The sequence below is a fragment of the Rodentibacter haemolyticus genome (assembly GCF_015356115.1).
Lineage (GTDB): Bacteria > Pseudomonadota > Gammaproteobacteria > Enterobacterales > Pasteurellaceae > Rodentibacter > Rodentibacter haemolyticus.
This window is the reverse complement of the sequence record NZ_CP063056.1, coordinates 2,072,579-2,130,249: the sequence shown is the minus strand read 5'-3', so window position 1 is coordinate 2,130,249 and position 57,671 is coordinate 2,072,579. Positions and strand designations below refer to the sequence as shown.

The 57,671-nt window shown below is 42.0% G+C and carries 52 protein-coding genes, 1 tRNA gene, 3 rRNA genes and 3 pseudogenes (2 of these 59 running past the window's edge); 16 read left to right on the top strand and 43 right to left on the bottom strand.

Annotation, left to right across the window (positions count from 1 at the left end; all coding sequences use genetic code 11):
* Nucleotides 1-192, bottom strand: the start of a protein-coding gene (locus tag IHV77_RS10200) for a manganese efflux pump MntP (RefSeq protein ID WP_194811845.1). The gene continues 381 nt to the left of window position 1, outside the view; only the first 192 of its 573 coding nucleotides appear in the window; it begins with the start codon at nt 190-192; the stop codon falls past the left edge of the window.
* A gap of 9 nt (nt 193-201) precedes the next feature.
* Nucleotides 202-1,560, bottom strand: coding sequence for a tRNA uridine-5-carboxymethylaminomethyl(34) synthesis GTPase MnmE (mnmE, locus tag IHV77_RS10195; protein ID WP_194811844.1), 1,359 nt, complete (start codon nt 1,558-1,560; stop codon nt 202-204).
* Between the two features lie 199 nt (nt 1,561-1,759).
* Between mnmE and IHV77_RS10190 the strand changes: the two genes are divergently transcribed.
* The 4 genes and pseudogenes from IHV77_RS10190 to IHV77_RS11990 all read left to right on the top strand — a co-directional run.
* On the top strand, nt 1,760-2,776 hold the full coding sequence (locus tag IHV77_RS10190; RefSeq protein WP_194811843.1) for a Fe(3+) ABC transporter substrate-binding protein: 1,017 nt from the start codon (nt 1,760-1,762) through the stop codon (nt 2,774-2,776).
* A 58-nt stretch (nt 2,777-2,834) separates the two neighbouring features.
* Complete coding sequence (locus tag IHV77_RS10185) at nt 2,835-4,502, top strand: ABC transporter permease (RefSeq protein WP_194811842.1); 1,668 nt, start codon at nt 2,835-2,837, stop codon at nt 4,500-4,502.
* A complete protein-coding gene (locus IHV77_RS10180) occupies nt 4,502-5,536 on the top strand; it encodes an ABC transporter ATP-binding protein (protein WP_194811841.1) in 1,035 nt (344 codons plus the stop codon). Before IHV77_RS10185 ends, IHV77_RS10180 begins: the two co-directional genes overlap by 1 nt.
* 291 nt (nt 5,537-5,827) lie before the next feature.
* A pseudogene (locus IHV77_RS11990) lies at nt 5,828-6,064 on the top strand (MFS transporter); the annotation flags it as partial.
* Between the two features lie 98 nt (nt 6,065-6,162).
* Here the strand turns inward: IHV77_RS11990 and IHV77_RS10175 are convergent.
* Genes IHV77_RS10175 through IHV77_RS10165 form a run of 3 tightly spaced genes read right to left on the bottom strand, consistent with a single transcriptional unit; the run spans nt 6,163 to nt 8,149 of the window.
* Complete coding sequence (locus tag IHV77_RS10175) at nt 6,163-6,492, bottom strand: branched-chain amino acid transporter permease (protein WP_194811840.1); 330 nt, start codon at nt 6,490-6,492, stop codon at nt 6,163-6,165.
* A complete protein-coding gene (gene azlC / locus IHV77_RS10170; RefSeq protein WP_194811839.1) occupies nt 6,489-7,211 on the bottom strand; it encodes an azaleucine resistance protein AzlC in 723 nt (240 codons plus the stop codon). The genes IHV77_RS10175 and azlC overlap by 4 nt, the downstream gene beginning before the upstream one ends.
* An 11-nt stretch (nt 7,212-7,222) precedes the next feature.
* Nucleotides 7,223-8,149: a LysR family transcriptional regulator gene (locus IHV77_RS10165; protein WP_194811838.1), complete on the bottom strand. Its 927-nt coding sequence runs from the start codon at nt 8,147-8,149 to the stop codon at nt 7,223-7,225.
* A 363-nt stretch (nt 8,150-8,512) separates the two neighbouring features.
* Here IHV77_RS10165 and IHV77_RS10160 point away from each other — a divergent pair, with 363 nt between their 5' ends.
* From IHV77_RS10160 to IHV77_RS10150, 3 genes are all read left to right on the top strand, one after another.
* Complete coding sequence (locus tag IHV77_RS10160) at nt 8,513-9,433, top strand: TAXI family TRAP transporter solute-binding subunit (RefSeq protein WP_232842177.1); 921 nt, start codon at nt 8,513-8,515, stop codon at nt 9,431-9,433.
* Nucleotides 9,434-9,516: 83 nt separating this feature from the next.
* Nucleotides 9,517-12,156 carry a TRAP transporter permease gene (locus tag IHV77_RS10155; protein ID WP_194811836.1) on the top strand — a complete coding sequence of 880 codons (2,640 nt, stop codon included), beginning with the start codon at nt 9,517-9,519 and terminating at the stop codon, nt 12,154-12,156.
* Between the two features lie 79 nt (nt 12,157-12,235).
* Nucleotides 12,236-12,661 carry a universal stress protein gene (locus IHV77_RS10150; RefSeq protein WP_194811835.1) on the top strand — a complete coding sequence of 142 codons (426 nt, stop codon included), beginning with the start codon at nt 12,236-12,238 and terminating at the stop codon, nt 12,659-12,661.
* 53 nt (nt 12,662-12,714) lie between these two features.
* On the opposite strand, the gene ggt is transcribed toward IHV77_RS10150, so the two are convergent.
* Together ggt and IHV77_RS10140 are read right to left on the bottom strand one after the other, a co-directional pair.
* On the bottom strand, nt 12,715-14,469 hold the full coding sequence (ggt, locus tag IHV77_RS10145) for a gamma-glutamyltransferase (protein WP_194811834.1): 1,755 nt from the start codon (nt 14,467-14,469) through the stop codon (nt 12,715-12,717).
* Nucleotides 14,470-15,052: 583 nt separating this feature from the next.
* The gene (locus IHV77_RS10140) at nt 15,053-17,008 is read right to left on the bottom strand and encodes a site-specific recombinase (protein WP_194813276.1); all 1,956 of its coding nucleotides are present in this window, start codon (nt 17,006-17,008) and stop codon (nt 15,053-15,055) included.
* A gap of 366 nt (nt 17,009-17,374) precedes the next feature.
* On the opposite strand from IHV77_RS10140, the gene tesB reads away from it, so the two are divergent.
* Entirely contained in the window at nt 17,375-18,235 is an 861-nt protein-coding gene (gene tesB, locus IHV77_RS10135; protein WP_194811833.1) for an acyl-CoA thioesterase II, read from the top strand.
* Nucleotides 18,236-18,818: 583 nt separating this feature from the next.
* Here the strand turns inward: tesB and rrf are convergent.
* The 4 genes from rrf to IHV77_RS10115 form a co-directional block, all read right to left on the bottom strand.
* Nucleotides 18,819-18,934 (bottom strand): 5S ribosomal RNA (gene rrf / locus IHV77_RS10130).
* A gap of 186 nt (nt 18,935-19,120) precedes the next feature.
* Nucleotides 19,121-22,129, bottom strand: a 23S ribosomal RNA gene (locus IHV77_RS10125).
* A 212-nt stretch (nt 22,130-22,341) separates the two neighbouring features.
* Nucleotides 22,342-22,417 (bottom strand) — tRNA-Glu (locus IHV77_RS10120).
* Nucleotides 22,418-22,513: 96 nt separating this feature from the next.
* Nucleotides 22,514-24,047, bottom strand: a 16S ribosomal RNA gene (locus tag IHV77_RS10115).
* The 16S, 23S and 5S rRNA genes sit together here with 1 tRNA gene alongside, the layout of an rRNA operon.
* 418 nt (nt 24,048-24,465) lie before the next feature.
* On the opposite strand from IHV77_RS10115, the gene IHV77_RS10110 reads away from it, so the two are divergent.
* Complete coding sequence (locus IHV77_RS10110) at nt 24,466-25,287, top strand: DUF5718 family protein (RefSeq protein ID WP_194811832.1); 822 nt, start codon at nt 24,466-24,468, stop codon at nt 25,285-25,287.
* Nucleotides 25,288-25,327: 40 nt separating this feature from the next.
* On the opposite strand, the gene birA is transcribed toward IHV77_RS10110, so the two are convergent.
* On the bottom strand, nt 25,328-26,233 hold the full coding sequence (birA, locus tag IHV77_RS10105; protein ID WP_194811831.1) for a bifunctional biotin--[acetyl-CoA-carboxylase] ligase/biotin operon repressor BirA: 906 nt from the start codon (nt 26,231-26,233) through the stop codon (nt 25,328-25,330).
* Between the two features lie 131 nt (nt 26,234-26,364).
* On the opposite strand from birA, the gene guaB reads away from it, so the two are divergent.
* The 4 genes from guaB (at nt 26,365) to IHV77_RS10085 (ending at nt 31,230) form a co-directional block, all read left to right on the top strand.
* Complete coding sequence (guaB, locus tag IHV77_RS10100; RefSeq protein ID WP_194811830.1) at nt 26,365-27,828, top strand: IMP dehydrogenase; 1,464 nt, start codon at nt 26,365-26,367, stop codon at nt 27,826-27,828.
* Between the two features lie 90 nt (nt 27,829-27,918).
* Nucleotides 27,919-28,179 (top strand): hypothetical protein, encoded by a 261-nt coding sequence (locus tag IHV77_RS10095; RefSeq protein ID WP_194811829.1) that lies wholly within the window; start codon nt 27,919-27,921, stop codon nt 28,177-28,179.
* Between the two features lie 77 nt (nt 28,180-28,256).
* Nucleotides 28,257-29,828, top strand: coding sequence for a glutamine-hydrolyzing GMP synthase (guaA, locus tag IHV77_RS10090; RefSeq protein ID WP_194811828.1), 1,572 nt, complete (start codon nt 28,257-28,259; stop codon nt 29,826-29,828).
* Nucleotides 29,829-30,030: 202 nt separating this feature from the next.
* Nucleotides 30,031-31,230, top strand: a complete 1,200-nt coding sequence (locus IHV77_RS10085) for a tyrosine-type recombinase/integrase (protein ID WP_194811827.1) — start codon at nt 30,031-30,033, stop codon at nt 31,228-31,230.
* Nucleotides 31,231-31,269: 39 nt separating this feature from the next.
* Here IHV77_RS10085 and IHV77_RS10080 read toward each other — a convergent pair whose 3' ends face one another.
* From IHV77_RS10080 to IHV77_RS10020, 13 genes and pseudogenes are all read right to left on the bottom strand, one after another.
* Complete coding sequence (locus IHV77_RS10080) at nt 31,270-31,776, bottom strand: hypothetical protein (RefSeq protein ID WP_194811826.1); 507 nt, start codon at nt 31,774-31,776, stop codon at nt 31,270-31,272.
* Complete coding sequence (locus tag IHV77_RS10075) at nt 31,769-32,134, bottom strand: hypothetical protein (RefSeq protein ID WP_194811825.1); 366 nt, start codon at nt 32,132-32,134, stop codon at nt 31,769-31,771. Before IHV77_RS10075 ends, IHV77_RS10080 begins: the two co-directional genes overlap by 8 nt.
* A gap of 16 nt (nt 32,135-32,150) precedes the next feature.
* Nucleotides 32,151-32,303 carry a hypothetical protein gene (locus IHV77_RS10070; protein ID WP_194811824.1) on the bottom strand — a complete coding sequence of 51 codons (153 nt, stop codon included), beginning with the start codon at nt 32,301-32,303 and terminating at the stop codon, nt 32,151-32,153.
* A 2-nt stretch (nt 32,304-32,305) separates the two neighbouring features.
* The gene (locus IHV77_RS10065; protein WP_194811823.1) at nt 32,306-32,632 is read right to left on the bottom strand and encodes a hypothetical protein; all 327 of its coding nucleotides are present in this window, start codon (nt 32,630-32,632) and stop codon (nt 32,306-32,308) included.
* Nucleotides 32,629-32,922, bottom strand: a complete 294-nt coding sequence (locus tag IHV77_RS10060) for a hypothetical protein (RefSeq protein ID WP_194811822.1) — start codon at nt 32,920-32,922, stop codon at nt 32,629-32,631. Before IHV77_RS10060 ends, IHV77_RS10065 begins: the two co-directional genes overlap by 4 nt.
* A gap of 93 nt (nt 32,923-33,015) precedes the next feature.
* The gene (locus tag IHV77_RS10055; RefSeq protein ID WP_194811821.1) at nt 33,016-33,924 is read right to left on the bottom strand and encodes a hypothetical protein; all 909 of its coding nucleotides are present in this window, start codon (nt 33,922-33,924) and stop codon (nt 33,016-33,018) included.
* Nucleotides 33,925-33,927: 3 nt separating this feature from the next.
* The gene (locus IHV77_RS10050; protein WP_194811820.1) at nt 33,928-34,311 is read right to left on the bottom strand and encodes a hypothetical protein; all 384 of its coding nucleotides are present in this window, start codon (nt 34,309-34,311) and stop codon (nt 33,928-33,930) included.
* A gap of 2,030 nt (nt 34,312-36,341) precedes the next feature.
* Nucleotides 36,342-38,130, bottom strand: a pseudogene (locus tag IHV77_RS12120) (host specificity protein J); the annotation flags it as partial.
* A gap of 4 nt (nt 38,131-38,134) precedes the next feature.
* Nucleotides 38,135-38,800, bottom strand: coding sequence for a tail assembly protein (locus IHV77_RS10040; protein ID WP_194811819.1), 666 nt, complete (start codon nt 38,798-38,800; stop codon nt 38,135-38,137).
* Nucleotides 38,743-39,489, bottom strand: a complete 747-nt coding sequence (locus IHV77_RS10035; RefSeq protein ID WP_194811818.1) for a C40 family peptidase — start codon at nt 39,487-39,489, stop codon at nt 38,743-38,745. Before IHV77_RS10035 ends, IHV77_RS10040 begins: the two co-directional genes overlap by 58 nt.
* 40 nt (nt 39,490-39,529) lie before the next feature.
* Nucleotides 39,530-40,051, bottom strand: a complete 522-nt coding sequence (locus IHV77_RS10030) for a phage antirepressor N-terminal domain-containing protein (RefSeq protein WP_194811817.1) — start codon at nt 40,049-40,051, stop codon at nt 39,530-39,532.
* Nucleotides 40,052-40,176: 125 nt separating this feature from the next.
* Nucleotides 40,177-40,857, bottom strand: coding sequence for a P22AR C-terminal domain-containing protein (locus tag IHV77_RS10025; RefSeq protein WP_194811816.1), 681 nt, complete (start codon nt 40,855-40,857; stop codon nt 40,177-40,179).
* 857 nt (nt 40,858-41,714) lie between these two features.
* Entirely contained in the window at nt 41,715-42,428 is a 714-nt protein-coding gene (locus tag IHV77_RS10020; RefSeq protein WP_194811815.1) for a phage minor tail protein L, read from the bottom strand.
* Nucleotides 42,429-42,508: 80 nt separating this feature from the next.
* Here IHV77_RS10020 and IHV77_RS10015 point away from each other — a divergent pair, with 80 nt between their 5' ends.
* Both IHV77_RS10015 and IHV77_RS10010 read left to right on the top strand, forming a co-directional pair.
* On the top strand, nt 42,509-42,868 hold the full coding sequence (locus tag IHV77_RS10015; protein WP_194811814.1) for a type II toxin-antitoxin system RelE/ParE family toxin: 360 nt from the start codon (nt 42,509-42,511) through the stop codon (nt 42,866-42,868).
* Nucleotide 42,869: 1 nt separating this feature from the next.
* Nucleotides 42,870-43,178: a helix-turn-helix domain-containing protein gene (locus tag IHV77_RS10010; protein WP_194811813.1), complete on the top strand. Its 309-nt coding sequence runs from the start codon at nt 42,870-42,872 to the stop codon at nt 43,176-43,178.
* A 342-nt stretch (nt 43,179-43,520) separates the two neighbouring features.
* Here the strand turns inward: IHV77_RS10010 and IHV77_RS10005 are convergent, their stop codons facing one another.
* The 12 genes from IHV77_RS10005 to IHV77_RS09950 form a co-directional block, all read right to left on the bottom strand.
* Nucleotides 43,521-46,862 (bottom strand): phage tail tape measure protein, encoded by a 3,342-nt coding sequence (locus tag IHV77_RS10005; protein WP_194811812.1) that lies wholly within the window; start codon nt 46,860-46,862, stop codon nt 43,521-43,523.
* A gap of 50 nt (nt 46,863-46,912) precedes the next feature.
* A complete protein-coding gene (locus IHV77_RS10000) occupies nt 46,913-47,242 on the bottom strand; it encodes a phage tail protein (protein ID WP_194811811.1) in 330 nt (109 codons plus the stop codon).
* 104 nt (nt 47,243-47,346) lie between these two features.
* The gene (locus tag IHV77_RS09995) at nt 47,347-47,676 is read right to left on the bottom strand and encodes a phage tail assembly chaperone (RefSeq protein ID WP_194811810.1); all 330 of its coding nucleotides are present in this window, start codon (nt 47,674-47,676) and stop codon (nt 47,347-47,349) included.
* Nucleotides 47,677-47,684: 8 nt separating this feature from the next.
* On the bottom strand, nt 47,685-48,089 hold the full coding sequence (locus tag IHV77_RS09990; protein ID WP_194811809.1) for a hypothetical protein: 405 nt from the start codon (nt 48,087-48,089) through the stop codon (nt 47,685-47,687).
* 65 nt (nt 48,090-48,154) lie between these two features.
* Nucleotides 48,155-49,165 carry a phage tail tube protein gene (locus IHV77_RS09985; protein WP_194811808.1) on the bottom strand — a complete coding sequence of 337 codons (1,011 nt, stop codon included), beginning with the start codon at nt 49,163-49,165 and terminating at the stop codon, nt 48,155-48,157.
* 11 nt (nt 49,166-49,176) lie between these two features.
* Nucleotides 49,177-49,569 (bottom strand): phage tail terminator-like protein, encoded by a 393-nt coding sequence (locus tag IHV77_RS09980; RefSeq protein ID WP_194811807.1) that lies wholly within the window; start codon nt 49,567-49,569, stop codon nt 49,177-49,179.
* Nucleotides 49,569-49,970 carry an HK97 gp10 family phage protein gene (locus tag IHV77_RS09975; RefSeq protein WP_194811806.1) on the bottom strand — a complete coding sequence of 134 codons (402 nt, stop codon included), beginning with the start codon at nt 49,968-49,970 and terminating at the stop codon, nt 49,569-49,571. Before IHV77_RS09975 ends, IHV77_RS09980 begins: the two co-directional genes overlap by 1 nt.
* Nucleotides 49,957-50,352, bottom strand: a complete 396-nt coding sequence (locus IHV77_RS09970; protein WP_194811805.1) for a hypothetical protein — start codon at nt 50,350-50,352, stop codon at nt 49,957-49,959. Before IHV77_RS09970 ends, IHV77_RS09975 begins: the two co-directional genes overlap by 14 nt.
* A gap of 1 nt (nt 50,353) precedes the next feature.
* Nucleotides 50,354-50,794, bottom strand: a complete 441-nt coding sequence (locus IHV77_RS09965) for a DnaT-like ssDNA-binding protein (RefSeq protein WP_194811804.1) — start codon at nt 50,792-50,794, stop codon at nt 50,354-50,356.
* Nucleotides 50,772-51,125 (bottom strand): hypothetical protein, encoded by a 354-nt coding sequence (locus tag IHV77_RS09960; RefSeq protein WP_194811803.1) that lies wholly within the window; start codon nt 51,123-51,125, stop codon nt 50,772-50,774. Before IHV77_RS09960 ends, IHV77_RS09965 begins: the two co-directional genes overlap by 23 nt.
* Nucleotides 51,126-51,179: 54 nt before the next feature.
* The gene (locus tag IHV77_RS09955; protein ID WP_194811802.1) at nt 51,180-52,127 is read right to left on the bottom strand and encodes a major capsid protein; all 948 of its coding nucleotides are present in this window, start codon (nt 52,125-52,127) and stop codon (nt 51,180-51,182) included.
* 28 nt (nt 52,128-52,155) lie between these two features.
* Nucleotides 52,156-52,890: a DUF6651 domain-containing protein gene (locus tag IHV77_RS09950; protein WP_194811801.1), complete on the bottom strand. Its 735-nt coding sequence runs from the start codon at nt 52,888-52,890 to the stop codon at nt 52,156-52,158.
* Nucleotides 52,891-53,065: 175 nt separating this feature from the next.
* On the opposite strand from IHV77_RS09950, the gene IHV77_RS09945 reads away from it, so the two are divergent.
* Complete coding sequence (locus tag IHV77_RS09945) at nt 53,066-53,251, top strand: hypothetical protein (RefSeq protein WP_194811800.1); 186 nt, start codon at nt 53,066-53,068, stop codon at nt 53,249-53,251.
* A 23-nt stretch (nt 53,252-53,274) separates the two neighbouring features.
* Here IHV77_RS09945 and IHV77_RS09940 read toward each other — a convergent pair whose 3' ends face one another.
* The 6 genes and pseudogenes from IHV77_RS09940 to IHV77_RS09915 all read right to left on the bottom strand — a co-directional run.
* On the bottom strand, nt 53,275-53,646 hold the full coding sequence (locus IHV77_RS09940) for a hypothetical protein (RefSeq protein ID WP_194811799.1): 372 nt from the start codon (nt 53,644-53,646) through the stop codon (nt 53,275-53,277).
* Between the two features lie 42 nt (nt 53,647-53,688).
* Nucleotides 53,689-54,108: an HD domain-containing protein gene (locus IHV77_RS09935; RefSeq protein ID WP_194811798.1), complete on the bottom strand. Its 420-nt coding sequence runs from the start codon at nt 54,106-54,108 to the stop codon at nt 53,689-53,691.
* Nucleotides 54,108-54,329 carry a hypothetical protein gene (locus IHV77_RS09930; protein ID WP_194811797.1) on the bottom strand — a complete coding sequence of 74 codons (222 nt, stop codon included), beginning with the start codon at nt 54,327-54,329 and terminating at the stop codon, nt 54,108-54,110. The genes IHV77_RS09935 and IHV77_RS09930 overlap by 1 nt, the downstream gene beginning before the upstream one ends.
* A gap of 117 nt (nt 54,330-54,446) precedes the next feature.
* Complete coding sequence (locus IHV77_RS09925) at nt 54,447-55,943, bottom strand: minor capsid protein (protein ID WP_228550011.1); 1,497 nt, start codon at nt 55,941-55,943, stop codon at nt 54,447-54,449.
* Nucleotides 55,909-57,300 carry a DUF4055 domain-containing protein gene (locus IHV77_RS09920; RefSeq protein ID WP_194811796.1) on the bottom strand — a complete coding sequence of 464 codons (1,392 nt, stop codon included), beginning with the start codon at nt 57,298-57,300 and terminating at the stop codon, nt 55,909-55,911. Before IHV77_RS09920 ends, IHV77_RS09925 begins: the two co-directional genes overlap by 35 nt.
* Before the next feature lie 11 nt (nt 57,301-57,311).
* Nucleotides 57,312-57,671, bottom strand: a pseudogene (locus IHV77_RS09915) (PBSX family phage terminase large subunit); it runs 992 nt beyond the window's last position.

Below are 57,671 nucleotides of genomic sequence, written 5' to 3'. Positions count from 1 at the left end.
CATTTTGCTGAATTGCGTACCCAGTGCATAGCCGATTAATGGCATTACCGCTTGGAAAATACCGAAACAAAGCGCGATCATTATCGCTTGTCCCCAACGGAATGAACGCATTGCCAAACCTTTAGAAATAGATACGGCAAAAGCATCCATAGAAAGCCCAAATGCAATCAGCCATAAACTATAAAATGCCATTAATCGACCTTATTTGCCAATACAAAAAGAGCTGAAAATGTTACCGAGCAAATCATCTGAGGTAAATTGCCCTGTGATTTCACTTAAATGAGTCTGCACTAAACGTAGTTCTTCCGCCAATAATTCACCTGCATGAAATTCCGTAAGTTGTACCAAGCCGATTTGTAAATGTTCCGCCGCTTTTTCTAATGCGTCTAAATGGCGGCGGCGGGCAAGAAAACCGCCTTCAATACCGGTTTGGAAACCCATCGCTTGTTTCAAATGCTCACGGAGTAACTGTACGCCTTTTTGTGTTTGAGCAGATAAACGAATGACCGGATAGCCATTTTCTTCTTTCAATCCTTCTTCTTCACCGCTTAAATCAATTTTATTGCGAACGATCGTAACCGGAATATTCGTTGGCAATTTTGCTAAAAATTCTGACCGCACTTTATCAAGATCCAGACTTTCCGTGTCGCTACTATCAAGCATTAAAATAATGCGATCCGCCTGTTCTATTTCATTCCAAGCACGTGAAATACCAATGCGTTCCACTTCATCTGCGGCTTCGCGCAAACCTGCGGTATCAATAATATGTAACGGCATACCGTCAATATGAATATGTTCGCGTAGTACATCACGTGTCGTTCCGGCAATATCGGTAACGATTGCCGCTTCACGACCGGCAAGTGCGTTCAACAAACTGGATTTTCCCGCATTTGGGCGACCTGCAATCACCACTTTCATTCCTTCGCGTAAAATCGAGCCTTGTTTTGCCTCACGGCGCACACCGTCAAGCTGTGCAATAATACTGCGTAAATTCGCTTCAATTTTTCCATCTGCCAAAAAATCAATTTCTTCATCAGGAAAATCAATCGACGCCTCAACATAAGTGCGCAAATAGATCACAGAATCCACCAACGCATTTACTTTGTTAGAAAATTCGCCTTGTAAAGATTTTAAAGCCGAACGAGCAGCTTGTTCTGAGGTAGCGTCAATTAAATCGGCAATAGCTTCCGCCTGTGCTAAATCCAATTTATCGTTTAAAAACGCTTGTTCGGAAAATTCGCCGGGTCTTGCCAAACGAATCCCTTCGATTTGTAAAATTCGTCTTAACAATAAATCCAAAACGACTTGCCCGCCATGACCTTGCAGTTCAAGTACGTCTTCACCGGTAAAAGAATTCGGTGATTTAAAATAAAGGGCAATCCCCTGATCAAGCACGGAACCATCAGTATCTTTAAAGGGTAAATAATTCGCGATACGGGGAGAAAGCTGCTTGCCCAGCACTTGCTGAGCCGCGACCTGAGCAAGAGGACCTGAAATGCGTAAAATACCAACGCCCCCCCGACCAATGGAAGTGGCTTGGGCGACAATCGTTTCTTTCATAGGTATCCTTATTAATGGAAAGCGATCAAATTTAGCAAAAAGAGACCGTTCAAAATGAAATTATCATATCACAAAGCTTGCTACATCTAAAATGTGATCTATCTCACACTTTTTAAATAATGATAATAATTCTTATTGAGTTTATCTCGGTTTCATTTTACAGTAATGCAGGTACATTGATCATTAGGAGAAGAAACGAATGAAAAAATCCCTTTCAGCATTTACCCTTGCGATTTCGGCTTTTGTAGCAGGCTCAGCCTTAGCCGCCAATGAAGTGAATGTCTATTCTTACCGCCAACCCTATTTAATTGAGCCGATCTTGAAAGATTTTGAAAAAGATACAGGCATTAAAGTGAATTTCATTTTTGCGGATAAAGGTCTGGTCGATCGGGTAAAACGTGAAGGCGAGCTAAGCCCCGCGGATGTGTTGCTGACGGTGGATATTAGCCGTGTGATGGAAATTGTAAATAGCGGTTTGGCTCAGCCGGTGCAAAGCGAGATATTAAAGCAAAATATTCCGGCTCAATATCGTGATTCTAACGATCAGTGGTTTGCCCTTACCGCCCGTACCCGTGCGATTTATACCGCAAAAGATCGTGTGGGCAGATTACCCGCAGATTTTACCTATTACGATTTAGCTAAACCTGAATTAAAAGGCAAAGTGTGCGTGCGTTCAGGGAAAAATGCCTATAACGTGTCGTTAATAGCCTCAATGATTGCTCAAGATGGCGAAGCAAAAGCGAAATCGTTCTTGGAAGGGTTAAAAGCGAACCTTGCCCAAAAACCACAAGGCGGCGACCGTGATCAGGTGAAAGCAATCAAAGAAGGCGTGTGTGATTATGCTCTTGGTAATAGCTACTACTTCGGAAAAATGTTGGAAGATGAAAAACAACGTAGCTGGGCGGAAGCCGTGTATATCAACTTCCCAAATCAGCAGGCTCAAGGCTCACATATGAATATTAGCGGTGCGGCAGTCGCAAAATATGCGCCAAACAAAGCGAATGCAGTGAAATTGGTGGAATATCTCAGCGGCAATAAAGCTCAAGGTTTATACGCCAAACTTAACCACGAGTACCCGGTAAAAGCAGATATTAAACCTTCTGAATTAGTCCAATCTTGGGGGAGTTTCAAAGCAGATACAATGCCACTGGAGAAAATTGCAGAAAATTATGACAAAGCGTTGAAATTGATCGACGAAGTAAAATTTGACCTGTAATTAAACCGGTTTAAAAAAGGCGACTTAATTCATTAAGCCGCCTTTTGGATTTTCTAAAATGCGTGATTGTTTTTCCTTTTTATACACGAAAATCTGGGGTTTCATTGCCTTTCTCATAGTCTTGTTTTTTGTGTTGCCGATTTCAGCCATTGTGTATCAAGCCTGGCAAGCCGATTGGCAACATTTGCAACATCTTTGGCAAACGGTACTGGTAGATTATGTACTGAATTCCCTTTGGCTAGTGCTGGGGACGGTGAGCTTAAGTTTGTTGTTGGCATTGCCAAGTGCGTGGATTGTTTCTTGCTATCAATTTAGAGGACAAAAAATCCTACAATGGCTACTCTGCCTACCGCTGGCAATGCCGGCGTATTTAGTCGGATATCTTTATACCACATTGCTAGATTATCCGGGTGTGGTTCAATCTTTTTTGCGAGAACAATTCGGCTGGGTAACGGCTCAAGATTATTATTTTCCTGCCATTCGAACCCTCGGTGGGGCATGTTTTATCTTGGCGCTAGTGCTTTATCCTTACATCTTTTTATTGGTACGAGTCGCTTTGCTTGAGCAATCGGAAAACCTAATCCAAAGTGCCAAAATGCTTGGTGCAGGCCGTGGACGCTTATTTCGTCAGGTGATTTTCCCGTTAATCCGCCCGGCAATGATGGTGGGAGCGGCATTGGTGGCAATGGAAACGTTGGGAGATTTTGGTACGGTCTCCTATTTCGCTGTGCCAACGCTCACCACTGCTGTATATGACACTTGGCTCGGCTTCGGAGATTTAGGTTCGGCAAGTCACATCTCTTTACTAATGCTGTTGATAATTTTTAGCTTGCTGATGTTAGAGCGCTACAGCCGCCACCGCCAAAAAATCTACCAACGAGGCTATGAAAAAACGCAACCGCTTAAACCCTTGGCAGGGCTAAAATTATGGTTGGCTCAAGGCTATTGCTGGGGGTTAGTCAGCGTGGCGTTTTTTATTCCTTTCGGGAAATTGATTTACTGGGCAGTGCTTTATTTTGATCTCAATGCAACAAGCCGTTTTTGGGAGTATGCCTCCCATAGTTTATTGGTATCATTCACCTCTGCCTTTTTGTGTGTCGCCTTGGCGTTATGTTTGCATTTTTTTAACCGATTAATGTGGCAACGATCCCCTTCCCGACAGCGCATTACTCGACTCGGGTTACAACTTTCAAGCCTCGGTTATGCCGTGCCGGGTACGGTGTTGGCAATTGGCATTTTAATCCCTTATTCACAGGCGGATCACCTTCTCCACAGCCTGCTACAATGGCTTGGGCTTTCCCCTGTAGGACTGATTTTTTCAGGCTCAATGTTTGCGTTAGTCTCAGCATATATGATGCGATTTTCAGCAATGGCGATAGGCGGCATTGAAACCTCAATGAACAAAATTTCCCCCGCCTTGGATATGGCAAGCCGAACACTGGGCCATAATGGTTTGAAGATGTTGCGGAAAGTCCATTTTCCACTACTTTCTAAGGGAATTTTGACCGCACTTTTAATGGTATTTATTGAAAGTATGAAAGAGTTAAATGCCTCACTCTTACTCCGTCCATTTAACTTTGACACCCTTGCTACCCACGTTTTTACCTTTACCTCAGATGAGCAACTCGAACAAGCCGCTCTCCCTGCTATTACACTAGTGTTAGTAGGGCTTGTACCTGTGATGTGGCTTACCCGCTCGCTGACCTCTAACCGGAAAACCGAATAATGAAAAGTTTACAAATTTACGCCCTCAATGTTCATTATGGCTCGCAACCGATTTTACAACAGCTTGATTTAACCATGCAGGAGAATGAAATTCTCTGTTTGTTGGGAGCAAGCGGTTGCGGCAAAACAACATTACTCAAAGCCATTGCGGGCTTACAGCCGATTACAAACGGTCGAATTTTATTAAATGGTAAAGATCTTACGTCAATTCCGACCGAAAATCGTCAAATCGGCTTAATTTTTCAAGATTATGCTCTCTTTCCACATCTTTCCGTACAAGAAAATATCGCCTTTGGACTGAACGGAAAAACACCCGCCGAAAAACAACAGATCGTGAATGAAATGGCTGAACTAGTACGTTTAAATAGGCTATTAGATCGTTATCCGCACGAGCTTTCAGGGGGACAACAACAGCGGGTGGCAATTGCCCGAGCCTTGGCATGTAAGCCTCATCTGCTCTTACTTGATGAACCTTTTTCCAACATTGACAGCCAAGTACGACAAAAGATGATCAGGGAAATTAAAGCGATTTTAAAGCAACAAAACGTCCCTGCGATTTTCGTTACCCATAGTAAAGAGGAGGCTTTTGCCTTTGCGGATAAATTAGCCTTAATGGCGCAAGGCAAAATTTTACAAATCGGCACGGCAACGGCGCTTTATCACACCCCAACCACAAAGTTTGTGGCAGAGTTTTTAGGGAATACCAATTATCTATCTTGTTATCGGGAAGGAAACCGGTTAATTTCCCCACTGGGTGAGCATATTTTCACCGCCCCACTTTGCCTTGCCAATGGACAAGAGGTAGCTGAAAAGGTGAAATTAGATTGGCTCATTCGCCCACAACATATCCAAATTCACCCCGATTTAAATGGGCAAGCGAAAATCTTGAGCCAACATTTTTACGGACATTTTTACCACTATCAGGTTCAGTTTAAGCAGACCATCCTCAATGTTCAGAGTGTAGAAGCTTTTAATGTGGGACAACAGGTTCGTTGCCACATCAGTGAAGATACACCCGTGTTATTCGAAATATAAAACATCGGTTAAATTTTTTGAATAAACACAGTTACCATGGTTCATATTATTTCAACTTTGTGCATTTGCTTACATAACACCGAATTTTTTAACCGCACTTTTATTCGGAAATTAATCTAAAAGACTTAGGTATATCCTTCCATTTTATATAAACTAAAATCAAGAGGCATTTTTCAGTGTCATACATTTAATTCTTTGTTTATCTTTATATTTCACGGCACGAATACTGACTTCTCCGGGCTTGCTTATACCACCGCAGTACAAAGCGTATTCTTTGTTTAATTACGACACATAGTTATCCATTTTTACTGCTTGCGACGCTGTGTTTCGGTAGGGAGTATATTCGTATTTCTTTACCTCGGGATTTTTTCAATTATCAGCTTGTTTGCGAATACCGCGCTTGCAAATATTTTGGTGAAACGGGATAAAGGTGAGAACCAAGGATTAATGTTTGGTGCATCTAAAATGATTTTAGCCGTAAGCACTGCCGGCGTAATGAATATATTGCCGTATGTTTTTCTGATCTAAGAAAAGCAAAGTTGAAAGTTAAAAAAGTGCGGTCAAAAAATCGGGTGAATATTAAACCTCACGATTTAAAACCTTTTTATTTCACCGAAAAGCAGAAATTAAATAAACACGCTTTGTACTAAAACCATATAAAAGATTGTTCCCGCCGCAATGGAGAGAAACATATTCTTTTTCCAAAAATGTAATACAAGCACTAATATGCCGGCGAGAAAATCCGGAATGCCGTGATGTCCATTAAAAATATCAATATTCTTGTAACAATATATGACTAACATCCCGAACATCGCTGCCGGAAAAACTTTACCGAGATAGCGAATATACTCAGGAATCGGACGGTTAGCCGGAAAAATCCAGAATGGCAATAAACGGGTAAGCTGTACCGCTAAGATACACACTCCGACTGTAATAATCTGTTCGGTTAAGGTCATTTTAATGACTCCAATTTTGTCTTTAATTTCGGGCGACGTACCGTTAAAACAATCCAAATGCCGATTAAAGCGGGAATAAGAAAATGTTCTTTTCCGACAATAAGTAATGAGACAAATGCAATACCCAAACCGATTAAAGAACTTTCGTGGGATTTTTCTTTCAACCAATTTTCAGCAAAAATAACCAAGAAAAGCGCGGTCATCGCAAATTCTACCCCTTTCAAATCGAAAGGCAGAATTTCACCAAACAAGTTCCCAATGGTTCCACCGATCACCCAATAAATATGTAAATATAAACTGACAAAAAACATATACCAGCCTTTATCTAAGTGCGGTGGTATTTTTGCCATATAATTAAGAGAAAAAGATTCATCAACCAGCGAGCTGATTAAATACCAACGCTTTTTGCCAAGTTGTGCTCCGTATTTTTCTAACATAGAAATGGCATAAAAAATTTGACGACCACTCACCATTAACGTAATCAGAAATACACTTAACGGAGAAAAGGGTGCAATCAATGCTCCCGCCGCGATAAATTCTACGGAACCGGCATAAATTAATAACGTCATCAGCATAGGATATAAAACGCCGAAACCAAGCGCTTTCATATAAATACCATAGGCGATACCAAGAAAAAGAAAGCCTGCTATCATTGGAACACTATAAGGAAAGGCAGCCTTGGCCGCCTCACGAATAGGATGTGGAGGAGTAAAATTCATTTATTATCCTCTCATTCTAAAACGGATAACCCGGGTAAGGTTGAAAAACTTTGCGATTTAACCGTTTGATAAAAATCATCTAAATAACCGACACTTTCGTCTTCCTTACGAATCGCCACATACAAATCACTGAATAACCCCTCGTGGGTTACTTTTCTCGCCACCACATAGCCTTTTTCCAAATAAGGCAATGCCGCCCAATAAGGCACCGTTGCAATGCCTCGGCGACTTGCAACCAACTGAATCATAGCAATAGTAAGCTCCGTTGTTCGACGTGTAGGATTAATGCCTTTCGGCTTCAACACCTTACGCAATAAATCCAACATATCGTCCGATACGGGATAAGTTACCCAAGTTTCATCTGCAAAATCTTCCGCTTCCCAAATTTCTTTTGTCGCTAAGGGATGATCTTTTGCGCAAATCCCCACCATTTCATAAGAAAAAAGCGGTTTAAAAATCACATCATCATTGGTTTCAACTTCAGATACAATCACACAATCAGCTCGATGAGAAAGCAACAATCCAATCGGATCCGTATGAAAACCTGACACGATATCCAATTCAACTAAAGGCCAATGCTCCCTAAATTCATCCATTGCCGGCATTAACCAATCGAAACAAGTGTGGCATTCCACCGCAATACGCAACTGTCCGGCATCACCGTGCTTGACACGAATCAAATCCCGCTCAGCATCAATCACTTTCGGCATCACCTCATTTGCAAGACGAATCAGACGCTCCCCCGCTGTGGTAAAGCACAGGGGATTACTTTTACGCTCAAATAAAGGCAGACCAAATTGCTCTTCAATCAGTTTTATTTGATGAGAAAGCGCAGATTGAGTGAGATAAACCCGTTTAGCGGCGGCAGAAACGCTACCGGTTTCTTTTAAAGCAAGGAGTGTTTTAAGATGTCGAATTTCAAGAAATGTGGGCTTCATTAGAAAAAAGCATAAAAATTGTAAACTGAATGAATTATATGATACTCCAAAATGAAAAAAATTAAAGTAAGAAACCCTTTCTATCAAAGATAGAAACGGATGAATAACTGCATCAAATGGAAAATGCAAGGGATTCAAAGTTCAGATTAACGCACTTATATCCAGTTAAAGAAAAGTTACCATGTTAAAAAAATGTGAAATAGCTCATATTTTCAAAAGAAAACGATTGCGCGCCTTAGAAAACCAGTATATTTTGTAATCGTTGCATCACAACATTCCCAAAAAACTTCTACATAAGAGGGCTTATCTATGAAAATTATCTCAAAAAAATATTTCGCTTTTTCTCTTGCAGCAGTATTAGCAATGGGTGCAATATCCGCACAAGCCGCTGACAAATTTGTTACCATCGGTACCGGTGGGCAAACAGGAGTTTACTATGTTGTCGGACAATCTATTTGTCAGCTGGTTAATCGTGATACGGCAAAAACACAAATTAAATGTAATGCCCCCTCAACCGGTGCATCAGTTGCAAATTTAAACGCAATCGCCGCTAATCAAATGGAAATGGGGATTGCGCAATCAGACTGGCAATATCATGCTTATAACGGCACAAGTTCTTTTGAAGGTAAGAAAAACGATAAACTTCGTGCAATCTTTTCTATTCACCCTGAGCCATTTACCCTAATGGCACGTGACGATTCTGCTATTCAACAATTCGATGATTTAAAAGGTAAGCGAGTAAATGTCGGTGATCCGGGATCCGGCACGCGTGCCACGATGAATGTCATTTTGGCGGCAAAAGGTTGGTCGGATAAAGAATTTAAAGTCGCCTCTGAATTAAAACCTTCAGAAATGGCATCAGTAATGTGCGATAACAATTTAGATGCGATTACTTATAACGTCGGTCATCCGAACGGTGCATTAAAAGAAGCGGCTGCATCCTGTAATGCTCATCTGGTCCCGATTACAGGTGCGGAAATTGATAAATTGGTTGCAGATAATCCTTACTACGCCAAAGCAACAATTCCCGGTGGGTTATATAAAGGAACGGATAATCCGGTAGAAACCTTCGGGGTTTATGCCACGTTAGTTACCTCCGCTGATGTCGATGCGGACAGTGTTTATGCTGTGGTGAAAGCAGTATTCGATAATTTTGATCGCTTCAAACGATTACACCCTGCATTCGCAAACCTAAAAGAAGAGGAAATGATTAAAAATGCCTTATCCGCACCTTTGCACGAGGGGGCTATTCGTTATTATAAAGAACGGGGTTGGTTAAAATAATCCGTTTTACTTAATATTTAGGCAGGCTAGCCCCTGCCTTTTTATGTTTATCAGCTAATATTTTATTTTCGGAGGGTTTTATTATGTCGCTAAAATCTGAAAAAATAGATTATGACGATCTGCAAGATATGGTGGCATCAAACGATGCAGGCGGACGAAATCCAAAAGGTTTCACCAAAAAACTGATTATAATTACCGCCATTTTATGGTCCGTATTCCAGCTCTATTACACTTCTCCTTTCCCATTTTGGCTACAAGAAATCATTCGGACTTGGGGGTGGGAATTAAATGTTGTCATTGATGATACCAAAGCCCGTTCCGTTCATTTGGCTTTTGCACTATTCCTCGCTTATTTAGCATTTCCCGCCTTCGCCAATTCTCCCAAGCAAAGAGTTCCTTATCACGATTGGTTGTTTGCCTTATTAGGCGCATTTTTAGGTACCTATTACATTTTCTTCTATGAAAGCCTGGTCACTCGCTTTGGTGCGCCCAATACGCAAGATATTATCGCCGGCTGCTTAGGAGTACTGCTATTACTTGAGGCTTGCCGTAGAAGTCTTGGATTACCATTAGTCATTATTGCCTCGGTATTTTTGTTATATAACTATTTCGGTCAATTTCTACCTGCAGACTGGATTATCAGCCATCGTTCAGGCACATTATCACAAATGGTGAATCAACAATGGGTAACAACCGAAGGGGTATTCGGTGTGGCTTTAGGGGTATCAACCAAATATGTATTTTTATTTGTACTATTCGGTGCATTGTTAGATAAAGCCGGCGCAGGCAACTATTTTATTAAGACCGCTTTTGCCTATTTGGGACATCTACGTGGAGGCCCGGCGAAAGCAGCAGTGGTATCTTCAGGCTTAACAGGATTAATTTCCGGCTCTTCGATTGCCAATGTCGTTACCACAGGTACTTTTACCATCCCAATGATGAAACGAGTCGGTTTCTCTGCGGAAAAAGCCGGTGCGGTAGAAGTCGCCTCATCGGTAAACGGGCAAATTATGCCTCCGGTCATGGGGGCTGCAGCATTTTTGATGATTGAATATGTCAATATGCCATATAGCCAACTCATCACCCATGCCGCATTACCTGCATTGATTTCCTATATTGCATTGGTTTATATCGTACATTTAGAAGCCTTAAAAATGAACCTAAAAGGCTTATCTCGCACAGACCAACCAAGCCCTATTTTAATAACCTTATTGAAAATAATGACCGCACTTTTAGTCGTTATCGGGTTAAGCCTTGTTACTCATTTTAGTTTGGGTTGGATAAAAACCGTCACCCCCGATTATGCTTTCCTCATCGTTTGTTTGCTACTCAGCGTCATTTATTTATTATTAATCCGCCGTGTCGCTGCATTTCCCGATTTGGAAATTGATGATCCCAATGCACCTATCGTTCAGCTCCCTTCAACCAAGCCAACCGTTAATGCCGGTTTACATTTTTTAATTCCGGTTATCATACTCATTTGGTGTTTAATGGTGGAAATGCTCTCTCCAGGATTATCCGCATTTTGGGGAACAATTGCACTGGCGGTCATTTTGGTGACTCAAAAGCCGTTATTGCATTATTTCCGCAACCAACCGGTAAAAAAATCCCAATTTATTGAAGGCTTCAATGCATTGATACAAGGATTGGAAACCGGAGCCAGAAATATGATCGGCATCGGTATCGCTACCGCAACAGCCGGTATCATTGTCGGTGTGGTATCCCTAACCGGATTCGGCGTTCAACTATCCGGCATTATCGAAACATTGTCGATGGGAAATATCCTACTCATGTTGGTTTTGGTTGCCGTATTCAGTCTCATTTTGGGTATGGGCTTACCGACTACCGCTAACTATATTGTAGTCTCATCATTAATGGCGTTAGTCATTGTCGAGGTAGGCAAACAAAACGGTTTAATTGTTCCACTGATTGCGGTGCATTTATTCGTATTTTATTTCGGTATTATGGCGGATGTAACACCACCTGTCGGATTAGCCTCTTTTGCCGCTGCAGCGGTGTCCGGTGGAAATCCGATAAAAACAGGTATAGTGGCATTTTTTTATAGTCTAAGAACAGCAATCCTCCCCTTCCTCTTTATTTTTAATACCGATTTATTATTAATTGATGTGGGTTGGGCGAAAGGGGCGATGGTAGCCATCGTATCAACCTTGGCTATCTTGGCATTCACAGCTGCAACAATGAATCACTTTTTAGTAAAAAATAAATGGTGGGAAACCGCATTGCTTATACTCGGAGCATTCATCGTTTTCCGCCCCGGATTTTTTATGGAATACATTTCCCCGACTTCACGCCATATTGAGCCGATACACTTGGAACAAGAATTAGAGAAAATACCCGTCGGACAAAATATTCTTCTTAAAGTATCCGGTACTAACCCCTATGGCAAAGATATTGCATTTTATTCGCAGCTATCCGTGCCTGAAGGAAAAAATAGTGAACAACGATTACAAAATCTGGGTTTGACGCTGTTAAATACCCAAGAAAAAATTGAAATAGAAGGAAAACAAATTGATAAAGTCATCATTGATATGGTTGAAGTGGATTCCCCTGCGGCAAAAGCCGGTTTAAATTGGGATCAAACCATTATCGACGTATCCCTACCGATGGTTTCTTTAGCAAAAGAATGGATGTTTATACCGGGCTTGTTGATTATTGCCGCAGTCGGCTGGAATCAACGTCGCCGAAAAAAACACACGCATTGATAACGCATTAAAGTGCGGTCGGTTTTTCGGCTGTTTTAGCTTTTAAAATCCTCCGCACACAAATAGAAAGGATAAAATTATGTATAAAAAATTGCTGTTAGCCATTGATCTCAATAATCCGAAAGGCTCACAATTTGTGATCGAAAGTGCTTTACGTCTCACCGCCCAAATACAGGAGCCCATATTTCGGGTAGTCGCTATCGTAGAGCCCGTTGATGACAGTTTTATCTCGGCATTTTTACCTAAAAATTTTGATAAATCCGTCATTGAAGAAGTGAATAAAGCGCTACACGAATTTACCCAAAAACATTTTCCGCCGAATACTAAAGTTCAACACATTGTCGCTCACGGCACGATTTACGAAGAAATCAACCGTATCGCCGATGAAAAAAATGTTGATTTAACCCTTATGCTCGCCAGCAGCAAACCTAATGCAAAAGGATTAAGCAACAACACGAGACGGGTGGCAAAATATGGCGATAAACCGGTTTTAATCCTAAAATAAAAAAATCCCCGTTCGATAACCGAATGGGGAAGTTAATTTTCTTATGCTAGGTATTAAAACCCAAGCGTTTTACCATCTGGATTACGCGGGTCAGAGTAACCGTAGAACCCACCGTCTTGAGCCTGAATAATTTGCACTCTCCCCATTGGAGCTTTAAGTTTAACCTTATGTCCTTTATCTCTGAGTATGGATAACGTATCAGGGCTAATTCCTTCCTCAATACGTAGTTCATCAGGAACCCATTGATGATGAACTCTTGGTGAAACAATTGCTTCTGCCGGATTCATATCATGATCAATCACATTGGAAATACTCTGTAAAACTGTCGTGATAATACGTGCACCGCCCGGGCTACCTGTAACCAACCAAGGTTTATTATCTTTCAAAACTAAGGTTGGTGTCATTGAAGAAAGTGGACGTTTTTTAGCCTCAATCTCATTCGCTGTACCGCCGATTAACCCAAACGCATTAGCTACTCCGGGTTTTGCCGAGAAATCATCCATTTCATTATTTAGTAAAATACCGGTTCCTTCTGCCACAATACCGCTACCAAAATTTAAATTTAAGGTGTAAGTTACCGCTACAGCATTACCGTTTTTATCCATAATCGAGTAATGGGTTGTTTGATCACTTTCGTACGGTTGTGGCTTACCCGGCTTAATATTTTCCCCTTTACGAGCCTGATACTCGTCAATATTTTGGATCAGTTCTTTGGCATACATTTTGGAAATTAATCCTTCAACCGGAATTTTCACAAAATCCGGATCCCCTAGGTACTCAGAGCGGTCTGCATAAGCCAATTTCATTGTTTCAGCCAAATAGTGGATCGTTTTCGCACTGTTTACCCCAAAATCGGCAAGTGGATAATTCTCCAACATATTAAAAATTTGCACCAAATGAATACCACCGGAACTTGGTGGTGGCATTGTCACAATTTTATATCCACGATAATTACCTTCAATCGGTTGACGCTCAACCGCTTTATATTGTTTCATATCCTCAAGAGTAATTTCCCCGTGATGTCGTTCCATCTCACGAACAATTTTTTCGGCAATTTCCCCCTCATAAAAAACCTTTGAACCTTTCTTCGCAATAAGTTTTAATGAATTTGCCAAATCTTTTTGTACTAATAGTTCTCCGCTCATTAACGGTCTATTTTCTTTAAAGAAAATTTTACGGCTACTTTCCCATTTACCCAAAACCTCCTGCTCCGTTTTCAATAAATTAGCAAGTGTATCACTAACTAAAAAACCCTCTTCCGCCAATTTAATTGCAGGTTCAATTAATGTATCGAAAGGTAATGAGCCCCACTTTTTCCATGCTAGCTCTAATCCAGATACCGTACCGGGTACACCAACCGCAAAATGGGTAAATAAGGATTTACCATCTACTACATTTCCATTTTTATCTAAATACATTTCACGATAAGCACTCAATGGAGCGGTTTCTCTAAAATCAATAGAAAAATTACTGTCTGTCTTCGCATCATGTAAAACCATAAAACCACCACCGCCAATATTACCCGCATTAGGTAGTACAACAGCAAGAGCAAACCCAACTGCTACCGCTGCATCAATTGCATTTCCGCCTCGTCTTAAGATATCAATACCGACCTGAGTTGCCAGTGTCTGCTCTGATGCAACCATTCCGTTTTGAGAATACACAGGATGAAAAATATCAGTAGTACTATCATAACGTTCAGCCGCTTTTGATATCGTCGGTAAAGCCTTTGCCCAACTACACTGAGAACTCAACACCGTTGTCGATAATAATAATGATACTAAGGTTTTCTTTAAATAACGTTGCATATTTTTTCTCCTATACAAGGTGAAATATTCACCACAAAGACTATACTTTCTTAGTAACAATAAAACAACTAATTTTTATCAAGAAATAAACATCAAAAAAGTGCGATTGAAAGTGATAATTTTCAAATGTATAACATTGAAATAATCTGATTTTGTGAGGCTTTAGTAATATCTTATCCCGCACATAACACTGTATTTTTTTATTGACACCAAAGCAGAAAATTTGACTTTCTCAAATGAACCCCGTTATACCCCCTTACGAACGGATGCACTAAAACTACGGCTAGATTACCATTGGGCTCACTTATCACATTCTCAGAAACGCAACCTTATTAATTTTTTAGATGCAATGAGCAATAAATGAGTATTGATTTCCAAAGAAATTGAAATTTAGAACAAGGGGCTAAAATAAATTAGCCCCTTTCTCTATTTATCAAGCTGAACCGGTAAAAGAAAAGTAGGGTGGGCAACAAGTTGCCCACCATTGAAATTATCTCTTTGAATCGGTGGGCAAAAAATTTGCCTACCCTACGCAATCGTTGTTTAACAATATTTGTGCAATTGCTGCATAATACCGTTTTTTCTATTGTTCAAGTTGCATTGGTAAGAATAAACTCAATGGGCGTTGTTTTATGATGCGTCCTACTTCACGCCAAATTGCCCACCAACTCTCAATTTCCGTATTCAAAGAACGTAATGCCAACCAAAGCGTTAAGGAAAAACTGACGATTAAGTTGACCAAACCGATCAATAGCACAAAGGCAATACATTGTAATAAAAATATAGCTTCAAAATGCCCACTTACGGCAATATAACCAACGTTAGCGGAAGAAAAAGCTACGTGGCGAATATCTAACGGCAAACCGGTTAAATAGCCGACAACGCCGGTTAATCCAAGTAAAAGACCAAAACAAAGATTCCCTACAATTGAGCCATAATTTTCGTGCATATAATCGGCAAGTTTAGCGCGTTTCGCCTCACTCATCACGGCTTTAAGAAGCGGATGCTGACGTAAGCGCATACGCACGTTCAAATAATTACTGCGATTATCGAAGTAACCTGAAATAATCCCGGAACAGAATAGCCAAACACCGGCAATCGCCGCAAACCATAAGGTTCCGGCAAGGGGATCTATGCTGTGCAGTTGGTAATAAATTTGAGATTGATTCAGTAAGCCTTCACCCGTTTGATGTTGATAACCGAAAGCGATTAACGCTGCCAATGTCATCGCAACTATCACGTTCCCTAACACGGCTACACTTTGCGAACGAAATACATCCACCAATAGCTGTGCCAATTTCATATTCAAGATTTTATCTTGTGAATTCCGCTCCACCGCTTCGGCAAAACGGGCGGCAGTCATCGCCGGTTGTTTGGTCGCTACGGTAAAATGCAGCATAAAAATTAATGTAAAACCTAAACCGTAATTTAGCCCTTCGGCAATTCCCCTCCAAACCTTATCATCAATCACACTGCCTAAATAGATTTTAAATAACGCCATCAATGCAATCAGCACGCCACCGCCGGCGGCAGAACAAAACATCGCCCAATATTCTTTTTGATTACGCGTAATATAATGTTCACCATGATCACCTGCATTTTGCGTAATACTACGGGCAATCAATTTTGAACTTTGTTTCCATAAACGGGAAATACTATGCTGTTCCGCAGCCGCCCTCGCAAAACACCCGACCAAGAGTAATATTCTGCGTGGCAAATAGCGGTTTGATACAAAGATCGCCATCAATTTTTCTAATCGTTCAAGAGTTTGCGAAAGACGTTCTAATAAATAAGCAACGTGAAGTGAGGAGCCCACGATAGCACCACGTTTTTGCAAGCGCTCTATTAACTGCTGACATTGTTCGAACATTACTTGCAAATGGCTGTCATCAAATACTTCTCCTTGGCTGCGTGCTTGTAGCCAATCCATCATCTCCCGATGTAATGCGACAAAAGGTGAATCTGCATTTAACAAGGAAGGTTCCATACGCATCAATTCCGGTTCCATATCTTCCGCGGCAATCCAAATGGAAAGCATTTTAATGGCAAATAAACCTTCATTTTGAAAATGGCTATACAGGCGTTCACGATCTCTTTTTTCCGTATAGCGTGCTAATAAGCCAAACAAGGCACGCCATTCTTTCAACGGAACGACATCAATCCAACGAGCATCATTTTTATCATTAAACAATAAATAGAAAATATCACGCAGGTCATTTGTATCTTTGAAAGCCGGATTAAAACGCTCGTAAATACGCGTTTTCATTTCTCGTGAAAAGCCCTCTCGCGGCAAAAGACCACTACTAATAAAAAGCGGATATAAACGCAAGCTACATAGTCGGTCAATCAATAATGTAGCCACTTTATGCCCTAATTCACGATCCTGTTTTAAAATTCTTTTAATTAAGCGGAGATTCGGCACGATTTGTTCCGTTGCACTTTCACGCAACAATCGGATTAATCCCTCAAGCAGCCCAAAGGCATTTCCCTCTGTGGTTTGTTCACGAATAAATTGCGGTAAGGTTTCAGGCTTCACAATACATTTATTCAAGTTATCTTTCCTCTTCTCTTTACAAAAATGCGCTATTATACAGATTTCGGTGAAATATAAGAAAAAGTGCGGTCGATTTTAACGATATTTCGGTATTATGTATCACTTGCACAAAGAGAATTTTATCTCCGAGATTTCTTAGGGTAGGATGTCGTTAGGCGAAACCGTAACGCACCGTTTCATCATTAAATTTTGTTACTTAGTGAGTTACGGCTTCGACTAACGCAACTTATAATGTTTTGTTACAAGTGATACATCATACCGAGTATTTTTTCCCTTTTATCTCCGGTATTTTGGTATCCCTACAAAACTCCGCTAAAATAAACCGCACTTTTAACCGGCTTGGAAAAAACAATGTCAAATACGCTTAATCAATTAATTGAACTTTTAAAATTAGAAAAAATCGATGATTTAATCTTTCGCGGAGAAAGCCAAGATTTGGGGCTTCGTCAAGTTTTTGGCGGGCAAGTGGTGGCACAAGCTCTCTCTGCAGCAATGCAGATTGCACCGGAAGATCGTATTTTACATTCATGCCATGCGTATTTTCTTGCTCCGGGCGACAGCCAATATCCGATTATTTATGATGTGGAAACCTTACGTGAAGGCAGAAATTTTTCCGCATTACGCGTGAAAGCCATTCAACATAAAGAACCTATTTGCCACATCACCGCCTCTTTCCAAACACCTGAAGAGGGTTTTGATCACCAAAGCACAATGCCCGATGTCGGGTTACCGGAAAGTTTTATTGATGAAAATGAAATGCGAAAAAAACTGGCGCTAAACTTGTCCAGCCCATTGAAAGAAAAATTTTCCGCCAAGCAACCTTTTGACGTACACACAAAATATCTAAATAACCCGTTTAACGGAATAACATTACCGGCGGAACAATATGTGTGGTTTAAAACCCACGGCAATGCGCCGCTTAACTTGAAAATTCAACAATGTTTACTCGCCTATTTTTCAGATTTTCATTGTATTTTGACCGCACTTCACCCTCATCAAAAAGGTTTCTTACAACCAGGTATGAAAGTTGCCACTATTGATCACAGTATTTGGTTTCACCGTCCATTCGATTTAAATCACTGGCATTTACATGCAATTGAAAGCAATAATGCCCTTGGCGGGCGTGGTTTGGCACGCGGGCAAATTTTCTCACAAAGCGGAAAATTGATCGCAACCACACAGCAAGAAGGTTTAATTCGTTATCAAAAATAATCACATTTAAAGCAATAATTAAAACTGAATTTTGGAATAAAGTCAAAGATGCCTTACAAGAAAGCAATTCACAGAAAAAATACGAATATGTCGATACACTTTATGACAAACTCTTGCCTGTCATAACCTTAAATGAATTAGCCGATTTTCCTCAATTGAGTGTTGAACAAAACACTTACTGCTGTCTTTGACTTTGATTTCCGTGATATCGATGAGACAACTTTCGTTCGGTTGGTTGGCAGTGAAATTCCGTTGTAATGGGTTTGGCGCGATATTGCCAACCTTACCACGGTAAGCACGGTATTTTCTCACCAAGTTTGTGTAAGATTTTCGTGATAGTTAAAATAAAATTCAACGACTTGCTGTTTGAACTATTGGCTACATTTAGTCATAAAAATCTATCATCAAAGGATTGATTAAAAATAAATAGGACAGAGACATCAGGGGGGAGTATTCAACGCGCATTTTCACTCTCGGTAAGTAAAAGAAGGGGTAAAAAGTAAGTGAGTCTAAGTAAGTGATGAGCCCAAAAACAAAAACCCCTCGAACTTTATCAGTCCAAGGGGCTTGCTGTTTTATTTGAACCCGGCGGTGCCCTACTCTCACATGGGGAGACCCCACACTACCATCGGCATTACGGCATTTCACTTCTGAGTTCGGTATGGGGTCAGGTGGGACCACCGCACTATCGCCGCCGGGATAATTCTTCGATAACCTTAATTCTCTCTCTTCTCTACCTATCCGTTCTTCATTTCCTTTTCTTCGTCTTCCGTCTTATTTGACTTCATCCGTTTTATTAAATTGTCCACAAGCTGAAAAATCTTTCCTGAACGCTCTTAAGCTTTCTTATTTAGTTAATCCGCTCCAAAAACACTTGAGCGTTGTATAGTTAAGCCTCTCGGGCAATTAGTACACCTTAGCTCAATGTCTCGCAACACTTACACATGGTGCCTATCTACGTCTTAGTCTTAAACAACCCTTACAGTCTTAAAGACTGGGAGAACTCATCTCGAGGCAAGTTTCGTGCTTAGATGCTTTCAGCACTTATCTCTTCCGCACTTAGCTACCGGGCAATGCGTCTGGCGACACAACCCGTACACCAGTGGTGCGTCCACTCCGGTCCTCTCGTACTAGGAGCAGCCCCTCTCAATTCTCCAACGCCCACGGCAGATAGGGACCGAACTGTCTCACGACGTTCTAAACCCAGCTCGCGTACCACTTTAAATGGCGAACAGCCATACCCTTGGGACCTACTTCAGCCCCAGGATGTGATGAGCCGACATCGAGGTGCCAAACACCGCCGTCGATATGAACTCTTGGGCGGTATCAGCCTGTTATCCCCGGAGTACCTTTTATCCGTTGAGCGATGGCCCTTCCATGCAGAACCACCGGATCACTATGACCTACTTTCGTACCTGCTCGACTTGTCCGTCTCGCAGTTAAGCTTGCTTATACCATTGCACTAACCTGACGATGTCCGACCGTCATTAGCAAACCTTCGTGCTCCTCCGTTACGCTTTGGGAGGAGACCGCCCCAGTCAAACTACCCACCAGACACTGTCCGAGAACCCGTTTCGGATTCTTCGTTAGAACATCAAACGTTAAAGGGTGGTATTTCAAGGCCGACTCCACGATAACTGGCGTTACCGCTTCAACGTCTCCCACCTATCCTACACATCAAAATTCAAGGTTCAGTGTCAAGCTATAGTAAAGGTTCACGGGGTCTTTCCGTCTAGCCGCGGGTACACCGCATCTTCACGGCGATTTCAATTTCACTGAGTCTCGGGTGGAGACAGCCTGGCCATCATTATGCCATTCGTGCAGGTCGGAACTTACCCGACAAGGAATTTCGCTACCTTAGGACCGTTATAGTTACGGCCGCCGTTTACTGGGGCTTCGATCAGGTGCTTCTCTTGCGATTACACCATCAATTAACCTTCCAGCACCGGGCAGGCATCACACCCTATACGTCCACTTTCGTGTTTGCAGAGTGCTGTGTTTTTAATAAACAGTTGCAGCCAGCGGGTCACTTCGACCGGTTCAACCTTCGTGAGTAAATCACTACAATCTACGCCGGCGCACCTTCTCCCGAAGTTACGGTGCTATTTTGCCTAGTTCCTTCACCCGAGTTCTCTCAAGCGCCTGAGTATTCTCTACCTGACCACCTGTGTCGGTTTTCAGTACGGTTTAGTAAAGCCTGAAGCTTAGTGGCTTTTCCTGGAAGTGTGGTATCGGCAACTTCTTGTCCGTAGACAATCGTCATCAGCTCTCGGTGTTAAGGATGTCCGGATTTGCCTAAACTTCCCACCTACGACCTTAAACAAGGATTTCCAACACCTTGCTTGCCTAACCTGCTCCGTCCCCACATCGCAGCTTTACCAAGTACGGGAATATTAACCCGTTTCCCATCGACTACGCTTTTCAGCCTCGCCTTAGGGGCCGACTCACCCTGCCCCGATTAACGTTGGACAGGAAACCTTGGTCTTCCGGCGAACGGGTTTTTCACCCGTTTTATCGTTACTTATGTCAGCATTCGCACTTGTGATACGTCCAGCAAACCTCTCGATTCACCTTCTTCCGCTTACACAACGCTCCCCTACCCAACAGGATAAATCCTGATGCCGCAGCTTCGGTGCTATATTTGAGCCCCGTTACATCTTCCGCGCAGGCCGACTCGACTAGTGAGCTATTACGCTTTCTTTAAATGGTGGCTGCTTCTAAGCCAACATCCTAGCTGTCTAAGCCTTCCCACTTCGTTTCCCACTTAATATAAACTTTGGGACCTTAGCTGGCGGTCTGGGTTGTTTCCCTCTCCACGACGGACGTTAGCACCCGCCGTGTGTCTCCTGAGTATCACTCTTCGGTATTCGCAGTTTGCATCGGGTTGGTAAGCCGGGATGGCCCCCTAGCCGAAACAGTGCTCTACCCCCGAAGGTGTCCGCTCAAGGCTCTACCTAAATAGATTTCGGGGAGAACCAGCTATCTCCCGGTTTGATTGGCCTTTCACCCCCAGCCACAAGTCATCCGCTAATTTTTCAACATTAGTCGGTTCGGTCCTCCAGTTAGTGTTACCCAACCTTCAACCTGCCCATGGCTAGATCACCGGGTTTCGGGTCTATACCTTGCAACTATATCGCCCAGTTAAGACTCGGTTTCCCTTCGGCTCCCCTATGCGGTTAACCTCGCTACAAAATATAAGTCGCTGACCCATTATACAAAAGGTACGCAGTCACCCCATCACTCAATCCCACTGCTTATTGGGGATGGTTGAATTTTTGCTTCGCAAAAATTAACCATTAAAGTGCGGTTATTTCCTTTGGAATTGCTACCACTCAATACGATTGAGTGATGGGGCTCCCACTGCTTGTACGTACAAGGTTTCAGGTTCTATTTCACTCCCCTCGCCGGGGTTCTTTTCGCCTTTCCTTCACAGTACTGGTTCACTATCGGTCAATCAGGAGTATTTAGCCTTGGAGGATGGTCCCCCCATATTCAGACAGGATATCACGTGTCCCGCCCTACTTGTTGTCAGCCTAGTACCACAATGCACTATTCGAATACGGGACTATCACCCTGTTTCGTTCAACTTCCCAGTTGATTCTTCTTAATACACTGCTATCACTGACGGCTCCTCCGCTTTCGCTCGCCGCTACTTACGGAATCTCGGTTGATTTCTTTTCCTCGGGGTACTTAGATGTTTCAGTTCTCCCGGTTTGCCTCTTATTACTATGGATTCATAATAAGATAGTAGATTCTTCATCTACTGGGTTTCCCCATTCGGATATCTCGGATTATACGCCTCTTATCGACTCATCCGAGCTTTTCGCAGATTAGCACGTCCTTCTTCGCCTCTGATTGCCAAGGCATCCACCTTGTACGCTTAGTCACTTAACTATACAACCTCAAGTGTTTTTACAATTTCCGTTTAACACTTAAGCCGTTACTTAATCTAACTAAACACTTGATTGCTTTTGTTCAATCAAGATTTTTACTACTCAGACTTGCTTGTCTCAGGGCTTTCGCCCCGACAGAAGTCTCTTCAGTTTTTCAGCTTGTTTCCAATTTGTTAAAGAACAATAAGATTTCCCGTTAAAGTTATCTTTAATTGGCGTCCCCACGGGGATTCGAACCCCGGTTACCGCCGTGAAAGGGCGATGTCCTAGGCCTCTAGACGATGGGGACATCAATTAAAGATACTCTTACTTAATCTTTTCTGCTCTCTTTTGTCTACAATCCATCAGCCAATCTGTGTGAACACTTGCTATCGCTCGCTATAGGTAAGGAGGTGATCCAACCGCAGGTTCCCCTACGGTTACCTTGTTACGACTTCACCCCAGTCATGAATCATACCGTGGTAAACGCCCCCCTTACGGTTAAGCTATCTACTTCTGGTACAACCCACTCCCATGGTGTGACGGGCGGTGTGTACAAGGCCCGGGAACGTATTCACCGCGACATTCTGATTCGCGATTACTAGCGATTCCGACTTCATGGAGTCGAGTTGCAGACTCCAATCCGGACTTAGACGTACTTTGTGAGATTCGCTCCGCATCGCTGCCTCGCTTCCCTCTGTATACGCCATTGTAGCACGTGTGTAGCCCTACTCGTAAGGGCCATGATGACTTGACGTCATCCCCACCTTCCTCCGGTTTATCACCGGCAGTCTCCTTTGAGTTCCCGACCAAGTCGCTGGCAACAAAGGATAAGGGTTGCGCTCGTTGCGGGACTTAACCCAACATTTCACAACACGAGCTGACGACAGCCATGCAGCACCTGTCTCTCAGTTCCCAAAGGCACTCCAATATCTCTATCGGATTCTGAGGATGTCAAGAGTAGGTAAGGTTCTTCGCGTTGCATCGAATTAAACCACATGCTCCACCGCTTGTGCGGGCCCCCGTCAATTCATTTGAGTTTTAACCTTGCGGCCGTACTCCCCAGGCGGTCGATTTATCACGTTAGCTACGGGCACCAAGCTTAAAGCCCAATCCCCAAATCGACAGCGTTTACAGCGTGGACTACCAGGGTATCTAATCCTGTTTGCTCCCCACGCTTTCGCACATGAGCGTCAGTACATTCCCAAGGGGCTGCCTTCGCCTTCGGTATTCCTCCACATCTCTACGCATTTCACCGCTACACGTGGAATTCTACCCCTCCCTAAAGTACTCTAGCTACCCAGTATGAAATGCAATTCCCAGGTTAAGCCCGGGGATTTCACACCTCACTTAAATAGCCGCCTGCGTGCCCTTTACGCCCAGTTATTCCGATTAACGCTCGCACCCTCCGTATTACCGCGGCTGCTGGCACGGAGTTAGCCGGTGCTTCTTCTGTAATTAACGTCAATGACTGTGGGTATTAACCACAATCCCTTCCTCATCACCGAAAGAACTTTACAACCCGAAGGCCTTCTTCATTCACGCGGCATGGCTGCGTCAGGGTTCCCCCCATTGCGCAATATTCCCCACTGCTGCCTCCCGTAGGAGTCCGGGCCGTGTCTCAGTCCCGGTGTGGCTGGCCATCCTCTCAGACCAGCTAGAGATCGCAGGCTTGGTAGGCCATTACCCCACCAACTACCTAATCCCACTTGGGCTCATCTTATGGCAAGAGCAAACGCCCCCTTTAGTCCATAGACATTACGCGGTATTAGCTACCGTTTCCAGTAGTTATCCCCCTCCATAAGCCAGATTCCCAAGCATTACTCACCCGTCCGCCACTCTCACAAAAAGAAGCAAGCTCCTTCCCGCTACCGTTCGACTTGCATGTGTTAAGCCTGCCGCCAGCGTTCAATCTGAGCCATGATCAAACTCTTCAATTCAAGTTCAATCGCTCAATAAATACTGACTAAAAAATTATTCACCTTGAAAAATAAGGTAAAAATGAATCTCAAGTTAAGCACCTATTAAGACTTCAAAATTAAAAATTATTTTAAACAAGTCAATCAACAAGTGCCCACACAGATTGTCTGATACATTGTTAAAGAGCCATTCGCCAATTCAAAACAACACGCTCAAAATAAGGCGAAAATAAAACGACGCACTGCAATTTTAAATCCTTCACAACAGTGCGTCGTTGTGTGGTGCGCATTATAGGCAAAAATTTTTGTCTTGCAAGGGATTTTTGTAAAAAATTTTAATTTTTTTGTTATCTGTTTAAATGTTAGACGGTTAGATTTGTTTTTAGACAAAAATCAGGATAAATTTAAGCGATCACACTATTTTAAATAAGGAGATGATATGAATTTTGAAAAGATGATTGGTTTCGGTGTTGCCGGAAATTTTGCCGGACATTTAGAACAAGCGGGGGAAGCCAATGACTTTATCGCCATAAAAACAACAAATGCCATTCAACCTAAAGCAATTTTTCCATTCTACGTGCCTAGTGAAAAAGCCGGCTTCCTTTCCGTTTACCCACTTAGCCATCAATATATTCGTTTTCCTGAAGGAGCAGATAATTTACAAATTGAGCCGGAAATTGCCCTTATTTGTGAAGTCCAATATAAAGAAAGAAAAGTCTCAGCGATCATTCCTCGTTATTTCGCCGCTTACAATGATTGTTCCATTCGCCGTCCTAATGCGAAAAAAATCTGTGAAAAGAAAAACTGGGGAGCGGAATCGAAAGGTATCTCAACGAATTTATTGCCAATCATCTCTTTTAATAAGGGAAGTGATATTGATCATTACCGCATTGCAAGCTTTCACAAACGCAATGGAAAAATGAATACTTATGGCGTGGATAGCCCTGCCGCAGAATACAGCTATTTCCATCAAGAATTATTGGATTGGATCGTAGATCGGATGAATAATCAACCGGATGAAGGACCAATGAATCACATTGCATCATTACTTGAAACTGCGGGTTATCCGGCTCAAACCGTCATCAGTATTGGGGCGACACGCTACACACCATTTGGAGAAACACACTTTTTACAACCGGGCGACACTGCTATTGTTGTCGTATATGACGGCACGAAATATCAAGCGGCACAAATTGAAGAAATGGCACGTTCAGAACGATTTCCGCAAGATATTTCCGCATTAATTCAGCAAGTTATTTAATGCAAAGTGCGGTCGAAAAATGCAATGTTTTTTGACCTCACTATTTTTTTCGAAGTGAAACTTCGCCACCATTAAAGGTTTTTAACTCATTTCCGGAAAAAACCTGCAAGTACCCGTGTGAATCAATACCCTGTTCAATCCCTGAAATCACACCCTGTTCCGTAATAACATTCACCTTATTGTGAAAAAAGGCATTATGCGCCTTCCATGTTTGTTGAAATTCCCTATCAATCCCCTCCTTTTCAAAACGTTCCAAACGTGTATAAAGATGCCGTATCAGTTTTGGAAATAAAATTTGACGATCTGCATTATGATTAACTTTGCGCAATTCCGCGCAAGGTTGATTAATTTCAGTTTGTGCCGGTAATGACACATTAATGCCGACACCAATCACCAAATTTATCAATCCGTTTTTATGATTAGAAATTTCGACCAAAATGCCGCCGAGCTTTTTTCCATCTAACAAAACATCATTCGGCCATTTTACTTGTGCACCAAGCGTTTCAGCAATTGCTAATCCCACAACAAGGCTTAACCCTTCAATAGATTGTTGAGGCTCGAATGCCCAATAAAAGCTAAAAATCATTTGCCCGGCAAAGGGAGAAATCCATTGGCGCCCACGCCGCCCTCGCCCTACTGTTTGAAATTCCGCAAGACAAAGATCACCTTTTTTTAATTGCGGAATATTTTGCAAAACCCACTCGTTTGTTGAAGAAATAATGGGTTGATAATGCACTTGGTAAGGAAAAAGAGCGGTTGAAATTTGTCTTGAATTTAATAGAGGCAGCTGCGGTACTAAACGATAATATCCCGCATATTTTTCTATTTGTAATCCTTGTGCTCGAAATTTTGCCAAATCATCTTCAATATTTTGTGAAAACATTGCCAAATTCGACCGCACTTTCGGCTGACAATCCGCCAAATAATTCAGTAGTGATAAATTCATCTTTTTCTCCTAGGGAAAACCTTTGCAAATATAGCACAAAATCAAAAATTTTCGTTTTCAAAATGAAGTTATATCTGTATAATCCCGCCGCAATATTTTTTATCATAACTTTCAACAGCGAGAATATTGCGATGCTTAGAATCAAACAAGAAGCCCTTACTTTTGACGATGTATTGCTCGTCCCGGCACATTCCACCGTGCTTCCGAATACTGCCAATCTTTCAACTCAACTTACTAAAGAAATTCGTTTAAATATCCCAATGCTTTCCGCTGCGATGGATACCGTAACGGAAACGAAATTAGCCATTTCTCTTGCACAAGAAGGCGGGATCGGTTTTATTCACAAGAATATGACGATTGAACGTCAAGCGGATCGTGTTCGTAAAGTGAAAAAATTTGAAAGCGGTATCGTATCTGAACCGGTTACCGTTTCACCGGATTTAACGCTTAAACAACTGGCTGAATTAGTAAAGAAAAACGGCTTTGCCGGCTACCCTGTGGTCGATAACGAGAACAACTTAATCGGCATCATCACCGGTCGTGATACCCGTTTCGTAAGAGATTTAAACAAAACCGTTTCTCAAGTAATGACGAAAAAAGATCTCTTGGTTACAGTAAAAGAGGGAGCAAGCCGCGAAACGATTTTAGGCTTAATGCACGAACACCGTGTAGAAAAAGTACTAATGGTGGATGATAGCTTCAAGTTAAAAGGAATGATCACCGTTAAAGATTTCCAAAAAGCCGAGCAAAAACCTAATGCCTGTAAAGATGAATTCGGTCGTTTACGCGTTGGTGCGGCAGTAGGCGCAGGTCCCGGTAACGAAGAACGTATTGATGCATTGGTTAAAGCCGGCGTGGACGTTCTTTTAATTGATTCTTCTCACGGTCATTCCGAAGGGGTATTACAACGTGTGCGTGAAACCCGTGCTAAATATCCGAACTTACCAATCGTAGCCGGTAATGTGGCAACGGCTGAAGGTGCAATTGCCCTTGCCGACGCAGGCGCAAGTGCGGTGAAAGTCGGTATCGGCCCAGGTTCAATCTGCACAACCCGTATCGTAACCGGTGTCGGTGTACCGCAAATCACTGCCATTGCAAATGCTGCAGAAGCATTAAAAGATCGTGGCATTCCGGTGATTGCGGACGGCGGTATCCGTTTTTCCGGTGATATTGCCAAAGCCATTGCCGCAGGCGCAAGCTGTGTGATGGTCGGCTCCATGTTCGCCGGTACGGAAGAAGCTCCGGGTGAAATCGAACTTTATCAAGGACGAGCCTTTAAATCTTACCGTGGAATGGGTTCACTTGGCGCAATGGCGAAAGGCTCATCAGATCGCTATTTCCAATCCGATAACGCCGCCGATAAACTCGTACCGGAAGGCATTGAAGGACGTATTCCATACAAAGGTTACTTAAAGGAAATCATTCACCAACAAATGGGCGGCTTACGTTCCTGTATGGGATTAACAGGCTGCCCGACTATTGAAGATTTACGCACTAAGGCAGAATTTGTACGCATCAGCGGGGCAGGCATTAAAGAATCGCACGTCCACGATGTGACGATTACTAAAGAAGCACCGAATTATCGTATGGGTTAACAGTGGGAGTTTTTCCAGTTTCTTAAAGTGCGGTTGAGTTTTACTACATTGTTGAAGAAACTCAACTGCCTTATTCAGGATAAATAGTCTATGAAAAAATTAACATTCCTCATAACCGGCCTTTTCCTATCAGCTTGTGCTAATGACTGGTCTTCAAGTGGTGTACCTGATATGTACGAAGGTCAATCACAGGAAAGTGTGCTAAAAGCATTGCAAAAAAATAACTGGATTATTAAAAAACAGCATACTGATGAAAACGGTAATCTATATTTAATGGCTCAGGGTAGACCGACAGAACAATTTGCAGAACTTTTTGGAGCAAACTGCCGTCAGGGTTCATTTGCGATTTAAAAAAAAGAAGGATTACAAGTTCTTGAAGTATCAGCCTGCCAAGAAGTAAAAAAATAGTTTAATTAATAGAGAATTTTATGAACAACATCCATAACCACAAAATCCTTATCCTCGACTTCGGTTCCCAATATACCCAACTTATCGCACGTCGTGTGCGTGAAATCGGGGTTTATTGCGAGCTTTGGGCGTGGGACGTTACCGAAGAACAAATCCGTGAATTTAACCCGACCGGTATTATCCTTTCGGGCGGCCCTGAGAGTACTACTGCAGCAAATAGCCCACGTGCACCGGAATATGTATTTAACGCAAGCGTGCCTGTGCTTGGTATCTGCTACGGAATGCAAACAATGGCAATGCAATTAGGCGGTTTAACAGAAACTTCGGATCACCGAGAATTTGGTTACGCTTCCGTTTCTTTAGAAAATTCGACCGCACTTTTTGCTAATCTTAACGATAACTTGACGGCTTCCGAGCCTAAATTAGACGTTTGGATGAGCCACGGAGACAAAGTAACCCGTTTACCGCAAGGTTTCCAAGTAACAGGCGTAACACCGACTTGCCCAATTGCGGCAATGTCAGACGAAAATCGCCGTTTCTACGGTGTGCAGTTCCACCCGGAAGTCACCCACACGAAAAGCGGCTTGGAATTATTAACCAATTTTGTGGTAAACATTTGTGGTTGTGAAACAAAATGGACCGCAGAAAACATCATTGAAGATGCCGTTGCCCGCATTAAAGCACAAGTGGGTGATGATGAAGTAATTTTAGGATTATCAGGCGGTGTAGATTCATCAGTAGTCGCTTTATTGTTACACCGTGCAATTGGTAAAAACCTACATTGTGTATTTGTAGATAACGGCTTGTTACGCTTAAATGAAGGTGATCAAGTGATGGAAATGTTCGGAAATAAATTCGGACTAAACATCACTCGAGTCAATGCAGAAGATCGTTTCTTAAACGAACTCGCCGGCATAAATGAACCGGAAACAAAACGTAAAATTATCGGTAAAGTGTTTGTGGATGTATTCGATGACGAATCGAAAAAGCATCCGAATGTGAAATGGTTGGCACAAGGCACAATCTACCCTGATGTAATTGAATCTGCCGCCAGCAAAACAGGCAAAGCCCACGTCATCAAATCTCACCATAATGTCGGTGGATTACCGGATTATATGAAACTCGGTTTAGTTGAGCCATTGCGTGAATTATTCAAAGATGAGGTCCGTAAAATCGGTTTAGCATTAGGTTTACCGGCTGAAATGCTGAATCGCCATCCATTCCCCGGCCCGGGTTTAGGGGTTCGTGTACTAGGTGAAGTGAAAAAAGAATACTGTGACTTACTCCGCCGTGCCGATGCGATCTTTATGGAAGAATTACACAAGGCAGATTGGTACTACAAAGTCAGCCAAGCCTTCACTGTATTCTTACCAGTGAAATCTGTAGGTGTGATGGGTGATGGTCGTAAATACGACTGGGTTGTTTCACTTCGTGCCGTAGAAACGATTGATTTTATGACCGCACATTGGGCACACTTACCTTATGACTTGTTAGGAAAAATCTCTAACCGTATCATTAATGAAATAAGCGGCATTTCACGTGTGGTATATGACGTATCGGGCAAACCCCCGGCAACGATTGAATGGGAATAAAAAAACCGCTTTTCATCATATTTCAATTCACTTCAAAAATAGCCAGAAGCCCTGTGATGACAGGGCTTTTCTATTTCACTTCATTTCACGACATTTCATATTATTTTATTTTTCTTTCGGTAAAATTGACGGTATAGCCTTGCTCTTATTGATAAAAAGATCGAAAATACCGTCAACTTAACGACGGTAAAAGTAACGTAAAATGCTAACGGATACGAAAATCAAATCTCTTAAACCAAAAGACAAGCTTTATAAAGTAGCGGATCGTGACGGTCTTTACGTGACTGTATCAACTGCTGGCACCATAACATTTCGCTATGACTACCGCATTAACGGCAGGCGAGAAACACTGACTATAGGCAAATATGGTGCTGATGGCATTAATCTTGCTGAAGCGCGTGAACGCCTGATGGTGGCTCGTAAAAAAGTCAGCGAAGGTATTTCCCCTGCCAACGAAAAACGCAATGAAAAAGACTTAATCCGCAATGCAGATCGATTTTCTGCTTTCGCTGAAAAGTATCTTGCTGATGTACAGCTTGCCGAGAGTACAAAGGCTTTACGTATTGCTACCTATGAGCGTGATATAAAATCGAAATTTGGCAATCGATTAATGACAGAAATTACGACAGATGAAATCCGCCGTCACTGCGAGCAAATCAAAGAGCGTGGCGCACCATCTACCGCTATCCTTGTCCGTGATTTAATTGCTAATATCTATCGCTATGCTACTCAACGTGGGCATAAATTCTCAAACCCTGCTGATGATATAGCCAATTCATCAATAGCCACATTCAAAAAACGAGAGCGCACTTTAACACCAAAAGAAATTCATTTATTTTTTACCGCACTTGAAGAAACACAATCGGATTTTGCCTTAAAAAAAGCAGTGAAATTTATCTTGCTTACGATGGTGCGAAAAGGCGAACTGATCAATGCTAAGTGGGACGAAGTGGACTTTAAAAATAAAGTATGGACTATCCCAGCAGAGCGTATGAAAGCAAAACGTGCTCACAATGTGTATTTGTCCGAGCAAGCACTTGATTTGATTGTAGCGTTTCAAATTTACTCGGAAGGCTCGCCATATCTTTTACCGGGGCGAGTTAATCGCAGACAACCAATAGCCAACAGCTCTTTAAATAGAGTGATTGCAAAGTGTATTGAGTTTATTAATAAAGACGAGCAGAGAATTGATGATTTTACCGTTCACGATTTACGTAGAACTGGCTCTACCCTACTTCACGAAATGGGATTTAATACTGATTGGATTGAAAAAAGTCTTGCACACGAACAACAGGGAGTACGCGCAGTTTATAATAAGGCTGAGTATAGCGAACAACGTAGAGATATGTTGCAACAATGGGCCAATAAAATTGATGAATGGATTCGCGGCGAAAATCTTTAGGTACAAAAAGTGCGGTAAAACTACCGCACTTTATCCCGCTTATGCCGTACTCGGCTCTACTTCAATTGTATCTCCGATAACATTTAATGGGTAAATGATAAAGACTCTATTTTCTTCAAAATAGCCTTCGTTATTTTCTTGCCCGTATCGAGATACCTTCATGCTGTTAAACATAAGATTTTGTTCAGATAATTTTACTGGTAATCGTTCAAAAAAGGCGTCACCGAGTTTCCGGTCAATTTCTTCGGTTGCTCCGTTACGATAAATTTTCGATGTCGAATAAACGTCAACTTTGGCAGTCAAGCCAATAAATTCGCTTGGGATATTTAGATTAAAGTTCGCGTGACTATCCGTAATCCCTGCTTTTAATTTAACATTCAAGATATAACCTTTCGCTGTAGGGGTTGCTGACATTTCAGGCTTGCCCGAATTTGATGCCGGTAATCCTTTAAGTTTTTTAATCTCATTTTCGAGATTGACAATATCTTTTGCTACGTTATATGCAAACATTGCATTTACTGATTGATTTTTATTGGTTTTAGCCATTTTTTAACTCCTGTTTTGCTTGATTATAGGTAGTGAGTAAATCAAGATTTATCTCTTGTTCTAACGCGGTGATTTTCCCATTTAACTCAGTGAGTTTTTGAGTGATTGCCACCGCTACGTTGCTATCCTCTTTGAGCTTATCCGCAATTTCTTTCAGTGTGTCTAGACTTTCGTCCAACTCGCCACCTGCTAATTGATTGCGTAGCCCATTAATTGCTTGGGTAATTTCCTCTCGCACTTGTGTTAAATCAACCTGTGCCGGTTGATTGATTAAATCATCAATGCGCTTGGTTAGCGCTTTAATATCTGCGCCTACCGCTTGAGCAAATAAAACTAATTTTTGTGTGCTTTGACTCATTTTTTCTCCTACGTTGTTAAATTTTTGAAAGTTTATAAAGGGTTAATAAATCAGGGATATTACATTGCTCTTGTTCATCTTCTTTTGGCAACAGAGCCATTCCCTCTTGCCCGATTAATTCAAGCTCAAACTCCTGTATTGTGAGTGCCGGGATTTCAATCTCATCCATTGTTAAACCCTCGTTTGGTCTTTAATGAGTTTAATTTTTCCCATCAATAATGTGCGCCGCTTACCTTGCAGATCGATGAGCTGTAAATCATAATTTGCGATATCCCATTCAGCGCTTTCAGTTGCCTTGTGCGGGAAATGCACTAATAAGCTATCAGGATAAATTTCAATTTCACCGGTGCGATTTGATAGTTTAATAACAGGCTCGCTATCCTCATCTTCTCTTGCGTGCAGGTCGAATCGACAGCCCATCAAATCTACCGGTGGCACTAAACGAAAACGGAGCGAATAATCATCGCCCCGTACAAATTGAATATCTTGTTTTTTCATACCAGAATTTGCCCTGTTTCTTTGAGGTGGGTATAAATCCGATCTAACATAATTTGCTGCGGCGATTTGCCGAGATCGTCTTTCGTCAGCGGTGCATTACTCAAAGTTTGTGCTGCGGTTGCCTCAATGTATTTGTATTCGCTGATAATCGGTGTAAAGTCGGTGACTGCCCCCTCATTATCCGAACCTGTGCCAATCACATATTTGGCATTAATTGCCCCGTCATCTTGAGTTGAATAATTCGCAATTGCCGAATACATTGGATTTAAAATTTTGTTAAATGTCGTCATAAGACTCTCCTGTGTTATAGATAATAAAAAACCGCACGTAAAAGTGCGGTCGGTTTGAATGATTTTTAATCCATCATATTTATCCAAGATAAATTAAAATTCAGCGATTAATAATATAGGATTTATAATACTATCATTAGTATATTCATCACTAGCTTGAGATGGAAAAGCTCTTTTTTGTTTTGGTATTACGGAAAACTCAGTGAATGCAGTAACCGAGACCGTTCCATCTTCCGCAATTGCTGGTAAAATTTCTCCTGACATAAAATGTCCTCGCCCCCCGGCATACTGATAACAGCTATCAAAATACCCAAGCGGTGTCATTAATACATATTCATTTGCATTAAGCTTCGTTGTTAACGCCCTACTATAATAATCATTGATCTCATTCGTATCAAATTTATTGCTACTAAAAGAGCTTATTCCCGTATGATGTATACGTATCTGCCTCGCATAACCATCTGTGCTGTTGCAATATTTACAGTTTCCGTTTTCATCATAGACTGCAATCCCATACTCAGGGATATTATCTATTTTTTTTAGCGGGACAACTATTTTTAATCTAAGCCTTGCATTTTGAAGGTTAGCCTTATCCCTCAGCCCATAATAGAGCACATCTTTTAGTTTTACACCCTCCCAAGGCGTTTTATATCCGGTACCTGAATCGAGAAAATATCGCTCAATATTGCTCACTATTCTTATCTGAAAATGGTTACCTTTTTTGCGAATGACAGGTCGGTGATAATTAAACACGCCTTTATGCTTAGTCCCTCCCCATGATGCAGTTCTAATACCGTCAAAATACTTAATGAAATTTCTATTTGCGAAAACAAGCACTTCATCTTCGGAATAATCATTTGTATTTAAAATCTCGGTGTTAGGTAAATCCCACCAACCTTGAGTTAATTGACCCGAAACGTCAATGTCAAGAACAGTTACAAGTAATTTTTCATCGGTCATTGAAAAATTTTTCCCAAATAGATGTATTCCATATTTATCCATAACTCACCCCAAAACTAAAACTGTAATATTATTACTGTACGGTCTATTTCGACAGCGCACCCACTCCCAATGAACGGTTTTTCCATCGATTCGGAATTTCGGTAATAAACTATCATTTCCAAATGCAAAATCGCCAGATACGGTATAGAGTGCAGTCAATACGTTGCCCTCATAAGATCTGCTCCCATTCTGTCCGTACGGTACTGTAAATTTATCGACAAGCAAAACAGTTTTGTTTGCAATATCAAAAGTCTTTCCGTTTTCATAGACTTCTATTCCGTACATTTCGCTACCACCTTTTTGTAGTTTTTTATTTTTTCTTTTTTTAAAAAAGAAAGCCGTAGTAAAAGCTACGGCAATAAAAACAATCATCAACATATAAATCATCGTAATTTTCCTATTTTAAGTCTCGGTCTTCCTTGGATATCATAAACAATAATTTGGTTATTATTTATGACAAGCCCAACATTACCTTGATTAGCTCGCATTTCCATTACGCCATCACGTCCAACTTTAAATCGATTATTGATATTAATCGAACCACCTCTAATATCTCCCAAATCAGCACTAATAGCCGACAAGTGACTCACATTCAGCTTATCGACAGAAATCGATTTAGAGACAATATGCCCGCTATTAATACTATTTGCCGCAATATGTCTGGCAGCTACCACACCTGCCGCAAGCTGATTAGCCGTAATGGCATTAGCAGCAATTTGCTGAGTGGTGATACTTTGCGTCACAATTGAGCCACCATGAATCGCAGTAACACCGGCATTCTGCCAAGGGCTTGGGCTTTTGGTATGTTCGGTGCATTCTTCGAGCATTGGACGGCGAATAGCAATAAATGGGGATTGGTTTGCCCCTTCCGCCCACATATTTATGATAAGGCGATAATTGGCGTTATCACCTGTCGCTTTGAAAATAACAAAAATACGTCTGTCATTTTCGATACCGGTGTCAATATTGTTATTACCATAACCGCCATTTACTCCGCGCCCGCCCCAAGAACGTTTGATTATTTGAACTGCACCTTGCTCAATATTTAAATCAGTAAAACTCCTATGCCCACCCACATAAGCAGAAAAGCAATAATATTTATTTTTTACCAATTTAATATCTTGATAAAGCCCACCAAGCCTCACATTACCGACATTCAGATTTTTTCGTTCGAGCTGCCATCTGAATTTTAATTCGGTTGGTAAATATGCGCCGCCTTGGTAAATCCCTGTTTCGTTGTCAAATCGCCAACCGTTGTTATCAATATTTTGAGTATCAACATACATAAACCAACCGTTCCCATTATTAGCAAAAATCGGGTTATACAGTAAATTCCCACCAAGCCCAATGGCAAGTTTGTCCGCAGTTAACTCCCCTGCGGCCACGTGATTTGCTCTCACCGCACCGGCTTGTAATGCACCTGCACTCACCGAGTTCGCAGCAAGTTTATCGGCAACTACTGCCCCGGCCGCCAATTTTGCTGTTGTGACCGCACCGGCAGCAAGTTGATTTGCCTGAATGCTACCGTTGATTTGGTTAGCATTGATATTTTGAATTTGACCGCTATTTACTTTGCCGATAAGTTTTGCCGTGTTCAAGCTCTCGATCTGATCGCTTGTCATTTTTCCGACAATATTTTCGACAGGAATGCGGCTAATATCCACATCATTGACTTTGTATTGATGACCGTCCCATACGTAGAGTTTGCCATCAACGGTGTTATGTACCTGATGATAGCCTATGTACTCATCAACATTCAGTCTATCAACGGTTTTAATCATCTCCAATTGACGAGCAGGCATTGCTGTGCCAAAGACTTCATTGATAATATTTTGCCCCAATTTTTCATTGAGCAATTTCAATTCTTCGTCAATATCGACCGCACTTTCGCCCCGTAGTCCTTCTTCTTGGTAAAACGGTCCGTTATTTTGCCCGCGGGTATGGCGTAACCAATAATAGTGGACTTGTTTTGCGCCGACTGCGTGGTTATAGGTTCGGGCATTGACTTTGGCAAGACGTTTAGCTTCGGCAAATTTATTCGTTTCTGAAGCGAAAATTTCCGTTTGCGTAATGTCGTTAACCCAATCCCATTCCAACGTGATTTCGCCCAATCCGCCTGTAATGCGCACACCTGTCGGTGCAGGTGGTTTATCAACAGTAAAGGTTTGGGATTTTTCACTAATCAACTGCCCTTTGCCATTTTTGGCATAAATAATCAGCTGATAATCTCCGTTAGGTAAATCATCAAGCGTTAAATCCGGTGATTTTAATCCCTGTTTAAAGAGATAGAGACGACCCTCTTTGAGCAATTTTATATCGTAGGTCACGACACCTTCACCGCCCGTGGTTTCAGCCTTAATATAGAGTTTGCCATCAAAACCTGTGGCGACATCCAAATGGGTCAATTTCGGGTAGCGATGTAAGGTGGTTTCTTTCGGTTCAAATTTCGCCCCATTATCCACGATCGCTTCTTTCTGCGGTTCGTGTTGCAGAGCAGTGATGGTGTATTTGCCTTTTTCTTCTTCCTTCACAGTCAATGCGCGGAATAATTGCGAATTGATTTGTTGGGTTGATAAAGACCAAACACCGTATTGGTTTAAGCCCACAGGTTCACGATCTAAGGTGATAGTTTTACCTGAGACGTTTAAAATCTTAATGTCCTGATGTTTGGCTTCACTATTGATATAAGTAAAATAGCTTTGCCCGTTGATTTCAATTTCCCGATCTAATTCCACCTTTTTGCCATTAATGGCTAATACCCGTCCGCCAATATTCGTGCCGGCATAATCCACATCAGCCACTTTAATAATGTCGCCCGGTATATGCATTAACCCTTCTGAACCCACAGTAAAGGTGACTGTTTTGGTTTCGAGTTTTTCGGTTTGCAACAACCATAAGCCGGTGCGGTGTGCTTGTCCGCGTGAGGTACAGCCGAATGCCGTCACTTTTTTGACATTTAACCCATTTTTTCTGATGGATTCATCGTCAGAGACGTATTCAATGGTTTTTTCGTAAGCGTTATCCTTATCCGCATATTCCACCTGAATCGCATTATGGCGGGCTTTTTTGGCGGAATAAGCATAGGTAAACTCACCATTTTCAACATTGGCGTTGGTATAGGTCCACACCGGATCGGTAGGTCTGTCCATTACCACGGTGAGTTCCTGTCCCGTTCCATACCGGCATTGCTCTGAAAATGGAGCAAATGTCGTTGATAACATCATAAGCGGAACGCTGCTCTGTTATCCACGCATTACAAGTAAAACGAGGTTCTTTGCTGCCAAAACCATCCGGCACAAGTTGATCGCAATATTGCGCCACTTGATACAACGTCCATTTATCCGCACCAAATTCCCCCAAACGTTGCCCTAAACCATAACGTTTGTTTGTCACAATATCATACAGCACCCACGCAGGATTATCAGACCAATCGATTTTAAACGTACCGTCCCACAAGCCGTTATATTGACGGGTGATGGGATTGTAATTTGACGGCACTTTAACCTTAATCCCTTTCACATCATAAGTGCGGTTAGGGATGTTTGAAAAATACTCCGAATCAAATTGCACACCGATTAATGCGGTGTTCGGGTAAGTAAATTCGGTATCGATAATTTCCGTGTAACTCGCCCACACCGTATTATTCTGTAAGCGTTGTGATGTGCTGTCATCGGTATTGCGCTCAACTCGCACCCGAAAAGGCACAGGTGGCAAACGTGCAAAGGTGTGTTGTTGTAAATATTGTGAGCTGTATTTACCACTAATCGCAATCGGGTAAGACTGCTCGCCAATATACACCGTTAAATTCACCGCTGTTCCGTTGGTATCGCCATTATCCTCTTGTTTAAATAACGATTGCACGCCTAGCGTTAAACGCAAGCGTGACACTTTAGAATCCGTTACGGTACGGGTGATCGCCGTTTTTTTTCGCACTTGTGTACTGACTGAAATTTCTTTTTCAGAGGTATTAAACCCTGAAATAATACCTTGCGCTTGCGAACCAACCCGCCCTTCAAGTTCCAGATTATTGAAATTGTAAGAGCCGTCAGTGTTTTGAACCGGCGTATTATCAAGATAGACCGAACGCATCCCATCGGCTAAACCTGCAATTTCCCCTTCCGAGATAATTTCAACGATTTTGACAAACTGCTTACTACGACCGCTTTCTTTGGCTTCAACAGGCGTATGTCCACCACCTTTACCCATAAATTTATCTCCTTACAAAAGCACCTACCGGACGGCGATTATTCTCACTGTCATCTTTTGACTCATTCACATCTACATCAACTGTTTCAACCCCCTGCGAAATTATCAGAGACCCGGTACGAATTAACCCATAAGCCAACGGCACCGGGCGACCTTGTGCGACTAAATTTCCCAAGTTAGAAAATGAGGTAGATTGTTTTTTTTCTTTATCATCTCCCCTTCCGCTATCAAAACCAGGCATTTTTGTTAGCATTTGTGACACACCGCTCAAAATCATTGAAGCACCAGCCATAAATGCCATTGTTGCCATTCCGTATCCACTCGCTCCTAAATAAGCCCAACCCGCTGCACCACCGGCATACCAAGAAGCTGCGATTAAAACTGCACCGACAACAACGTTAAATAACCCCGCTTTCTTCGCCCCTTTCAGCACCGGGGTAAAATGCACCGTTATGTTGTCCTTTAACCGATAGAACATCCCTTTTTCCACATAGCGGCTATCAAGATAATCTTTCCCAATCCTCACTTTAAATAAGCCTCGTTGTAAAAAATGGCGTAGGTTGGGGATTTGGGTTATCAGCGCACGAATAATTTCAGCGGTATTTTCCGCCTCTAATTCAAACTCAGTGCCAAACTGTTTAAGGGCACCGTAAAATTTAACCTTGACCATTGTTTAAATCTCCAAATACTATGGGTGTGTTTAAGCCAGTAACCGTCATAAAGATCACGTTTTGATAAACGTTTAGGTGCGTGGTGTAACACCATTTGATCGCCTACATAAATCGCCGCGTGGTTCGGCACATCTGCCCCAACCTGAATTAAAACTACATCGCCGATTTGTAGCTCTTGCGGATCGGTTATTCGCTCAAATCCCTCTTTTTCGATGTTGTCAAGATAGAGGTTAAAGCCATCTTCCCACCAATAATCATCACGTTCGTAATGCGCCATTTCATAGCCCGCGAGGCGATAGAAATCACGGTAGAGTGTGTAGCAATCCATTTTGCCGTGATGAAATTCACGCCCGATAAGCAGCGGGATTTTCGGGAAAAGGTGAATTTGTTCATCACACACCAGCCAAAAATCCAACTGGCAATATAACTGCGTTTGTAAATCCGCTTGAGATAACACCGGTTTGCCATTCGGGTGCGAGTGCACCAGCGCCAAAACTTCACCCAAGTCTTCCGCTTTTAGATAATCATCCGGTGAGATTTCAAAATGGTTTACCGGATTGCCCGCTATATTCTCACAAGGCAAAAAGTGCGGTTGGCTTTCCCCTTGTTTTAAAACAACAAAACCGCAACATTCGTGCGGTTCTTTGGATTTGGCGTAGGTTAAGATCTGTTGTTCAATCTCGTTCATCTTTGCTCCGTAAAAAAACGCACATAAAAGTGCGGTCAATTCAAAACGCAAAATTCAGTTGTTCCATTCTTTCTAATCGTCGCACACTATCTACATAATTGTGCTTTTCCATCTTTCGCTTTTGTAGTGCTCTTCCAGCTTCACTGCCGCGTTTTTTAGACACGCTTTCATTTTCTTCCAATTCTTCACGTTGTTGGCGAATATCTTCCCATTTTGCCACGCCCAACGTCCAATAATCCCATAGCACTTCGTAGCAATCTTTTTGATATTCAATGAGCTTGGCTTTAATTTCAGGTTTAACACGAGAAGGATTTACCCCAAATAACCATCCATTGAGATAGTAAAGTGGCAAACAAACCGCATCTTGTTCCCCACCATTTGAAGGTATTCGTATTACACGAATACCTTGTGATAAAACTTCATTACGCTGTAAACGCTCAAATTGTGCGTGCCAAACTAAACCGATATTTTCAGCAATTTGTTTCATCGGAACATAAGGCTTGTTTTCATGATTAATCACTAAAATATCCAAGCCTAAAAAATTTGCTTTTAATGTTTTCACATATCCTCCTATTGAATTTCAGGTAATAAAAAACCCCGAGAAAACTATTTCTCAGGGTTATTTAGGGTGTAACAAACCGCCGCACGATTTTCACGGGGAAAAGTGCGGTCGGTTTGGGTTAAGGTTTAGAAATTGTGGCGTAGTAGCCGTTTTCTCGGGTTAAGAATATCGTTATCCCGAATGGTGGGTAGCACTCTGTTCCAGTTTTCATCGCCCCAAGTTTTGACTTCAAATTGAGCCGTTAGCTTTTGGATTAGGGATTGATGACGGCGTAGCATTGAGCCGTATTCCGCCACGATACTGTGTGCTTGTGGAGCGAATTTGGATTGAATGGCATCTAATGCTGGAATCAGATAGCCTGTAAATTCTACGCATTTGACTAGAGCGAACCAATCCCAAGCCATCTCTTGTAAGTCGCTTTCTGTGAATTCAAAAGTGAATTTCTTTTCAGGTTCGGGTAGGGCGAGTTGTTTCGGCTCGTTTCGGTGCATTGCTAAAAATGCTCTCAATACAATTAAGTGGAATTTAGGGCTAATCCACATTGCGTAGGAAAGAACGAGTTCTTCGCAAGCCCACGTTCCTTGCAATTCAGGATTGCGACCTCCACGTACTGATTTTAGTGCGATCACCAGATCTGGTGATCGCTCATTTTCAATCTCTTTAATAAGTTCTTGAGTAGTATCAAGACGAGTAAAACGATACGGTGCGTGTTTAATATCACCACCACTCGCTATATGTAAATCATTAAGAGAATAAAGACTTTCTTGAGAACGGATTTTGTTTGAAAGAATAGTTAAGTTTGTCATTTTAGAGTTTCCTTTTTGATAGGAGTTTCCCCTAAGTTAATTAGGGTGATCGGCGGCTCAAAACTAGCTCTAAATCTAGCGGAGTTATTTCCTTGCGGTGTTGTATTCCTCGCACCGCCGATCATTGATTTACATTGTTGTTTGTATCTTAAAATTGTGGGAAAGAGAAAAGAGATCACAAATTTTGGATACAAAAAAATCACACTGACGGGGTGAATAACCGTTTAGAGAAAAGGCTTTTGAGACCTTGAGTAAATACTACTCAACTTTTTTAGCAGAGTAAAGCACTTTTAGAAAAAATGATGTATGCAAAACGCAATAAACAACCAAAAAACAATAACATCAAAATTAATACTAATATCTAACTTGATATTTCTTGTAGTTTTGCTTTTTTTCTTCATTTTAGTGCCTTAATTAAATTTGCCACAGAATTTAATAACTTAGGGGATACAAAAACTAAGATAGGTAACGCTACCGCAAGACTTATTTGCCATAAACCATATTGCATAACTAACTCCTTGAGTAAGGGTAAAAATTCAACTATAATTTCCATTAACTTATAACATTCCCTATTATTTTTAGGTAGTAAAAAAGCCCGATTGTTTGTCGCAATCGGGTTTTCTTTTCTCGGTTGCATTACGATATTACAATGCAAATTATCTCGTAAAGAGTTGAAAGGATTCAGCCCCCCGATTTGTGAATTATGTTTCCACAATCGAAAGCTGATTTCTTTTAAAGAGGTTTAAAGAAAAACACCGTTGCGAGCTCTCGCAACAGTTTTTAATTCTCTCTAGAAAGTTAAATACTTAAAAAAACTCGAATTTAATTCAACCTCTTATATCTTTAAAGTATTCAACTCACCCCAACTTATTCACACTCACAAACCCACCGAAGTTGTGGGTGTTGTTTCGCAGTTGACAACCGGTCAATAACCCACTGCATCTATCCTTCTTTGGATCTGTCGTAGGTTGATCTTTTTCATCTGCAACCGCTCGTCCTGTGTAGCCGCACTCAACGCCACGATAAAGCCAGCTACAAGTCGCTGTAATCATTCGAGCACCAATTAAAGCGTTATCGGTTTCACTGGGTAAGGCGAGGGTAAATTGTGCAATATCCCGTTTAAGCGAGGATAATTGCTCAATCACAAAATAGCTGATCGCTTCTTGCGTAGGATCGGCTTGTTTGTTGCCCCCTTTAAAATTGACGGCATCTAAATAGTGCATATAGACTAAGCGTCTACGCACTATCCCACCTAAACACTGCTCAAACCGTTCACAAAGTGCGGTCAGCATTCCGTTTATATTCGCTAAGGTCAGGGTTGGGCGGTTGCTAGGCCCTTGTCCTGATAATTCAAAACCTTCCGCTTTCACGCCAAAGGGGTCATAGTTTTTTTCCTGCCAAACGATAGGTTGGGATAATTCATTTTTGCCGGCATAAAAGCGATAAAGTTCCCCGTTCATTCCGTCTTTGTCGCGCAATGATCGTAAATCCACTTCAAAGAGTTCAATGAGGGCATTTTGCTCGAGTTTGGCAAGATCGAGTTGGAATTGTTGGCTGATGAGTTGTGGCATAGATTTTCCTTTAAATAATGCTTGACTTATAAATCGTAGCTTATAAACTGTATATAAGCTAAGACTTATTAAATTATAAGATGACAATTGAAAAAGAATGGGTGGTTATTGCTACCGATCGATTTATCGCTTGGGTAAATGAGCAGGACGAAAGTACAAGAGAATCTGTATTATCGACTTTAAATATGCTGCGCTTATACGGTCACCACCTATCAAGACCTTATGCAGATACGATAAAAGGATCTAAATATTCCAATATGAAAGAATTACGTATTCAACATAAAGGAAAACCATTACGTGCATTTTTTGCATTCGATCCACTAAGACAAGCCATCGTGCTTTGCGCCGGAGATAAAAGCAACGATAAGAAATTTTATGAACGAATGCTCCGTATCGCAGATGATGAATTTTCCGCCTATTTACAAGAATTGGAGAAGTAAAATGAAAAAATACACCACACTAGACGAACTCATCGCAAGACAATCTCCCGAATCACAACAACGCATTAAAGAAAAAACCGAAGAGCTTATCTTAGAAGCCGGGCTTTCCGCTTTACGTGAAGACTTAGAGCTTTCTCAAAAAGAACTTGCTGACGCATTGGGTATTTCCCAACCTGCCGTTGCGCAAATTGAACAGCGTGGCAATGAACTAAAACTTTCTACCTTAAAACGCTATATCGAAACAATGGGCGGAAAATTAAGCCTTGCTGTTGAAATGCCAACAGGACATAGCCGAATTTTCCGAATTTAATAAAACAAAACCGCACCTAAAAGTGCGGTCGTTTTTATGGTTCTTCCTCAAAGTCACAAGTAATTTCAGTGTATGTTGTGCCAACTTTAGCGGGCCATTTTTACCACCAACGGATTGCGTTAATAAATGGTGTGAGAAGCGATAACCCTAAGCAAATAATAGCAAAAGCAATCGCAAAACGGATTAAAGGGGTTGTTTGTGTTTCCATATCTAATCCTTTTAAAAGATGAATTTTTAACTTTGTTTTGATATACTTCATTACAATTTATTACTCATTCCTGTTTAATGGGTAAATAAAAAACCCCGAGTGCTGCTAACGCTCGGGGTCGTTTTTTTTGATAATTAACGTGCGAACATACCACCTGCCCGCATATTTTGCTGCAAGGCATTATTTGATTCTTCGCGCGCAATTCTTCTCATTAACTCAACGGTAATTTCCATTTGCCCGTTTTGTTGTTTTTGGCTCACTTGCGCTTCCATCGGCTCACCATTATTAATCACTTTAACGGCAATTCGGCTTTGTGGTTGCGGTTGGTATGATTTTGTCGGCAAGGTTGGTACGCCAACGCCACCTCCACCTGCAAATCCACGTGGCTTTGAACGGGACTGATAATTGAGGTAATCAAGATATTCAATGCCCAATCGGCTTGTTGCTTCCTTGGTTAGGACGTATTCGCCCTTATGTACAATGCCGGCAGGCTGATATTTGCCACCATAACCTGTGAAACCACCCTCATCAAAGCCAACTAAACCACCACGATAAAAATCAACATAGCCACCGCCACTTTTTCCACCCAAAAAAGACATATCAAAGCCCATTGCATTGCCCGCAGCTTTAATGGCGTTAAATATCATCATTTTGATGATCATTGATGTAATATCTTTGATAACAGATTGAGCAAAGCTACGGAAATCCATTTTTCCCGTTAATACAAAATTGGTTAAGGCATCAGACATTCCGTTTAGTGCATTTAATGTAACACTCGATACATTACCCATCACATTTTCTGCTTCTTTCCCGAATTTATCAAATCCATCACGCAATCCGGCAATTGGATCTTGCTGTTTTTCGGCTCTGAGTTTTTGTAGCTCTTCCCAATTTTTCTTTGCCGCTTCCCCTTCTGCAATCAGTTTTTGGACATATTCATCACTCATTCCGATAGAAAGCTGTTTAATTTCCTGATCGATTTTTCGATAGTAATTTAACCTATCTTGCTCCGCCGTCGTTTTATCTAATAAATCAATTTCAAACTGCATTTGATCCAGTTCGTCTTTCTTATTAAATTCGTACTGGGCGACCTGTTTCGCCATATTCGCCTTATCCGCTTCTTTGGCAAGTTTTTTGAGCTGCTCAATTTGGCTTGTCGTCATATTTTTAAAGGTTTCACGATCGGTCTTTAATTTTTCCATCAACTGATCGTATTCTTTATAAACGCTCACACCTCCATATTGTGCGATACTGGCTGATTCAGCTTTTAATTGCGCAATTTGCGAGGTATATTCGCTATACATATCGCCAAATCGATCGGTTTTGCTGCCTTTACTATTTTTGCTCTTACTTCCTCCAAGCGTTTCTTGAGCAAGAAACTTTTTGTATTCGCTTTCATACAACGCATTTTTACTTGCTTCATCAAGACCTTCATGACGGGATACGCTTCTCTGTGCTAAGTATTCAGCTTTTTTCTTCGGATCTTTTTCTTTTAAAATTTTTACATCAAGTTCATTTTGTTTGATTAAGCCTTGCACTTTTTCACTGATTGCAGGCACATCGCCCGGCAAGCCTGTAATAGCCGCTTTGAATAATGCAACATTACCAATAGCGTTACTTATGCTGCTTGTAAGAGAGGAAAATACACCACCTAGATCATTCACTTTCTGTGAAGACTGCGGCAGGATGTTATTGAGTTCTGAAGCCGTCATATTCAGTTTTTTGAAATCAATATCGGCAACATTAACTTTTATTCCTAGGGCATCATATTTGGCTTGCAATCCTTGTAGGGCTAACTCGTTGTCATTGAAGTATTCCGTTGTATTTTTTAGAACAGAATTCAATACATCGGCACTCACACCGTAGTTTTTAATCCGTTGTTCGATTTCACCATAGCTTGCCCCTTGTTTTATCATCGCTTTAGATAACGCTTCAAACTGTACTTTTTGATGCGCAATATCACGCTCCAGTATTTCTCTCGCAACTTTGGCATCATCTTTGATTTTTTGTAATCTTTCCTCGGTCGGTGCAAGCCAAGTGTTATGATCGAATCGCCCTTGGGCATTTTTTTCTTCTTGATTAAGAAGACGCACTTGTTCCCGTTGTTTTTTTATTTGTTCGGTATGCTCAGCAATTTTCTGCCCAATGGCAGCTGCAGTTAAATCTTCGTATGATGCGGCAAGTCGATTATTTGCCGCTTCTAAATCAAGGGCATTGGCACGAGCTTCTTTTGCTTGCTGATGAAAATAAAATAATGCACCTGCGGCAATCGTAATCACACCGGCAGGGCCACCTAATAAACCCATCGCACCACTTAATGCACGTCCTCCTATTGACGCCGCTTGTTTTGCTGCAGACAAACGCTGCATTGCCACTGCCTCGACATTCGTTAATGCGATAATTCGTTGCGATTGTGCCGCCATTTGGTTACGGATAACGTTTCTTGTTTGCTCGGATTGTGCCAACTTTAACGAGGCTGCAAGAGAACGCATATCTGCTTGAGCTGCAGCCAACTCAGACGAAGCTTTATTTTTTGCCGCTTGAGAGGTTTGCATAAAAGCAATGGCTTGACGTTGAGTACCAACCGCAGAAGAAAGCATTCCCTGTGTAAATTTACCCAATTGCCCTAACGTAACAACACCAATCACTAAAGCCAAATATTCAAAGTTTTGCGCAAGAAGTGATATGGTTTCAGAAAGTGCGGTAAAAACACCGGTAGTATTACCAAAATCATCAACAAATTTTAGTGTGGCGTTTTGCATTTGTTGCATGGCTTGCCCAAAGGTTAAGGGCATATTCTCAAACTGTGCTGAAATTCGTTTGCTTGCCCCGGTAATCGCTTCAAATAATAATTGGGAAGTGATTTTACCTTCTGAGGCTAATTCTTTAACTTCCGCACGGGTTTTTCCCATATATTCTGCGACAGTGTCCAAAATAATAGGTGCGGCTTCCGCAATGGTTTTGAACTCATCACCCTGTAATCGACCCGAACCAAGAGCTTGTGATAATTGGAATAATGCACTGGCTTGTTCTTGTGCACCAACACCACCGACCGCCATTGCTTTATTCAGCGTTTCGGTAAAGGTTAAAATACGTTGTTGGCTATAACCATAATCTTTTAATGCACGAGCAGATCGGGTGTAAAGCGTTGTTGTCGCTTCAAGACTGGCTCGAGTCTGCTGAGAAATATCGAATAACTGCTTATTAACTGCATTATATTCTTCCACTGAACCCGTTACGAAACGGACTTGTGCATTAAGGGATTTCATTGTATCAGACATTTGGATTAGCGAACTGATCCCCTGTATGCCTAATCCGACAGCCAATAATTTTTTCAAATTATCCATCACCTTATTAAGGCTTTCTATGGATTTTTCCGTTTGTCCGGCCTGGGTTTGAATTCCCCGTAAATCTGACCGCACTTTTCCGGAGCCATCAGATGTGAGTTTGATTGCAAGTGTGGCGAAATCAGTCATTTTATCCTGCCTTAATATAAATTGAGCAAAGTACGATTAACTTGAGCGATCTATGCGATGACTTCTTGAAATGTGGCTGTTAATGTCGCAAAACCTTCCGATACCTCCACATCCCATTCATCACATCTAAATTTACTCTGCTTGCCTGAGTGAGGCGGTGCCCATAAAAATGCTTTATAGCCGTTATGCTCTGTTAAAAATACATCGATTTGGTTGATATAAGCATTAACGCCTTTGAATACGACATCATAGGTTCGCAAGTCGTTATGAATGCCTTTTGCACTGCGTTGCTCATAACCATCACCAAATTTAATTGTGTTAATTTCCGGCTTGGATTTCCGCTTCATATTCCACTGAGGAGGGAAATTAAATGTTTTCATTCTCTAATCTTCTTTGGGATAAAAGAAAAGCCCGCTCACTTTTGAACGGGCAAAAATCAATCCAACATTAGCTAGATGATTACCTATTTAATGTTGTTTGAACGCTATTCATTATTGACTTTCAGCCACAACATATCGAGCCGTTTGATCGTTTCTAACTCCCATTGTTCTAAGTGCCGTTGTGTTAATCGACACCAGGATTCAATTTCAGAATACAAAATGGGATTAGATGCCATACCATATTGACGGGATAAGGCGATTTCGTAGAAATAATCAAGCAAATATCTCACTATATTATCCGGCAACGGATGGTTTAATTCGCTTAACTCCGTGCCGGTAGCCTCTTGAATAGCTTGTAAATGCTCACGATTTGTAGCGTCTGAACCTTTCGGTTTTTTGTCTAATTCAAATTCAGATTTTGCATAGTCGAGCAAACCATCGACTAGGCTTTCAAAAAATTTCCCAATTCATCCGATTGTTCAATAATTTGATCGCTCACCCAAGGACAGGCGGTCAGTAATTTGCGTGCATTATCCGGTGTAAAGGCAAGTTCATCCTTGCCCCATTTTACATTTTCCCAACCGGCAATACGAACAAGGGCATTTTCCAATTTGCGAGCTTCAAGCTCGCTTAATTCAACATATTTTGGCTTACGGGTACGGCTATTCTCAAACTCTTGCTTTTGTAGTTGACGCAACTGGCTTGCCGTATATTGACGAACAGGATCGCTCCCTGAGCCATAAACATCAATAAATGCCCCTGTGCTTTCACCCGTTACAGGGTGCAACACTTCAAAACGGTGGGTTTGTTGTGCGTTTGATTGAATATCTAATTTAGAAAAATCCATTATTTTATCCTCTTAATTGATTAAAAATAAAAAAGCGGCTCAAAAGCCGCTCGTGAGAATTTTGATTACGCCAATGTGTCTTGAATAATGAGCGTAGTCGGTTTTTTCAATACGTCATCAATGGTGCTTTCAGCATCATAAATTGCTGGGAAAGCATCAAAATTCAGTGTTTGAATAAGGTTCTTAGCACCGTCATCTACATCCACACTGGTTGCTTTAATACCAGGTAAAATAAAACTCATATAATCAGCATTATCGCCCTTTTCAGCATCCATACGCAATGCAAGGGAAAGATTTTCCCCACTGCGTACCGCTTCAATCATGGATTTATCTTGCAAATACATGGTAAACGAACCGCTGACTGCAATCGTACCGATAAACACATCCGGCGCATATTTTGCACCTAATACCGGTTCGCTCGAGGCATTTAAATCAATATCGATTTTACAACCGGTAACCAGTGCGGCCTTTTGCCCTTTTAACAAGAGCTGACCATTTACACCGGCAAGTTTCGGCGATTGGATAATTTCGGTCGGATTGGTGAAATAAGCTGTTTGGCTTTCTTCACTTTTTTGCCCCAAGAAGGTCACCGCCATTGAAGCAATGCCGTTAGGCTGAATATCAATACTGATTTTAGAAACCCGACAACCAGTATAAATACGGCTTAAGTTAATATCGGAGAAAATGTCTTCAATAGTGAAACTATCTGTGCTGTGATTTCTTTCGGGAATGGCTAAGATCTTCCCTTGTTTTTCGCCACTACCGCTAGCCGTTTTTTTGATAATTGGGGATTTTGCCGTGCTCCAATCACCTCGTAGCGCTGCGGCCAGAAATTGCGACCATTGTCCAGCTGCAAGTTCACCCTTTAAATCTCCTTCAACCTTTTCAAAGCCGACAATAGACGGGGAACGTTGCATATTTTCCCGAATTTCTTCACTTGAAAAGGAATCAAACACCGAATTTAAGGTGCTTTCCGTACGGGGAATGATTTTTCCTGTGGTCTTCGTTGCCTTTGTGCCAAAAGTGCTTTCTTTGGCCACAATGACTTTACGTTTTACGCCCTGTGCTTGTGCCATTTGTTTTGTCCTTACAGCTCGTAAGCTGAGTAATTAATCGTAATCGGTAATGCCAATTTATCATCATTCAAAAAAATACCGCCGATAATTGGCGGTGAATGAATAACGACTTGAACATTGTCATCAATCAGACTTTGTCCGTAAAAATGTTCTCGGATTAAACTTGCCCGTTCTTCGATCTCTTGTGTGCCATTGCCAGCGGCATAATAAAGCGTGATTTGCAGCAATCCAGTTTCAACTGCATGTGGACGACTTGAGATTGCACCGGTAGCTGCACTCATCAAGCTAAGCCAAACGGTTTGATAAGGCAGTGATAAGTCATTATTTACCCCTTCCCATGCTGTGTTGAATTTATCAAGATCGATAAGATGAGCCTGTAAAATCGACCGCACTTTTGCTTTCATTAAAATTTAACCTTCTTAAGCCATTCGATAGTTTCCTGTACTGAAATACGCACCATACCCTGTGGCGCTTGTTTGGAAAAGCCATTGACGGTTTTACCTGATTGGGATTTTGGTGGATTGGGATAAAGTCCGTATTCCAGTTGCGGTGCATAAGGTTTATTGGTTGCCAAAAACCAAGTATCGCCAAATTTAACCCTCGTAACGCTATCATTATTGCCATCATAGCCGATTGGAATGGCATTGATTGCCGATGTCCAACTGGCACGTAATTGACCGGAATCCACCGGCGTTTTCGACCGCACTTTTTCAGTCAAATCAATGGCGGTTTTACGCATTACTAAATCTGCCTTTTCTTCCACCGATCGAATAAACCGACCAATGTCCGCACTAAACGCCCCCATTGCTAATTCTCCGTGCTTGGCATTGATACAGTAATGCTGTACCGGCAGGTTTTATCGATTGGCATTTGATAATTGACCAGGTTTCATCATCGACAAAAACTTTTGATAGCACCTCAGGTTTACCTTCCGCCGTGATATACAACATCACATCACCTTGCTTAACCATCGCCGAATCCCCTTTGCCACTACCGCTACTTTGATAACTCGGAAAATCATAGGCAAGATTATCAAATAGGCAATACGCATTATTTTCTACTGTGGATTTTTTGCTAACACCACCTGTTTCCGGGTTATATTTGCCTGATTTTTCAGTTTTAATCACACAAGATAGTCCGAATTGGCGAATAAGCTGTGCCGAAATCTGTTTCAGTTGTCTGTACATTTTACCCCCGAAATATTTCTACATAGCCTTTTGAGTCAACAAGTAAATCCTTAAGTAGCGATTTAACATATTCAAACCGATTTGCAGATTGGGATTGACTATCACCATAACTCACCGAAATTGGACCGACTTTCACGCTCGACATCACTTGGGCTTGATTTTGGTTCAGATCGGTTTGTAATGCCAATTCACACACGGCAGCTTTAATGGCTTGTGGGATCTCCGTTTGTAGTTTACGGGGAAATTGACGCGGTTGGTTCGACTCGGCTTTTTCGCCACTAAAACGGTAATAGTGATCGAGAAAATCACTGGCACTGACTAAACGCCGTAATTTTGCTTGCTCATCTAATCCATCCCACGCCTCCGCACTAATACGCAAACGGTGGTAATTATCCGCTTCATCAAGGCTCACATAGCTATCATTGGGGATCGTTAGGGTCATTATTTTCCCCTTTTTCAGCGGCAATTAATAAAGCTAACAGGTCATCTTTTTTGGCATTCGGTTCAAATTTAACCTGAAGTGCGGTCAATTTTGCCTTGATTTCTTCTACTTTGAGTTTGGTGAGATCAAGGTTTGGATCGTTGCCTTGCCCTAAATCAAAAATTGGCAAATGCTGATAGCGCTCTGGCACATCACCGCAGACGGCATCGGCATTTTCTAATGTGTCAGATGAATGATAAGCCCCTAAATTTCGCATAATCAGCCCTTTTGATTTAGCAAAGGCAATATTTTCAGCGGAAAAATCGTGGGTAAAATACAAAATACGCTTCATTTTAAATACTCCTTGAAAAATAAACCGCTTGCGGTGATACAAGCGGTTTGTAGGTTACTTCGTTTTAACGAGAACACCGGCAGTGTCTTTGTCAAAGGTAGCAGATTTTTCCCAGTTCGTTGATGTGCCTAAAGCAGTATCATTCGGTGATTTTCCACCGGTAGTCATATCCCATTTATAGCCGAGAATACCGAGATTATAGGTCCACTCTGCTTGATAGGTTGCTCCGATGTTTTCGCCGCCCACTTTCGGCAGGATAACGCTGTTGAAGTCGTTGTTACCACCGACCAAAATCGCATTTTCTACCAAGCCGAGTGTGTTGTAAGAACCGTCTGCACTCACTAATGCTGGACTGTCCGTTACCACAAATACTCGACCGAACATATCACGCACCACATTGATGTTATCGTAGTTGAACAAACGCTCGGTATTGGTTAAGGCGTTTTCAAACAAGCTGTGTAAAGTGGTAGAGTGCATTACCCACGCTTTGAGTGAACCGGAACGATCACCAAACAATGCCGCACCTTTATTTAGCGTGCGGAAAGTCGGCGCATTAGCTTTGTCATCGTGAACCGCTTTTGTATTACCGCCAATTGCTGCTACACCGCCTAATACTGCCGTATTCAACATATCGGCAAGACGTGCTTTCGCCAACTGCTCACCTATCGTGATTGCCGCTAATTCCGGATTTTTTAAAATCCAATGGTATTGTTGTGGCTCATACTCTAATGGCGGTGTACCCGCTGCGACTTTTACCGCCACGTTGAGTAATTGCTCAAGGCGCTTGGCTTCTACCGTACCTTGTCCGTAAGCATTACGGCGGCGAACCAATCCTGCTACCGCTTTAAAGCTGGCACGAATATCAAAATCGCCTTCTACCGGGGCATTCTGCAACACAATCGTGCCACCGGAGGCTTCATTGAATTTTGTAACGTCTTGATCGACCGTTTCGGTCAAAGCAAGTTGGGTTTGTTTATTAAACACCTGTAAATCAAAGGACATAAATTGTCTCCTGTAAGGTTAGGGCAGATTATTCTGCCGTTTGGGATTGCATATAGGCGATTTTCTCGGCATCGGTTTTGCAATCTGCTAGCGATTTCGGCACACCGCTTTGGCTTGGTGAGCCCTGTGAACCGCTACCGGACGACCCATTACCCCGCAAAATCGTGTCTTTGTTCGGATAAGTATTGATGAGTACTTCCATTGCCTCGTCAAAGTTGGCGAGTTCACCGGCACGTTCACGGCTGTAAATCGGATTGCCGCTACTGTCTTTGGCTTCAATTTTGCCGTCTTTCACGCTGAAATGTTTGCCAAAATAGGCTTGGGCAACATCTGCCGGCAGAATGATTTTCTCGGTAATAAACTTGGAACGGGCAAATGCACCGCCGACAATTTCAGCATAAAGTTGCTGTTCGAGTGTTTCCGCACGACCGTTGGCAGCTGCCAGTTTTTCATCGTAAGTTTTAATCACTTCCGCTTTTACCCGCTCCGCTTCGCCAGCATCAATTAGCTTTTTGTCGTCCAAATTTTTGACGGTTTCAAGGGCTTTTTTCGCTGCTGCGACATCCACACCGTCAAAGGCTTTTAAATCGGCTTCCGCCTTTTCCGCCCGTTCACGATTGGTTTTTGCCTCGGCATTAAGTGCCGTGATTTTTGCCGCTGCTGCCGGCACATCGTAGGCGACTTCTTTGCCGTCCTCATAGACATACACCGGTTTGCCGTCTTGAACCACTACATTACCGTTTTCATCAAGTTTGAGTTTCATTGGATTTCCGTCCTATTGGTTGGGGCTTTTCCAAGCCGTGAATAAAAGAAAACCGCACAATCTTCCGAAAGTGCGGTCGGTTTGGGTTAAATTTTCAATATTAGGTTGAAAAATGATCTAAATGACCTTATTTGAAATAAGCCGTAATGTTGCGGTATTCAAGAGGAGTCATTTTATGACTAATAAAATTAAGCCAGGCGAAAGCACAGGTAAAAATGGCGGTATTTATCAAGAAATTGGACCACGAGGTGGGCGGAAAGATAACTTTACAACAATTAAAGATAATCAGAAAGCCCCACCGACAACTCAACCGGGTCATTCTTGGGTACCAATCCATCGTACACCTGATAGCAATCGCTAATTAAAACATCTAAAGCTGGTAGTTTATTTTATTTCTGCCGGCTTTTTTATATAAGGTTCGGCAAACCGCATTACGCTATCAAGCAGATAGCAGAAAGTTTCATTGGCTTTACTCGTTTCAACATCAATACCGACCAAATGGCAAATATCAAAAATAATATGGGCGGCTTCGTGGGCTAAGGTAGATGATTGCCCGTCAAACACGCCCAGCAAATGAATATCTTGTTGTCCCGATAAGGATTGAAAGGTATTTGCTGCCCCTTTTCGATCTAATTTTTCTGCCGTAATGCCGAAAAACTGATGAGCATTAACCCATTCATCTTTGCTGCGGCAGAGATAAATGCAACGCCCATCAAATAATGGTACATCAAATTTAGGTAATTCAGGGAAGTTCATTTCCTATCCTTGTTTTAGGCAATAAAAAAACCTAGCACTAGGCTAGGTTTCTAAGAATGATTTAGCTTGTTGGTATTTTTTTACCCTATCCAAATCTTTTTCAGTGTATGAATTTAATCGGCTTAAATCCATATTATGGCTGAGATCAGCCAATTTTACTTGCCGTGCAATTTCATTGGCTTTCACTCGTTCTAAATACTGTAAATAAGGTTCATTTGGGCGTTTAGTGATGGCATCGATTGCCTTACTAATAACACTACCGAACAAGGCTTCTGCTTCGTTTAGCGTAAAATGGGTATCTTCTACGCTATCGTGCAACCACGCCACGACAACAAATTCATCGCCTAAATGAGCAACTTGGTCTGCAGCAAATTTAAGATGATGAATATAAGCCTGCCCTGCTTTGTCCGTTTGGTTGGCGTGTAACCGATAGGCTAACTGTTTGGCTTGTTCAATTAGCATCAATGCGTTTTTATAAATGTAATGGCTTCTTTTTCAGAAACAATGGAGAAATCATCAAAACCGCTGACTAATAGGCGATCAGCCCAAGAAGCACTATGGGTATTATCCCAATCGTTTTCGGCTTGGTTGTATGTAGCAAATGACAACCAGTTATCGGGATTTCCCCGTACTAATTGCTGTTTTTGATCGCCCATATTCACGAGATAATATTGATAGGTCATTTTTGTTCCTTAATCAGTTCAATATTGACCAGTGTCTTGATTGTACTACTTAATTTTTGCATTTTAAATAGTAATTTCTCTTTTTCTGCTTGTGGTGTTTTCATATCTCGGAATTGCTCATACAAGCGGTAATTCCCCATTTTTAAGGTCAAAACTTTGCTGTGTATGGTATTGCATTTCAAAGATGATACCGTTTTTCTCAATAAATGTGTTGATCCCCTTATAAACCGCATTATCCCGCCAAGTATTTTTGACAATAATTGTACGGTAGCCATTTTTCTGCAAGAGAACCTGCATTTTTTGATAGCCGTCCACAAATGATTTTTCATTAAAAACCGCAGTGTATCTGATTAAATCACGAATTTTCGATAAGGCTTGCTGTTCGGTAAAGCCGTCATTGATTTCAGTATCGACCTTACGTTTTAGAGAAGCCATTGACTTTAAGCGAAAATCTAAACCGACAGCTTGTCCTTTTGAATGCTCAATAATGGATAGCATATCATCGGTAATTTTAGGTTCAATTTTAACCGCTTGATCATACAACCGTTGAATAGCTGAACCAAGATCTAAATGCCCTTGTAATGCTTTAAGGGATAACGGTCTTCCTGACTGATCCAACATATCCCGAAACGTAATCACACCCCGCCGCCATAAATCCGCTTTGCCCTTGCCGAGTACCGCATCTTGCTCGGCGGTGGTTTTGGTTTTTAGCCAGTTTTCGTAGTTGATGTTTTCACTTACTTGCCCGTCCATTGTTGCACGGGTGCTTGCCGGCAGTTCGTCCACGCCGTCAATACCGAGTTCTTGCCACGATTTCGTTACTAGCTGCAGTATCGAACGGCAGCGGGGGTGGAGTGGCGGGCGTTGATAGGGAATATCGTGGTCGATGGGCTTTTTGTCCAAGTCCCACATTAAACCGTCCCGCACCCGGCACACATCGGAAGTTCGCATATCAAGGGTTGCAAGGTGCTTTTCGCCTTTGAGAATATCAAGGTTTTCATCTCGTAAGGCTTGATGGGCGGCATCGGCAGCTTTTGCCACGGCGGTAATCACTAATGTATCGGCGTGGCGTTTTGATGTGTCGAATAGCTCTTTCACTTCTTGGCTGAGTTCGTGAGTTTGCTTACCGTCTAATAAACCCTGCCGGATGGTGCTTTCAAAGCGGAAAGCTGCTTCATTACCTTGCTTTGCCCACCAATCTTCAAGTGGTGCACCGACAATCAAGGCCGCTTTTTTGGTCGCTTTTAGCTTGTAACCCGGAACTTGATTGAAAAAATCAAAGCCGACTTGATCGTTGTACAGGGCTTGAAGTGCGGTCGTTTCTTCCGATAAAAAACCGCTTAACTCGTTGTCGGTGTAAGCGGTCAGTTCTTGGTAGGTTTTTGCAATCTCGCCTTTTAGTTCCCTGAGTAGTTTATCCAATTCCCGTTTGGGTAAGGCTTCCACACCGGCAGCGGAAAGGCGGTTTAACAGGTCTTTTTGTGTGCGGTTGAGCCGTTTCCAAACTGCTTGTCGTAAATGGGCATCATAGCGAAAATGCAGAATTTTACGATCCGTTAAGGCATAAGCAATTTTTTCATCAAGTGTCGGTTTCTGTACTGAATTGATTTTCATCGCTTAATCCTAATCCTTCCGCATCCAATCGGGCTTGTTCATCTTCCCATTGTAGATTATCGCTAATCAGCCCACGCCGTTTGGCTTCTTCAAAAGTGGTTTGTTTTGATAATGTACCGGCATTTTGCAATTTGATCACCGTATCCATTGATTGATTTGGATCAAAATCGCTGTCGATGTTGCCGCTAATCTCTACACTGCCTACTTGCTGAATACCAAGCCAGTTGCCGACATATTCCAAGGCTAAATCTAGGGCATCTTCAAACTGATTGGCGTATAGACGTAATTGGCTGATTTCTTTACCCTGTTCATCACGAGCTTGGCTATCGGTCATTGCCAGTACGGTTTTATCCAGTAGTTTTGCTCCAGCAACCCGCATTTGACTCTCCAATTCTTTCAGGCTTTCTTGCCCGGCGGTAATCGCATTGCCCGAATGCTCCACATAACGTAAATCGCCGTTTTGTGGCACATCAATCAGACTGCCTCCGATTTTCACTGGGTGTTCATTGTTAATACCAACCCGAACCAATAACGGCACACGAGCAGTGTTAAGAATGTTATCTTGATCACTTTGGCTTTGAAAGTGCTTGATATTCAGATAGGCAAGCTCAAGCAATGGTGTTTCGCCGAGCATAAAGCCCTTTTTATTGGTGCTAAAGGCGACAATGGGAATGTAAGCAAGCGGTCGGTTTTGAGCAAAAAGTTGCAAATCTTCCACCAGTTGCCAGCCGTTTTGTTGCTTGCGGTATTTTCGCACTCGTCCAATTTCATAGACACAAATTTGCTCAACGGTTTTCACCGCAAATTCGCCATCATCTTCAATCACGTTTTCTTTATAACGGAATTGGGTAAGTTGCTGTTTGCCATTGATGATCGCCGTTTTAAAGCCGAGTACCGATTGCGGTTTAATTTCCACTAAATAAGGTCTTGCACCGGCAGCTTTTTCATCGGCAAGGGTTTTCACGTTTTCCGTGCGGGTGTAATCGACCAACACATAGGATACGCCATAGGCCAACGCCGAATAAAACCAACGAGCCGAGAATACATCAAGGTTATTACCTTGAGCATCTACATCGGGTAAAAAATTCTGCTGCAGTGTGGCGTGGATATTCTCGGTGGAAATTGCTTTAAAGAAAACTCTACCGCACATTTGCGAGAGGGTTTCACTCAAAGCAGGGTAAAGCGTGGAACGGTTTAAGCGGTTACGATAGCTTTTATCGCTTTCCAGTTCCATTTGCGGCAAATACTTTTCTCGACGATGTCGCATTTGAGCTGTACCGCCAAGTAAATCATCAATCAATTGAATTTGTTTATGCAGAGCGGCCATTTCGCTACTGACGGTGGAAACATCTGACATTGTTTTTATCCTTAGTAAATACTGAGCGGCGTTTGGTGCATTATGCGGTATTCCAATGGGGCAAAACACATAATCAAGGCATCTGCCAAGTTCGGAGACGGAATACCCCGTTTTTTCATCTCTTTTTTGCTTTCCACTTTCACCCGACCATTATTGTCATAATCGACACGGGGACGTGAAAGTTCGGCTTTAAGATAGTCAAGGTTCGGCAAATTACCGCTCAAGCTAATCAGTTCGTCTGCAGAATATTGATCGCCAAAGGTAACGGCACGATAGGTTTTGTAAAACCGATCACGCACAGCCCACCAAGCCTGTGCTTTCACATTGGCGAACATATCACCGTTGGTTTTGCCGGCAAGGTATTCCTGTTC

Coding starts and splice junctions, on each gene's coding strand:
- IHV77_RS10165 (WP_194811838.1), bottom strand. CDS start 8,149: ATGAAGCCCACATTTCTTGAAATTCGACATCTTAAAACACTCCTTGCT.
- IHV77_RS09975 (WP_194811806.1), bottom strand. CDS start 49,970: ATGGGGGCGTTTAGTGCGGACATTGGTCGGTTTATTCGATCGGTGGAA.
- IHV77_RS10020 (WP_194811815.1), bottom strand. CDS start 42,428: ATGCCACAACTCATCAGCCAACAATTCCAACTCGATCTTGCCAAACTC.
- IHV77_RS09990 (WP_194811809.1), bottom strand. CDS start 48,089: ATGGATTTTTCTAAATTAGATATTCAATCAAACGCACAACAAACCCAC.
- IHV77_RS09940 (WP_194811799.1), bottom strand. CDS start 53,646: ATGAACTTCCCTGAATTACCTAAATTTGATGTACCATTATTTGATGGG.
- IHV77_RS10040 (WP_194811819.1), bottom strand. CDS start 38,800: ATGGTCAAGGTTAAATTTTACGGTGCCCTTAAACAGTTTGGCACTGAG.
- IHV77_RS10015 (WP_194811814.1), top strand. CDS start 42,509: ATGACAATTGAAAAAGAATGGGTGGTTATTGCTACCGATCGATTTATC.
- IHV77_RS10150 (WP_194811835.1), top strand. CDS start 12,236: ATGTATAAAAAATTGCTGTTAGCCATTGATCTCAATAATCCGAAAGGC.
- IHV77_RS10175 (WP_194811840.1), bottom strand. CDS start 6,492: ATGACCTTAACCGAACAGATTATTACAGTCGGAGTGTGTATCTTAGCG.
- IHV77_RS10065 (WP_194811823.1), bottom strand. CDS start 32,632: ATGAAAAAACAAGATATTCAATTTGTACGGGGCGATGATTATTCGCTC.
- IHV77_RS10160 (WP_232842177.1), top strand. CDS start 8,513: ATGGGTGCAATATCCGCACAAGCCGCTGACAAATTTGTTACCATCGGT.
- IHV77_RS10155 (WP_194811836.1), top strand. CDS start 9,517: ATGTCGCTAAAATCTGAAAAAATAGATTATGACGATCTGCAAGATATG.
- birA (WP_194811831.1), bottom strand. CDS start 26,233: ATGAATTTATCACTACTGAATTATTTGGCGGATTGTCAGCCGAAAGTG.
- IHV77_RS10025 (WP_194811816.1), bottom strand. CDS start 40,857: ATGACAAACTTAACTATTCTTTCAAACAAAATCCGTTCTCAAGAAAGT.
- IHV77_RS10000 (WP_194811811.1), bottom strand. CDS start 47,242: ATGAAAACATTTAATTTCCCTCCTCAGTGGAATATGAAGCGGAAATCC.
- IHV77_RS10055 (WP_194811821.1), bottom strand. CDS start 33,924: ATGGATAAATATGGAATACATCTATTTGGGAAAAATTTTTCAATGACC.
- IHV77_RS09960 (WP_194811803.1), bottom strand. CDS start 51,125: ATGAAGCGTATTTTGTATTTTACCCACGATTTTTCCGCTGAAAATATT.
- IHV77_RS10050 (WP_194811820.1), bottom strand. CDS start 34,311: ATGATTTATATGTTGATGATTGTTTTTATTGCCGTAGCTTTTACTACG.
- IHV77_RS09925 (WP_228550011.1), bottom strand. CDS start 55,943: ATGAAAATCAATTCAGTACAGAAACCGACACTTGATGAAAAAATTGCT.
- IHV77_RS10190 (WP_194811843.1), top strand. CDS start 1,760: ATGAAAAAATCCCTTTCAGCATTTACCCTTGCGATTTCGGCTTTTGTA.
- IHV77_RS09930 (WP_194811797.1), bottom strand. CDS start 54,329: ATGACCTATCAATATTATCTCGTGAATATGGGCGATCAAAAACAGCAA.
- IHV77_RS09985 (WP_194811808.1), bottom strand. CDS start 49,165: ATGGCACAAGCACAGGGCGTAAAACGTAAAGTCATTGTGGCCAAAGAA.
- IHV77_RS10085 (WP_194811827.1), top strand. CDS start 30,031: ATGCTAACGGATACGAAAATCAAATCTCTTAAACCAAAAGACAAGCTT.
- guaB (WP_194811830.1), top strand. CDS start 26,365: ATGCTTAGAATCAAACAAGAAGCCCTTACTTTTGACGATGTATTGCTC.
- IHV77_RS10010 (WP_194811813.1), top strand. CDS start 42,870: ATGAAAAAATACACCACACTAGACGAACTCATCGCAAGACAATCTCCC.
- IHV77_RS10110 (WP_194811832.1), top strand. CDS start 24,466: ATGAATTTTGAAAAGATGATTGGTTTCGGTGTTGCCGGAAATTTTGCC.
- IHV77_RS10070 (WP_194811824.1), bottom strand. CDS start 32,303: ATGGATGAGATTGAAATCCCGGCACTCACAATACAGGAGTTTGAGCTT.
- tesB (WP_194811833.1), top strand. CDS start 17,375: ATGTCAAATACGCTTAATCAATTAATTGAACTTTTAAAATTAGAAAAA.
- IHV77_RS10180 (WP_194811841.1), top strand. CDS start 4,502: ATGAAAAGTTTACAAATTTACGCCCTCAATGTTCATTATGGCTCGCAA.
- IHV77_RS09955 (WP_194811802.1), bottom strand. CDS start 52,127: ATGTCCTTTGATTTACAGGTGTTTAATAAACAAACCCAACTTGCTTTG.
- IHV77_RS09935 (WP_194811798.1), bottom strand. CDS start 54,108: ATGCTAATTGAACAAGCCAAACAGTTAGCCTATCGGTTACACGCCAAC.
- IHV77_RS09950 (WP_194811801.1), bottom strand. CDS start 52,890: ATGAAACTCAAACTTGATGAAAACGGTAATGTAGTGGTTCAAGACGGC.
- ggt (WP_194811834.1), bottom strand. CDS start 14,469: ATGCAACGTTATTTAAAGAAAACCTTAGTATCATTATTATTATCGACA.
- IHV77_RS10075 (WP_194811825.1), bottom strand. CDS start 32,134: ATGAGTCAAAGCACACAAAAATTAGTTTTATTTGCTCAAGCGGTAGGC.
- IHV77_RS09965 (WP_194811804.1), bottom strand. CDS start 50,794: ATGACCCTAACGATCCCCAATGATAGCTATGTGAGCCTTGATGAAGCG.
- mnmE (WP_194811844.1), bottom strand. CDS start 1,560: ATGAAAGAAACGATTGTCGCCCAAGCCACTTCCATTGGTCGGGGGGGC.
- IHV77_RS10005 (WP_194811812.1), bottom strand. CDS start 46,862: ATGACTGATTTCGCCACACTTGCAATCAAACTCACATCTGATGGCTCC.
- IHV77_RS10080 (WP_194811826.1), bottom strand. CDS start 31,776: ATGGCTAAAACCAATAAAAATCAATCAGTAAATGCAATGTTTGCATAT.
- IHV77_RS09920 (WP_194811796.1), bottom strand. CDS start 57,300: ATGTCAGATGTTTCCACCGTCAGTAGCGAAATGGCCGCTCTGCATAAA.
- IHV77_RS10060 (WP_194811822.1), bottom strand. CDS start 32,922: ATGACGACATTTAACAAAATTTTAAATCCAATGTATTCGGCAATTGCG.
- IHV77_RS09970 (WP_194811805.1), bottom strand. CDS start 50,352: ATGTACAGACAACTGAAACAGATTTCGGCACAGCTTATTCGCCAATTC.
- guaA (WP_194811828.1), top strand. CDS start 28,257: ATGAACAACATCCATAACCACAAAATCCTTATCCTCGACTTCGGTTCC.
- IHV77_RS10035 (WP_194811818.1), bottom strand. CDS start 39,489: ATGAACGAGATTGAACAACAGATCTTAACCTACGCCAAATCCAAAGAA.
- azlC (WP_194811839.1), bottom strand. CDS start 7,211: ATGAATTTTACTCCTCCACATCCTATTCGTGAGGCGGCCAAGGCTGCC.
- IHV77_RS09980 (WP_194811807.1), bottom strand. CDS start 49,569: ATGAAAGCAAAAGTGCGGTCGATTTTACAGGCTCATCTTATCGATCTT.
- IHV77_RS10095 (WP_194811829.1), top strand. CDS start 27,919: ATGAAAAAATTAACATTCCTCATAACCGGCCTTTTCCTATCAGCTTGT.
- IHV77_RS10185 (WP_194811842.1), top strand. CDS start 2,835: ATGCGTGATTGTTTTTCCTTTTTATACACGAAAATCTGGGGTTTCATT.
- IHV77_RS09945 (WP_194811800.1), top strand. CDS start 53,066: ATGACTAATAAAATTAAGCCAGGCGAAAGCACAGGTAAAAATGGCGGT.